Source organism: Peribacillus acanthi (assembly GCF_003073175.1).
Classification (GTDB): Bacteria; Bacillota; Bacilli; order Bacillales; family DSM-1321; genus Bacillus_BN; species Bacillus_BN acanthi.
Genome location: NZ_QBBX01000009.1, coordinates 110,034 through 167,704, shown reverse-complemented (window position 1 = coordinate 167,704; position 57,671 = coordinate 110,034). Strand labels below are relative to the sequence as shown.

General features: G+C 36.5%; 54 protein-coding genes, 1 pseudogene and 1 riboswitch (1 of these 56 only partly in view). Of the genes and pseudogenes, 13 read left to right on the top strand and 42 right to left on the bottom strand.

Annotated features, from left to right (window positions below; translation table 11 throughout):
- Positions 1-644: the 3' end of an oligoendopeptidase F gene (gene pepF, locus DBX25_RS11370; protein ID WP_108670913.1), read on the top strand. It extends 1,171 nt beyond the left edge of the window; only the last 644 of its 1,815 coding nucleotides appear in the window; its start codon lies beyond the left edge, outside the window; the stop codon is at positions 642-644.
- 85 nt (positions 645-729) lie between these two features.
- Here pepF and DBX25_RS11365 read toward each other — a convergent pair whose 3' ends face one another.
- Positions 730-1,422, bottom strand: coding sequence for an SET domain-containing protein-lysine N-methyltransferase (locus tag DBX25_RS11365; RefSeq protein WP_338066679.1), 693 nt, complete (start codon positions 1,420-1,422; stop codon positions 730-732).
- A gap of 270 nt (positions 1,423-1,692) precedes the next feature.
- On the opposite strand from DBX25_RS11365, the gene DBX25_RS11360 reads away from it, so the two are divergent.
- On the top strand, positions 1,693-2,859 hold the full coding sequence (locus DBX25_RS11360) for an MFS transporter (RefSeq protein ID WP_108670912.1): 1,167 nt from the start codon (positions 1,693-1,695) through the stop codon (positions 2,857-2,859).
- A 64-nt stretch (positions 2,860-2,923) separates the two neighbouring features.
- On the opposite strand, the gene DBX25_RS11355 is transcribed toward DBX25_RS11360, so the two are convergent.
- Positions 2,924-3,664 (bottom strand): DsbA family oxidoreductase, encoded by a 741-nt coding sequence (locus DBX25_RS11355; protein ID WP_108670911.1) that lies wholly within the window; start codon positions 3,662-3,664, stop codon positions 2,924-2,926.
- A gap of 182 nt (positions 3,665-3,846) precedes the next feature.
- Positions 3,847-3,948: riboswitch (purine riboswitch) on the top strand.
- Between the two features lie 87 nt (positions 3,949-4,035).
- Between DBX25_RS11355 and ade the strand changes: the two genes are divergently transcribed.
- Entirely contained in the window at positions 4,036-5,775 is a 1,740-nt protein-coding gene (gene ade / locus DBX25_RS11350; protein ID WP_108670910.1) for an adenine deaminase, read from the top strand.
- Between the two features lie 47 nt (positions 5,776-5,822).
- Here the strand turns inward: ade and nadE are convergent, their stop codons facing one another.
- The 7 genes from nadE to DBX25_RS11315 all read right to left on the bottom strand — a co-directional run bounded on the left by nadE (position 5,823) and on the right by DBX25_RS11315 (position 15,495).
- Positions 5,823-6,644 carry an ammonia-dependent NAD(+) synthetase gene (nadE, locus tag DBX25_RS11345; RefSeq protein WP_108670909.1) on the bottom strand — a complete coding sequence of 274 codons (822 nt, stop codon included), beginning with the start codon at positions 6,642-6,644 and terminating at the stop codon, positions 5,823-5,825.
- 128 nt (positions 6,645-6,772) lie between these two features.
- A complete protein-coding gene (locus DBX25_RS11340; protein ID WP_108670908.1) occupies positions 6,773-7,978 on the bottom strand; it encodes an MFS transporter in 1,206 nt (401 codons plus the stop codon).
- A 619-nt stretch (positions 7,979-8,597) separates the two neighbouring features.
- Positions 8,598-9,371 carry a hypothetical protein gene (locus DBX25_RS11335; RefSeq protein ID WP_108670907.1) on the bottom strand — a complete coding sequence of 258 codons (774 nt, stop codon included), beginning with the start codon at positions 9,369-9,371 and terminating at the stop codon, positions 8,598-8,600.
- Positions 9,372-9,461: 90 nt separating this feature from the next.
- Positions 9,462-12,056 (bottom strand): S-layer homology domain-containing protein, encoded by a 2,595-nt coding sequence (locus DBX25_RS11330; protein ID WP_108670906.1) that lies wholly within the window; start codon positions 12,054-12,056, stop codon positions 9,462-9,464.
- Positions 12,057-12,674: 618 nt separating this feature from the next.
- On the bottom strand, positions 12,675-12,998 hold the full coding sequence (locus tag DBX25_RS11325; protein ID WP_108670905.1) for an MGMT family protein: 324 nt from the start codon (positions 12,996-12,998) through the stop codon (positions 12,675-12,677).
- Positions 12,999-13,091: 93 nt separating this feature from the next.
- A complete protein-coding gene (locus DBX25_RS11320) occupies positions 13,092-14,624 on the bottom strand; it encodes a carboxypeptidase M32 (RefSeq protein WP_108670904.1) in 1,533 nt (510 codons plus the stop codon).
- A 25-nt stretch (positions 14,625-14,649) separates the two neighbouring features.
- Positions 14,650-15,495: an alpha/beta fold hydrolase gene (locus tag DBX25_RS11315; protein ID WP_108670903.1), complete on the bottom strand. Its 846-nt coding sequence runs from the start codon at positions 15,493-15,495 to the stop codon at positions 14,650-14,652.
- A gap of 513 nt (positions 15,496-16,008) precedes the next feature.
- On the opposite strand from DBX25_RS11315, the gene DBX25_RS11305 reads away from it, so the two are divergent.
- Entirely contained in the window at positions 16,009-16,779 is a 771-nt protein-coding gene (locus DBX25_RS11305; RefSeq protein WP_240620249.1) for a L,D-transpeptidase family protein, read from the top strand.
- Between the two features lie 197 nt (positions 16,780-16,976).
- Positions 16,977-17,765, top strand: a complete 789-nt coding sequence (locus tag DBX25_RS11300) for a LysM peptidoglycan-binding domain-containing protein (protein WP_108670900.1) — start codon at positions 16,977-16,979, stop codon at positions 17,763-17,765.
- A gap of 101 nt (positions 17,766-17,866) precedes the next feature.
- Here DBX25_RS11300 and DBX25_RS11295 read toward each other — a convergent pair whose 3' ends face one another.
- The 5 genes from DBX25_RS11295 to DBX25_RS11275 all read right to left on the bottom strand — a co-directional run bounded on the left by DBX25_RS11295 (position 17,867) and on the right by DBX25_RS11275 (position 22,222).
- Complete coding sequence (locus DBX25_RS11295; protein ID WP_108670938.1) at positions 17,867-18,502, bottom strand: AmiS/UreI family transporter; 636 nt, start codon at positions 18,500-18,502, stop codon at positions 17,867-17,869.
- 95 nt (positions 18,503-18,597) lie between these two features.
- Positions 18,598-19,779, bottom strand: a complete 1,182-nt coding sequence (locus DBX25_RS11290; protein ID WP_108670899.1) for a NupC/NupG family nucleoside CNT transporter — start codon at positions 19,777-19,779, stop codon at positions 18,598-18,600.
- A 67-nt stretch (positions 19,780-19,846) separates the two neighbouring features.
- Positions 19,847-20,242, bottom strand: coding sequence for a cytidine deaminase (locus DBX25_RS11285; protein ID WP_108670898.1), 396 nt, complete (start codon positions 20,240-20,242; stop codon positions 19,847-19,849).
- A gap of 125 nt (positions 20,243-20,367) precedes the next feature.
- Positions 20,368-21,042, bottom strand: coding sequence for a deoxyribose-phosphate aldolase (gene deoC, locus DBX25_RS11280; protein WP_108670897.1), 675 nt, complete (start codon positions 21,040-21,042; stop codon positions 20,368-20,370).
- Between the two features lie 238 nt (positions 21,043-21,280).
- Complete coding sequence (locus DBX25_RS11275; protein WP_108670896.1) at positions 21,281-22,222, bottom strand: sugar-binding transcriptional regulator; 942 nt, start codon at positions 22,220-22,222, stop codon at positions 21,281-21,283.
- A gap of 301 nt (positions 22,223-22,523) precedes the next feature.
- Between DBX25_RS11275 and DBX25_RS11270 the strand changes: the two genes are divergently transcribed.
- Positions 22,524-22,976, top strand: coding sequence for a DUF2269 family protein (locus DBX25_RS11270; RefSeq protein ID WP_108670895.1), 453 nt, complete (start codon positions 22,524-22,526; stop codon positions 22,974-22,976).
- A 47-nt stretch (positions 22,977-23,023) separates the two neighbouring features.
- On the opposite strand, the gene DBX25_RS11265 is transcribed toward DBX25_RS11270, so the two are convergent.
- From DBX25_RS11265 to DBX25_RS11255, 3 genes are all read right to left on the bottom strand, one after another.
- A complete protein-coding gene (locus tag DBX25_RS11265; RefSeq protein WP_157950952.1) occupies positions 23,024-23,596 on the bottom strand; it encodes a GNAT family N-acetyltransferase in 573 nt (190 codons plus the stop codon).
- A gap of 25 nt (positions 23,597-23,621) precedes the next feature.
- Entirely contained in the window at positions 23,622-25,802 is a 2,181-nt protein-coding gene (locus tag DBX25_RS11260) for a beta-propeller domain-containing protein (protein WP_108670893.1), read from the bottom strand.
- Between the two features lie 64 nt (positions 25,803-25,866).
- Positions 25,867-27,063, bottom strand: coding sequence for an MFS transporter (locus DBX25_RS11255; RefSeq protein ID WP_108670892.1), 1,197 nt, complete (start codon positions 27,061-27,063; stop codon positions 25,867-25,869).
- A 125-nt stretch (positions 27,064-27,188) separates the two neighbouring features.
- Here DBX25_RS11255 and DBX25_RS11250 point away from each other — a divergent pair, with 125 nt between their 5' ends.
- Complete coding sequence (locus tag DBX25_RS11250; protein ID WP_108670891.1) at positions 27,189-27,383, top strand: YqzH family protein; 195 nt, start codon at positions 27,189-27,191, stop codon at positions 27,381-27,383.
- A gap of 194 nt (positions 27,384-27,577) precedes the next feature.
- Positions 27,578-27,724 carry a hypothetical protein gene (locus tag DBX25_RS20615; protein ID WP_157950951.1) on the top strand — a complete coding sequence of 49 codons (147 nt, stop codon included), beginning with the start codon at positions 27,578-27,580 and terminating at the stop codon, positions 27,722-27,724.
- A gap of 181 nt (positions 27,725-27,905) precedes the next feature.
- On the opposite strand, the gene DBX25_RS11245 is transcribed toward DBX25_RS20615, so the two are convergent.
- From DBX25_RS11245 to DBX25_RS11225, 5 genes are all read right to left on the bottom strand, one after another.
- On the bottom strand, positions 27,906-28,352 hold the full coding sequence (locus DBX25_RS11245; RefSeq protein WP_108670890.1) for a threonine/serine exporter family protein: 447 nt from the start codon (positions 28,350-28,352) through the stop codon (positions 27,906-27,908).
- Between the two features lie 15 nt (positions 28,353-28,367).
- Positions 28,368-29,123 carry a threonine/serine exporter family protein gene (locus DBX25_RS11240; RefSeq protein WP_108670889.1) on the bottom strand — a complete coding sequence of 252 codons (756 nt, stop codon included), beginning with the start codon at positions 29,121-29,123 and terminating at the stop codon, positions 28,368-28,370.
- 190 nt (positions 29,124-29,313) lie between these two features.
- Complete coding sequence (locus tag DBX25_RS11235) at positions 29,314-29,847, bottom strand: DUF3221 domain-containing protein (protein WP_108670888.1); 534 nt, start codon at positions 29,845-29,847, stop codon at positions 29,314-29,316.
- Positions 29,848-30,063: 216 nt separating this feature from the next.
- Positions 30,064-30,855 carry an SDR family NAD(P)-dependent oxidoreductase gene (locus tag DBX25_RS11230; protein ID WP_108670887.1) on the bottom strand — a complete coding sequence of 264 codons (792 nt, stop codon included), beginning with the start codon at positions 30,853-30,855 and terminating at the stop codon, positions 30,064-30,066.
- A 5-nt stretch (positions 30,856-30,860) separates the two neighbouring features.
- Positions 30,861-31,823 carry an MBL fold metallo-hydrolase gene (locus tag DBX25_RS11225; protein WP_108670886.1) on the bottom strand — a complete coding sequence of 321 codons (963 nt, stop codon included), beginning with the start codon at positions 31,821-31,823 and terminating at the stop codon, positions 30,861-30,863.
- Between the two features lie 482 nt (positions 31,824-32,305).
- On the opposite strand from DBX25_RS11225, the gene proC reads away from it, so the two are divergent.
- Positions 32,306-33,151 (top strand): pyrroline-5-carboxylate reductase, encoded by an 846-nt coding sequence (gene proC / locus DBX25_RS11220; protein ID WP_108670885.1) that lies wholly within the window; start codon positions 32,306-32,308, stop codon positions 33,149-33,151.
- Positions 33,152-33,232: 81 nt separating this feature from the next.
- On the top strand, positions 33,233-34,249 hold the full coding sequence (namA, locus tag DBX25_RS11215; RefSeq protein ID WP_108670884.1) for an NADPH dehydrogenase NamA: 1,017 nt from the start codon (positions 33,233-33,235) through the stop codon (positions 34,247-34,249).
- A 109-nt stretch (positions 34,250-34,358) separates the two neighbouring features.
- On the opposite strand, the gene DBX25_RS11210 is transcribed toward namA, so the two are convergent.
- Positions 34,359-34,793 carry a PH domain-containing protein gene (locus DBX25_RS11210; protein WP_108670883.1) on the bottom strand — a complete coding sequence of 145 codons (435 nt, stop codon included), beginning with the start codon at positions 34,791-34,793 and terminating at the stop codon, positions 34,359-34,361.
- Positions 34,794-34,928: 135 nt separating this feature from the next.
- Positions 34,929-35,843, bottom strand: coding sequence for a ribonuclease Z (gene rnz / locus DBX25_RS11205; RefSeq protein ID WP_108670882.1), 915 nt, complete (start codon positions 35,841-35,843; stop codon positions 34,929-34,931).
- Positions 35,844-36,250: 407 nt separating this feature from the next.
- Here rnz and zwf point away from each other — a divergent pair, with 407 nt between their 5' ends.
- Complete coding sequence (zwf, locus tag DBX25_RS11200) at positions 36,251-37,720, top strand: glucose-6-phosphate dehydrogenase (protein WP_240620255.1); 1,470 nt, start codon at positions 36,251-36,253, stop codon at positions 37,718-37,720.
- Between the two features lie 14 nt (positions 37,721-37,734).
- On the top strand, positions 37,735-38,349 hold the full coding sequence (locus tag DBX25_RS11195) for a cyclase family protein (RefSeq protein WP_108670880.1): 615 nt from the start codon (positions 37,735-37,737) through the stop codon (positions 38,347-38,349).
- 47 nt (positions 38,350-38,396) lie between these two features.
- Here DBX25_RS11195 and DBX25_RS20610 read toward each other — a convergent pair whose 3' ends face one another.
- The 8 genes and pseudogenes from DBX25_RS20610 to mce all read right to left on the bottom strand — a co-directional run bounded on the left by DBX25_RS20610 (position 38,397) and on the right by mce (position 45,829).
- Complete coding sequence (locus DBX25_RS20610; protein WP_157950950.1) at positions 38,397-38,540, bottom strand: hypothetical protein; 144 nt, start codon at positions 38,538-38,540, stop codon at positions 38,397-38,399.
- Between the two features lie 239 nt (positions 38,541-38,779).
- Complete coding sequence (gene gndA / locus DBX25_RS11190; protein WP_108670879.1) at positions 38,780-40,189, bottom strand: NADP-dependent phosphogluconate dehydrogenase; 1,410 nt, start codon at positions 40,187-40,189, stop codon at positions 38,780-38,782.
- A gap of 237 nt (positions 40,190-40,426) precedes the next feature.
- A complete protein-coding gene (locus DBX25_RS11185; protein ID WP_108670878.1) occupies positions 40,427-41,686 on the bottom strand; it encodes a DNA polymerase IV in 1,260 nt (419 codons plus the stop codon).
- A 67-nt stretch (positions 41,687-41,753) separates the two neighbouring features.
- Positions 41,754-41,951: pseudogene (locus tag DBX25_RS11180) on the bottom strand (hotdog family protein); the annotation flags it as partial.
- Between the two features lie 113 nt (positions 41,952-42,064).
- The gene (locus DBX25_RS11175; protein ID WP_157950949.1) at positions 42,065-42,541 is read right to left on the bottom strand and encodes a chemotaxis protein CheW; all 477 of its coding nucleotides are present in this window, start codon (positions 42,539-42,541) and stop codon (positions 42,065-42,067) included.
- A gap of 88 nt (positions 42,542-42,629) precedes the next feature.
- Positions 42,630-43,751 carry a tripeptidase T gene (locus tag DBX25_RS11170; RefSeq protein WP_108670876.1) on the bottom strand — a complete coding sequence of 374 codons (1,122 nt, stop codon included), beginning with the start codon at positions 43,749-43,751 and terminating at the stop codon, positions 42,630-42,632.
- 114 nt (positions 43,752-43,865) lie between these two features.
- Positions 43,866-45,416, bottom strand: coding sequence for an acyl-CoA carboxylase subunit beta (locus tag DBX25_RS11165; RefSeq protein ID WP_108670875.1), 1,551 nt, complete (start codon positions 45,414-45,416; stop codon positions 43,866-43,868).
- Positions 45,413-45,829: a methylmalonyl-CoA epimerase gene (mce, locus tag DBX25_RS11160; protein ID WP_108670874.1), complete on the bottom strand. Its 417-nt coding sequence runs from the start codon at positions 45,827-45,829 to the stop codon at positions 45,413-45,415. Before mce ends, DBX25_RS11165 begins: the two co-directional genes overlap by 4 nt.
- Positions 45,830-46,029: 200 nt before the next feature.
- Between mce and prli42 the strand changes: the two genes are divergently transcribed.
- A complete protein-coding gene (gene prli42 / locus DBX25_RS21635) occupies positions 46,030-46,125 on the top strand; it encodes a stressosome-associated protein Prli42 (RefSeq protein WP_157950948.1) in 96 nt (31 codons plus the stop codon).
- Positions 46,126-46,186: 61 nt separating this feature from the next.
- Here prli42 and DBX25_RS11155 read toward each other — a convergent pair whose 3' ends face one another.
- From DBX25_RS11155 to DBX25_RS11110, 10 genes are all read right to left on the bottom strand, one after another.
- Positions 46,187-46,693: a L,D-transpeptidase gene (locus DBX25_RS11155; RefSeq protein WP_108670873.1), complete on the bottom strand. Its 507-nt coding sequence runs from the start codon at positions 46,691-46,693 to the stop codon at positions 46,187-46,189.
- A gap of 38 nt (positions 46,694-46,731) precedes the next feature.
- Entirely contained in the window at positions 46,732-47,721 is a 990-nt protein-coding gene (locus DBX25_RS11150) for an aromatic acid exporter family protein (protein ID WP_108670872.1), read from the bottom strand.
- A 165-nt stretch (positions 47,722-47,886) separates the two neighbouring features.
- A complete protein-coding gene (locus tag DBX25_RS11145; RefSeq protein WP_108670871.1) occupies positions 47,887-48,609 on the bottom strand; it encodes an amino acid ABC transporter ATP-binding protein in 723 nt (240 codons plus the stop codon).
- Positions 48,602-49,261 carry an amino acid ABC transporter permease gene (locus DBX25_RS11140; protein ID WP_108670870.1) on the bottom strand — a complete coding sequence of 220 codons (660 nt, stop codon included), beginning with the start codon at positions 49,259-49,261 and terminating at the stop codon, positions 48,602-48,604. Before DBX25_RS11140 ends, DBX25_RS11145 begins: the two co-directional genes overlap by 8 nt.
- 109 nt (positions 49,262-49,370) lie before the next feature.
- The gene (locus DBX25_RS11135) at positions 49,371-50,174 is read right to left on the bottom strand and encodes a transporter substrate-binding domain-containing protein (RefSeq protein WP_108670869.1); all 804 of its coding nucleotides are present in this window, start codon (positions 50,172-50,174) and stop codon (positions 49,371-49,373) included.
- Between the two features lie 235 nt (positions 50,175-50,409).
- On the bottom strand, positions 50,410-50,847 hold the full coding sequence (locus tag DBX25_RS11130) for a BrxA/BrxB family bacilliredoxin (protein ID WP_108670868.1): 438 nt from the start codon (positions 50,845-50,847) through the stop codon (positions 50,410-50,412).
- A gap of 223 nt (positions 50,848-51,070) precedes the next feature.
- Positions 51,071-52,195: a methylmalonyl Co-A mutase-associated GTPase MeaB gene (gene meaB, locus DBX25_RS11125; RefSeq protein WP_108670867.1), complete on the bottom strand. Its 1,125-nt coding sequence runs from the start codon at positions 52,193-52,195 to the stop codon at positions 51,071-51,073.
- Positions 52,195-54,366 (bottom strand): methylmalonyl-CoA mutase, encoded by a 2,172-nt coding sequence (gene scpA / locus DBX25_RS11120; RefSeq protein ID WP_108670866.1) that lies wholly within the window; start codon positions 54,364-54,366, stop codon positions 52,195-52,197. The genes meaB and scpA overlap by 1 nt, the downstream gene beginning before the upstream one ends.
- Complete coding sequence (locus DBX25_RS11115) at positions 54,367-56,241, bottom strand: acyl-CoA mutase large subunit family protein (RefSeq protein ID WP_108670865.1); 1,875 nt, start codon at positions 56,239-56,241, stop codon at positions 54,367-54,369. It lies immediately after the preceding gene.
- Between the two features lie 420 nt (positions 56,242-56,661).
- Positions 56,662-57,671, bottom strand: a 1,010-nt coding sequence (locus DBX25_RS11110; protein ID WP_240620248.1) for a dihydrolipoamide acetyltransferase family protein, incomplete at its 5' end; no start/stop codon positions are given.

Below are 57,671 nucleotides of genomic sequence, written 5' to 3'. Positions count from 1 at the left end.
TCACGTTAGCGCATGAATATGGTCATGCAGGTCACTTTTTTTTAGCAAATAAAAATCAAAGAATCATGAATGTTCGACCATCGATGTATTTCATTGAGGCACCATCCACGATGAATGAACTATTATTAGGACAACATTTACTTTCTCAAAATAAAGATAAACAAATGAAACGCTGGGTAATCCTACAATTATTAGGTACTTATTATCACAACTTCGTCACCCATTTGCTTGAAGCTGAGTTTCAGCGTAGAGTATATGCACTTGCAGAAGACGGTAAAGCACTTACAGCTAAAGCATTAACAGAGGTAAAAGAAGCCGTTCTTGTTGAATTCTGGGGAGATACGGTGGAAATTGATGAAGGGGCAGCGCTTACTTGGATGAGACAGCCTCATTATTACATGGGATTATACCCTTACACCTACTCTGCTGGCTTAACTGCCTCTACTGCTGTTGCACAATTAATTCAGGAAGAAGGACAACCAGCTGTAGATCGCTGGCTAGACGTTCTACGTGCAGGTGGAACAATGAAACCGCTTGAGTTATTAAAGCTTGCAGGGGTAGACATGTCGAAGCCAGATCCAATCCAGCAAGCAGTTTCATATGTAGGGTCATTAATCGATGATTTAGAACGCTCATTTCAATAAGGATTATATATAGAATAGGGACCCTTGGCGGTAATTGCCAAGGGTTCTTTTTTTACCAAAATCTCATGAATTGAGAGACATTTTTTCATTTTTTATAATTCCTTCGGTGAAAGTAAATGGATTTTATTGAGTCGAGTAGAATTTGTTCTTTGGCAGCTATTTGCACCTTTTCAATAAATTGGGGTTGAATCAAATGTAATAGTGGTTGCTCAACTTCATTAAAATGCTTTAAAGCACTAATCACCTTACGATCCCATTCCTCCGAGTAATAAAGAAGGTCATCGGGATAAACAATTCTTCGTTCTGTTCCTTCTTCTGGCATAGCTTCAAATGGATAATCTATATTTAATGAGCCATAATCGTCTGTTAATTGCTCTCCAGGAAAAATATCCCTGATAGCCACTTCAAATTCATAGGCAGTCCCTAGACAATTCGCGTGAAAACTGTGGTTTACAAATCTCCCAAGATCCCAACAAAGAATGTATTTGCCCTCTTGATTTCGATACGAGTATTTCTTAAGCACATCCCGATTATAATGATTTAAACCTTCAATATATTCTGGTTCGAGAATTTGATCGAGTTCATCTAAAGCCCAGACTATAGTCCCTTTAGGGATGAACTCAGTTGCAAAAACTCCAAAACCGATTTTATCATTGATATAACGTAATTCCGTATGTGGGTGAATAATACTGAGTATTCCCCTTTGTAAAGTTGGTTTTATCCATAAATTATGCTGGGGACATCCACTTGTTGAAAAAATAATATTAATTCTTTTCAAAAATAATATTACTATTTTTAGTGTCTTAGGGTGATTTACCTGAAAAACCCTTCACTCATATACTTTAAATTGCTAGTTTAATATTTGTAGATAAATTCTAATCCTAACCCTGCGGAGTATAATGAATTAATAAAGAAACGTATCCCATGTTACCTAATTAATTCTTATACAGTTTCTCCTATCCCCTCTAAAACTTGAAAACTATTTCCTCCAAATGCCCATTTTCTCTTATTTAAAATTGATTCATCATTTCGTTAAGGGAGACATGCGATGAAAAAAACTTGGTTATTAGGATTTGGATTTTTCAGTATTAGTTTAGGGTGGTCCTTATATAACGGATTTGTACCATTCTTTCTCAATGATTATCTTACTAGTACAGCTCTTATTGGGTTTCTTATGACCATTGATAATTATATCGCTCTTTTTCTACAGCCCTATATAGGTAACCGAAGTGATCGAACGAATACACGCTATGGTCGAAGAATGCCATATTTGCTATTCGGAATACCAATTGCTGCATTATTTTTTGCTATCATCCCATTCCACAATAGTTTAATTTCTCTAATCATATTGATGATATGTATGAATTTATCCATGGCTATTTTCCGCTCTCCCACTATTGCATTAATGCCAGATATTACACCAGAATCAAGTCGAACAAAAGCGAATGGTGTGATTAATTTCATGGGTGGATGCGGGGCAATATTTGCCTTTAGCATCGGTGCTATTTTATTTAATATTGAAGAATCTCTTCCTTTTTTGGCAGTCTCAGCAGTATTCTTAATTGCTTTATGGGTTATTTACACTAACATTAAAGAAAATCGTGATTGTATTCCCTATAAGTCCGTTTCGCCATCTTCGGAAATAAACTATAGGATGGAATTAAATTCACCAACCCTTTTTCTTTTGGCAGCTATCTTTTTTTGGTTTATTGCTATTCAAGGAATGGAAGCATTATTTACTTTGTATGGAGTAAATGAAATGGGGCTATCTAAAAGTGCATCCGCTTTTTCCTTAGCCTTTTTTTCATTAAGCTTCGTAATATCCTCTATCCCCTGTGGATTATTAGGCGCAAAATTTGGCAAGAAAAAAATAATTATAATCGGAATCATCGGCTTATGTTTTGTTTTTTTAACATTAAGTTGGGTACAATCTGTCTTTTACTTACGTACCATGTTATTAATTGGCGGGATTTTTTGGGCATGTATCAATATCAACGCCTACCCTTTTATTGTGTCTACTGGAAATGAACATAGCTATGGAACACGGACCGGATTATACTATTTGGTTTCTTCATTAGCAGCCATTTTTTCACCACCCATTTTAGGCTTGTTCATTGACATATACGGTTATGGAATTTTATTTTTTGCTGCAGCTGGTAGTATGGTATTAGCGTTAGTTTGTATGTTAATGGTGAATAATTCTGAAACAAAATAAAATGAGGGCAACTCAAAAAATATGAGTCGCCCTCTTTGCAAAGCTATTTTCCTCTTGATATTTACTAATTTTGATCCTCTTCCTTATCTGGAACTACACAGCCCTCATCCGTACAAAACTCACTTCCACCATTTTCAGAGGAAAGCTCTTGAAGTATTGGTTGTGAATTTTCTTCATCCCAAACCTTTTGAAGAGCGCTAATGAAGGTTTCTGTTGGTTGTGCGCCTGAAATGGCATATTTTTGATTAATGATAAAATATGGTACTCCACGAATGCCATATTGCCCAGCAATAGCTTGATCAATTCTCACATCATTAGCAAATTCGCTTTCATTATGGAGTACAGCCAGTGCTGAACTACGTACTAATCCAACAGACTCACAAATATCAAGTAATGTTTCTTGATTGCCAAGATTCTTGGATTCTGTAAAATATGCAGCAAGCAGTTTTTCTGTCAGTTCTTTTTCTTTTCCAACTGTTTTTGCATATTTAGTTAACCGATGTGCATCAAATGTATTGGTTGGCTTCATATTATCAAAATTAAAATCCAAACCAACTGTAGCTGCTTGCTTTTTAAGTCCATCATTAGCTCGCTTGGCATCCTCTACACTCATGCCATACTTCTTTGCAAGAGCCTCATTAATATGGACCTCACTATTCTTTGGCGCATTTGAATCTAACTCAAAGCTCTTAAATTCCACTTCCACGTCTTCTTTGTTTGGAAAATTAGCAAGCGCCATTTCTAAACGACGTTTTCCAATATAACAAAATGGGCAGACAAAATCAGACCATACTTCTATTTTCATGTTGAACACCTCATTTAATCAGCAATTTAGTATATATATTATCATACATCTTTCAAAATCCACTTATTGATGCTCAGCTTACCTGTAATTAAACCCTTTGAAAAAAGCGTATTTAACAACTGTAAAGGAATGACATTGACACATTTGTTTCATGACATATACAATGTGAAATAACATTTTTAAAGCTGAATAAAATTATCACTCGTATAATCTTGGAAATATGGTCCATAAGTTTCTACCAAACTACCGTAAATGGTTTGACTACGAGAGGGATTAGAATAATGTATTTTATTATATAGTCTAATTGTCCTTCTCTATGTCAACCCTAGATATACCTAGGGTTTTATTTTTTATTAGGGAGAGATTAATCCATGGCTATTGATAAAAATCAATTCATTAAACGCATCCATGTTGCCAGTAAAAAGATCCCCGCTGACATTGTCATAAAAAACGGAAGGATTATCGACGTTTTCAATCTTGATATTTTGGACGGTGATATTGCCATTGCCGATGGGATGATTGTGGGGATTGGCAACTTTGAAGGGCTACATATCATTGATGCAAAAAATCGATACATTTCTCCTGGCTTCATTGATGGTCATGTTCATATCGAATCTTCTATGGTTACGCCGACAGAATTTGCAAAAGTCGTCCTCCCTCATGGAGTTACTACCGTCATTACAGACCCTCACGAAATTGCAAATGTTTCTGGTAGTAATGGAATACAGTTTATGATTGAAAATTCCGAGGGCATCCCTTTAGATATATATTTCATGTTACCTTCAAGTGTTCCAGCGACACCATATGAAAATTCAGGTGCGATATTAGAAGCACATGATTTAGAAACTTTTTTCAAATATAAAAGAGTGATTGGACTTGCAGAAGTAATGGATTATCCTTCCTTACAGAATGCTGAGGATTCGATTGTAGATAAGCTGCTTATGACATACAGCAATAGTCAACTGATCGATGGGCATCTAGCTGGATTGAATGCTAATGCAGTCAATATTTATAGGGCTGCGGGGATAAGAACAGACCATGAATGTTACATGGTCGAAGATGCATTAGACCGTTTAAGACGTGGGATGTACCTTTTGATTCGTGAAGGATCCGTTGCAAAAGATTTGCAATCCCTTATTAAAGTTGTTAACTTCCAAAATGCACGCCGCTGTTTATTTTGTACGGATGATAAACATATTGATGATTTAGTGGTGGAAGGAAGCATTGACCATAATGTACGGTTAGCCATAAATAATGGTATTGACCCTTTTTTAGCCATTCAAATGGCTTCATTGAATGCTGCTGAATGCTATGGGCTTAACCAAAAAGGCGCTATCGCACCTGGTTATGAGGCTGATTTATTATTTTTGGATGATTTGAAAGATGTTCAAATATCTGAAGTATATAAATCGGGCAAACTGGTAGCAGCTAAAGGGAAATACGTGGGAGAATCAATTGTCAAGCAAGAACCAACAGCAGAATTAACGAATACAATCCATTTTCCAGGAATTTCAGAATTAAATCTTCAAATTCCCATAGGTGAAAGCAGCAGAGCCAATGTGATTGGAATCACCCCCAATCAACTCACAACAAAAAAATTGAATGAATCCGTTACTACAGAATATGGGTGCTTTAAACCATCTATAGAACATGATCAACTAAAGCTTGTTGTCGTTGAAAGACATAAAAACACAGGCAACATAGGACTCGGAATTGTAAAGGGGTTCGGAATGAAAGATGGAGCAATTGCCACTACAATTGCACATGATTCACACAACTTAGTTTGCACAGGCACAAATGATGGCGATATCATTTCAGCTGTAAATGCATTAAAGAAAATGAATGGTGGGCTAGTAGTAGTAAAACAAGGCGAAGTCATTGCATCCCTTCCCTTAACTATTGCCGGGTTGATTTCTAACCAGGATTATTCAATCGTTCACACCGAATTAAAAAATATTAAAAATGCATTAACGAAGTTAGATTTCCATGGGAATTCCAATCCATTTTTAACCCTCTCATTTCTTACGTTGCCTGTTATTCCATCCTTAAAATTAACAGACTTAGGGTTATTTGATTTTGAGAATTTTAGACATATTGAGGTAGGATTGTAGAGCCTAAAAAAGGGTGTGACTCAGACTTTGAGCCATACCCTTATCATTTATTTCCACCAAGTATCAAACATCGTTGCTGGCATTTGCCGTTTATGCTCAGACATTAAGTAACGTTTCTCAATTTTCTCTGCTGCTTCAGGAGAGACTGATTTTCCTTCTAAATAATCATCCAATTCTTCATAAGAAATGCCTAGTTCGGTTTCATCTGCTTGTCCAGGTTTTTGATCAAGTAAATCGGCAGTTGGTGTTTTCAAATAAAGACGTTCTTCTGCTCCAAGTTCTTTTAACAATGCTCGCCCCTGTCTTTTGTTCAGACCAGAAAGAGGTAGTATATCAGCACCACCGTCACCATATTTCGTATAAAAACCTGTAACTGCTTCCGCCGCATGATCCGTTCCAATGACTAAATATCCCTCCTGACCGCCGATAGCATACTGAGCAATCATTCGCATACGCGCTTTTACATTTCCTTTTTGGAAGTCCTTCAATGGTTCACCAGAAGTCATGCTATCGAATTCTTCTTTAACTGAATCCACTGCATTTTTAATATTAAACATATACTCTTTATCCGCGCGAATAAATTCCAATGACTTTTGAGCATCCTCTTCATCCTGCTGCACACCATAAGGAAGGCGAACGGCAGTGAATATTGCACCATAACCCTCGTTTCTTAATTCTTCTACCGCTAACTGTGCTAATCTCCCAGCTAATGTAGAATCCTGGCCGCCACTAATTCCGAGTACATATCCTTTTGCATTAGAGCTCTTTAAGTACTCCTTTAGAAAATCAATTCTCTTTTTAATTTCTTCTTTAGGATTGATTTCAGGTTTCACATTCAAATCAGCTATGATTTTCCCTTGAATACTCATGAAGCAAACACCTCTTCCTTGTTATTGAAATGATTTATTTTAAATTATAGGCTTCCCTTTCCTGATAGACAAATAAATGGATAAAAAAATAAATAACCTAGCAAATATCTAGGTTATTTATTTTGAAATTAGTCCAATTCCATTTGTTTTGTTTCCTTGCCTAATACGAATACAGCAAGTGCGCCAATTAAAATTGAAATGGTGAAAATGGTGAAAATGGAAGTGATAGAGATTTCTTGAGCCACAAAATAACCAACCAGAAGTGGTCCCAACACCCCTCCAATCCTACCAAAGGATGCCGCCATTCCCGCCCCTGTTCCTCGAATCGCAGTTGGGTATTGTTCTGGGGTATAGGCGTAAAGCGCACCCCATGCACCAAGATTAAAGAAGGAGAGGAAAATCCCTGAAGTTAATAGTAGTGTAAGTGATTCTGCAGATCCAAAGAAATATGCACTTACCGCAGTTCCAAATAAATACGTTATTAAAACAAATTTTCTACCCATGCGTTCGATAAACCACGCAGCAGTAAAATATCCTGGCAATTGCGCAAGCGTCATAATCAGTACGTATTGGAAGCTCTTAATCATGCTAAAGCCTTTCATCACCATTACACTTGGTAACCATAAAAACATGCCATAGTAAGAGAACACTACACAAAACCAAAGTATCCAAAGCATCGTCGTTTGACGAACATGTTCTTTTGACCACACACTTCTAATATTTTGGATAATCGAAGGTTTTTCTTTTTTCTTAACAGCTTCAAATTTAGGTGAATCCGGTAAATTCAAACGAAGATATAGCGCATAAAACGCAGGTAATGCACTAATTAACAATGCTGCCTGCCAACCAAATTTAGGAATGACAAAGAATGAAATTATAGCAGCAATTAACCAACCACCGGCCCAAAAACTTTCTAGTAGAACAACTACTTTGCCGCGTTTTTCCACTGGTACACTTTCCGATACAAGAGTTGATGCTACGGGTAGTTCGCCACCTAGACCCATTCCTATGATAAACCTTAATACCAAGAATGCAGCTAAAGTTGTCGTAAATGCAGATAGCCCACTTCCGATTGAAAACAAGAGCAACGTAATGATAAAAACCCACTTACGGCCAATTCTATCCGCCATCAATCCAAAAATCAGGGCTCCTACAGCCATCCCAATCGAATTGATGCTTCCAATCCAACCCATTTGCTGGACAGATAAACCCCAATCTTTTTGTAATGCCGCGATGATAAAAGAAAGCATTCCTACGTCCATCGCATCAAACATCCATCCTAGACCAGCTATCCCCAATAATTTTTTATTAGAAATTTCTTTCTTATTTTTCATCTTTTTCTCCTTAACTAATCGAACTAAATTTAACCATTTTATGCCCAAAAATTAAGTTTTTATTCATGGTCCAACAGTATATTAACACTTGTCTTTACAGTTGTCATTAAATATTAACAAACTCGTTATCCTAGTTCCAAACACATCAAAATATGCCTAGAGTTATATTTTTATATTATTTTATATGTATATTAGTGTAATAGTGAACTTTTCGGTCTCAAACGACTCAATTCTAAAAAATCAAATCTATAAATTTTAGATTATTATAGTAAAAAAGACCTACTAGGAGTGAGTCAAATACTAGAAGAAGTCATTTACAACGGAATTCCTTATTTTGTGATTTATAAATATGAAACAGGTTTCTGGGAAATTCGCCAGAAATATAATGAATTTAAAGTGATTTTGGTTCACAAATCAGAATTAGAGCAAGCAAAATAAATATCCATTTGTTAGAAAACTTGGCTAGCGTCAAACCTAATCACCATCGCATGCCTAGTGGCAATTTTACTTTTATCTTAACATTGCTACTACATCGGCTTATTTCTTTGTTGCCTACAAAAAATGCAGTGAGTTACTTTAAACCCACTGCATTTTGCTAAATCCTATATTCCTAAATGAATTAATCGGCAATGAAATTTGCATTAATTTTATCAATGCCTATCGTCGTTGAATTTGCGGAATTAATAACCAATCTTTCATTTAGAGTATTTATTATAGTCTTCAGATTGGAAATTGTTCTAATATTTCTTCGATCTGACTTTAGAAATAAAATTAGAATTTTTTCTTTATTTTCAAAGTCAAACTGATTAAATTCTTCTAAATTGAAAGATTCGAATTCTTTCATTAACTCTTCTATATTAGTTGAAGTTGATATAATTTCTAATTTAATTTGAAATTCATGAATAAGCTTATCTATGTCATTATACAAATCTGTTTTGTTTTCATAGAATTTATTTTGGCTAAGTAGTTGTTGTACAATTTCTAATCTAGCTTTTTTACCTATATTTATAAAATCAACATGATTATTAAGAATCATGGACTGTTCAATTTTCATAACATCTTTATCAATATTCACTAAATCTAGGATGTCTTGTTCAATATTTGTCATTGGAATTTGCGTTTTTGAATCTATTCTTTTTGTAAGTTCTCTTAAACGGAATTCACTATCGAACCTCTGATCCGAGTTTGGAGGTAATTGGTTGATGAGTGGTGATAGATTATCCAAAAAAGACGGGTGAATGTAATCGGCTTTTTCTAATTCACTTAGTTGTCTTTCAATCTTCTCGAACAACAATTCAAAATTATAAGCCTCAGTAGACGAGAACTGTATGTCTTCTATTTCAGTTGTAATTTTATTTAGTTCATGTACAGTAACTGCTAATGATGATTTCATAGGAAGCCTCCTATAACAAAATTAATAATTCTAATGAAAAGCCAATCACAAATAGTGTGATTGGCTTTCATTAAAAACTTGCAATAATTCTTACAAACCAGCAGCTTGTTTAACAGCTGAAATTGTAGTGAATTGTGAAGCTGGATTTTGAGCTTTTAACTCAGTTAACTTGTTTAATACCACTTCAGCCTTCTCAATTTTTTGAGCTTGAGTTAAGGCTTTGAATTCTGGGAATACTGCGTTATCTAAAGCTGTTACCATTCCAGTAATAGAAGTAGCGGCATTTACACCAGTTAGGAAGCTGTTCATGTTTCCAATTTGTGTTGAGATTTCAGTAGTAACTGCTGCTGTATTAGCAAAAGCTTTTGTTTCAAGAGCATTTTTAGCAACTAGTACTAACTGAGAAACTTCTAATTTACTAGCAGATGAAAGGTTAATAAATGCAGTTGCTTCTTGAGCTACAGCAACATCAGTTAATGCCGTTCTCATATCTGCAGCAGTTGTAGCAGCATTTACAGCTGCCAATCTAACAATTGCACCTTTGCCAGCGTTAACAGTTTTAACGATTTCTTGGATTGCTGCAGCTTTTTCAGCATCTGTTCCAGCAATTGTTCCATTTGGAACTGGAGGAGTAGAATTATCAACAGATGCTAAATCTGCTTTAATAGAAGCAATGTATTGTTCAACTAATTCCGCATCAATCGTAGCGCTATCCATGCTAGTTGTTACTTCAGAAAGACGAACTAGACTAGCTAATGCAGCTGTACGATCTGCTTCTTTAGTAGCATCATAAGTTTTAAAGTTTGTTTCGATGTTTGTAACTGCAGAAGTAAGTGCTACAGTGTTACCTGCATCAATAACATTAGATTGAACGTTAGCTTTAGTTTTGATTTCAACGTTTGCATCAACTTTAGCTTTATATTCAGTAATAGCTTTTGCATTTACATTTGTTAAAGCTAAGTCTTTATTTTGAAGAGCTGTAAGTAATTGTGCTTCAGTTGTTGCAGCGTCAACAGCGATTAAAGCTGTAACTACAGTCAATTTTGCTTGAAGACCTTCTTTAACAGTGTTTGGATCTAAGTTTTCAAGTGCATTTACTAATGCTGTTGCAGCAGAAACACTAGCAGTTGTAAGTGCTGTTTCAGCAGCAGCTACCGCTTCTTGTGCAGCAGTTAAGTTAACTGCATCAATATCAGCTTGAATTGCTGCAACTGTCTTGTCTGCTCCTGTAATAGCAACATCATATCTAGCGATTAAGTCCGCATTTACGCGCTTGAATGCTGAATTTTTTAATGCATCTAATAATTGAATTTGGTTAGTTGCAGCTAATACTGGAGCAACAACTTTCAAATCATTAAGCTCAGACTGGAAGTCAGCCTTCACAGTTACTTTAACTTCTAATGCATCCGCAACATCTTTTGTAATTTCAGTTGGAAGTGCGTCAATTGCTTTTTGAGCATCTTCAAATTGTTTTGCAGTTGCTGTTGCTGGGTTTTCTTTAACAACTTTTAATGCATCTTCAGCATCCGTTACTAGCTTAGTCATTTCTGCATTAATCTTAGTTGCATTTACAACATTGATTTTTGCTTGAATACCAGAGATTGTTGTAAAGTTTCTATCTTTTAATGCTGTTTCATATTCAGTAATATAGTCTGCTTTAACGTTTACAAAAGGTTTAACATTTAATGCATTGAATAATTTAACTTGAGTGTCTGCATTGTTAACTGCTGCGACAATTGCGTTAATTTGAGTTTGAACTGCAACAATTTTAGCTTGTAGCAAAGTCTTTTCATTTGAAGCAGTAAGTGCAGTTACAAGGTCGTTTGCAGCAGCAAGGTCAGCTTCTAGTAAGCTTCCTTCTGCTTTAGCAACTGCATCAGTAGCTAGTTTTAAAGCATATGCTGCAGCGTCAAAGTTAACAGTTGTAGTAAACTCTTTACCTTCAAACGTAAAATTTACTTCGTTGTCACCTGCTACTAATGCTTTTTCTAGATTGATTTCAGCAGTTTTTCCATCTGAAAATTTCACTGAAATTTTAGTTGGTTCAACTACATCTACACTTGAAATCTCTACAACTACAGGTGGTGCTTCAACTTGGAAAGCTTTGAATAAGAAAATTGCATAGTCTCCACGTTTTGCTGGGTTAGCAACTCCAAATTGAGTTTCAGAAACACCATTTGTAACGTTGTTTGCAACTAGAGCTTTTACAGCTTCTGCATAACGATCGTTAACATCTGTAAATTTAAGTTCGCCTTCACCTTTAAGATCAAAACCTTTTTGGATCCAGATTGCTAATTCACCACGAGTGATTTTGCTGTTAGCGTCGAAGCTAGTAGCAGTTTTTCCGTTTGTGATTCCAGCAGCTTTAATAGCATTAACATACTTTTCTGCACGAGCTGGAACATCCGTGAATCCAGATGCAGGTGCTGCTTCGATATCAAGTCCTAATACTTTTGCGATCATAACTGCTGCATCAACACGTTTGATGTCATCGCTAGTTCCAAAAGAAGTACCTGTTAAACCGTTTACCCCTTTAGATACTACGAAATCTACTGCTTCTTTATATTTAGGTGCAACATCCGTGAAAGAAGCTGCGTTTACGATTGGAGCGATTGCAGTTGCAACTAAAGTTGCAGTTGCAGCTGTTGCTACAAATTTACGATAAGCTTTTGGTTGGTATGACATTGTGTAATTTCCTCCCGATATGTAAATATATTTGACTCGAAATTGTCGAGGTTGAATAAATGGTTTAACTATCTATTAGATGATGAATCTTCCATAAATAGATATATTAAACTCGTAATTTATACTATCAAAACTAGATTATTCTTTCATTGGTATATCGTGGTAGCAGATATTAATCTTGGAAAAAACAATTTACAGTTTGCGGTTTAATAGCTATTTATTGGGCTTTCAACCCATAATATACCCTGGTTACTAAAAATTACTAATTTTATATTGATAGTTTACTATTAATATAAGTTGGGTTAGAAAACTTGAATAGCACCAAGTCTAAGCGCAGGGAATTTCATAGTTACACTCATACATAAATCTTTAAATTGGCCAATACGTCACCTATTTCATTGTTGCCCATGCTTACTCTTAAAGTATAAAAAAGCCATTCGATCGTTTATTACTTTCGAATGGCTTTTTTGATTATTTATATTTACGGTTATTTACTCCCTATCTTCAATAAATCTAACACTCTTATTCCCTATTGCATCCAATAAAACAACTTTTCTCAAGCCAATAAAAACTAGTTCCCCGATACACTAGAACTGAAATTATTTCCGAGGAAGAAGTTTACTGAAATGAAGGATGCTCAGGGACATATTGATATTTCTCTAGTTTAAGAGAGGATTCACCACTGAACTTGATTCCTTCATTCTGTAGCGTCGATTTCTGATAAAAGAACGCTTCTTCATTTTGAATCCCGATTTCACCTTTTGAATTGATCACTCTATGCCAGGGGAGGTTGTATTTATCGCTCATTGAATGTAGAATTCGGACCACCTGCCTAGCTCCTCTAGGACTGCCGGCAAGTCTAGCAATTTGCCCATATGTCATGACTCTCCCAGATGGTATTTGTTGAATGATAGTAATAACTCTTTCTGTAAAGCTTTCCAAGATATTCACTTCCTTATTTACTAAATAACGCCGTATAAGAAAAATAATAGCGTACCCTTAATCTAGTAAGCTAGCAAGGGCACGCTTTTTTATTTACAGATTATATACTTTACTATACTTATTCTCTAAATATTCAACAAGAAATTCCGCATTTAGTTCTTCACCTGTTATTTTAACTATTAGTTCATTAGGAGAATGTAATCTTCCATGTTGATGAATTTTCTCTTTTAACCAGCTTTGGATTTTTGTGAAATCCCCTTTCTCGATATTCATATAAAAATCTGGGATTTCCTTTTGAATGGTATTTAAAATTTGTGCTGCATATAGGTTACCTAACGAGTAGGATGGGAAATATCCAAACCCTCCAAATGACCAATGTACATCTTGTAGAACTCCATTAGAGTCTGTTTCAGGAGTTATACCAAGATATTCCTCCATTTTATTGTTCCAAATCACAGGTAGGTCCTTGACTTCAATTTCCCCACCAAACAATGCTTTTTCAATTTCATATCGAATCATGATGTGCAGGTTGTAGGTTAATTCATCTGCTTCTACCCGTATAAAGGAAGGGGCTACCTTATTGATTGCACGGTAAAAATCCTCAAGTTTCACATTAGCTAATTGATCTGGAAAGTAACTTTGCAGCCTTGGATAGAAATAAGTCCAAAATTCTTCACTGCGACCCACCATGTTTTCAAGGAAACGTGATTGAGACTCATGTATGCCGAAAGAAGCTCCACTTTGTAGAACTGTCCCTTCAAAATCCGGGTTCACATTCTGCTCATAAATTCCATGACCAGCTTCATGAATAGTGCCAAATAATGCAGAACGAACATTGTTTTCTAAATAACGAGTTGTAATCCTAACGTCTCCTGTATTGATTGTTTGTGCAAATGGATGTACCGTTTCATCCAGCCGACCTGCTTCCATATCAAAACCAATAATCGGTAAAATATATTGATTAAATTCCTTTTGTTTTCCTACATCATATAATTGTTCAAAAATCTCGTCAGGTGTTTGGTATGGCGAATTTCGAATTCTTTTTAACAGCGCTACGCTAGTTTCTCTAAGTTTTGCAAATAACGGATCTAGTTTCTCAACTGTTAGACCTGGTTCATATTCATTTAATAATGCGTCATAAGGATGTTTTTCGTATCCAAATATTTCTATGAACTTTTTATTGAATTCCACAATCTTTTCTAAGAAAGGTAGGAAGTGATTAAAGTCATTATTTGCTCTTGCTTCCTCCCATGCATCATTTGCAAGAGATGTTAATACAGCATATTCTTTAAATTGGTCAGCAGGAATATTTTTTGCCCTGTCATAGACATTCTTTCGTTCTCTTACTTGAGCCTTGGATACCACGTCAAGAACCTCTTCAGCTTGAGGCGATGTAAGAATAGTTAACAGTTCACCCATTTCATCAGAAACCGTCAGTTTAAACTCTTCTGTACGGAGCGTTCCACTAGCTTTTGCAAAGAGGCCTCTCCCCTTTTTAGGTGCCATGACTTTTTGATCCCAGCCGATTAAACCCGAAATGCTTGAAAAATGACTGATTTTCTCATCAAGAGCTTTAAATTTCTCCAACGCTGTAGCAATTGTTTGATCGATTACTTTTGCTTCCATTCCAATACCTCCAAGAATTGATAGTTTATTTAAAAAATTCTTTTATAATTTTCATTAATTCATTTGGTTTCTCTACCACTGACCAATGTCCACATTCAGAAATCACTGCTAGTTGAGCTTGAGTGATATAGTCGCATAATCCTTCTTTAAGCTTTTCCGGGCGTTTAATGTCATGCTCCCCTTGTGCAATGAGAATAGGGATATCGCGCAAAAGGTGTATTTTATCCGTTAAATCATAATTCTGGATGATATCTTGGCCAAGATGTTTATTTACGTCAGCGTTGCTTTTCGTAGGAGTCTTCCAATTAAGTGCTTCGTGATTATAGACATAATATTTATCTATAATTTTGAAAATCTCTTTTACGTCAACCTCTCCTTTATTGAGGGCTGTCACGAGCTCATTGATTTTAACCTTTTCTTCAGAAGTTAGTCTGTTTTCTAATTCAGATCCAAAACTTAAATAGTCATCAGCCTTAAGACCAACTGCAGCAGTTAAAAATATCTTATTGACTTTATCAGGATATTTACACCCATAAAGCAAAGCAAGCATGGATCCCCACGACTCACCTATAAGATTCAGTTTCGTTATTCCAAATTTAGAACGAAGGCCTTCTAGTGTCTCTACTTCCTCCTCCATCGTATAACTTTCTTTATTAGAGGATTCTTTAGAATTTCCACAGCCTCTCTGATCATAAAATACTAATTGATAATGTTCTGAAAGAGGCTCTAAATGTGGCAAGAAATAACGATGTTCTCCTCCAGGTCCTCCGTGCAGAAACACTAATGGTTCACCATGACCAAGAATTTTTACATAAATCTCCTCGCCCCTAACATTCAAATACCTTTCATCCACTAAAGGCACATTATTCACTTAATCACCCCTTTAAAATGACTATGTAGTTTATTTAATTAAAACATAATATTTCCATTCTTTCAAATTATTATTTAAATTTTCTAAATTATCAATCCGTGATACATCTTAACTATTAATAGTGGTTTATTAGAAACTGACCAGTCAGTCTTTAAACTATACAGCATATGCCCTTCTAATATATTTGTTATCTCATCAAAAATTCCTCTTTCTACCAAATTACAAAAAGACAAAGAAAAAGACGCCTGTATACACAGACGTCTTTTTGCGTAAATTTGCGGCGAAGTACCGTACGGCCACATCCATACGTGCATTATGCATGTACTCCGGCTTATGCAAATCAGCTCATCGCTCATTAACTATAACATAATAATTCTATAAAAGAAACTTGTATTTTATAGGAAATTGTAATCAAACATGTAATATCTTGTAATATAATTGTAAATTTTCCTCCGTTTGCTTCATAGAGTAAAAAAGACAACAAGAATCAAATCAAAAATGGAGGGAAAAGGTGTGTCTAAAAAATGGCTAGTAGCCTTCGTAATCCTTTGTTTAGCATGGGGGTTACCTGCTTCATTCTCACAAGCAGCTTCTAACCCAGTCAATCAACTGATTATCATAAATAAGCAACCCAATTTACTTGCTTATTACGAAAATGGGAAGCTAAGTAAAACATTTAAAGTAGCAACAGGAAAAAAGCCATCCTACACCCCTGAAGGGCGCTTTAAGATTGTAAATAAAATAAAGAACCGACCCTATTATAAAGAAAAAATACCGGGAGGAGATCCGAGGAATCCTTTAGGTAAACGATGGCTTGGAATTAATGCAAGAGGAACGTGGGGAACCACTTATGCTATACACGGTAATAATAATTCTGCATCTATCGGAAAATTTGTAAGTGCTGGATGTATCAGGATGTATAACAATAACATAGAATGGTTATTTAATCGTATAAAAACAAATACACCTGTCATTATTACTACTTCAAAAAATAGTTTTCAAACAATAGCAGCAACTAATGGCTATAAAGTGGATGGATTAACATCCCTTCCAGTTGACGTTGTTCCGACTAAACAAGCAATCACATTAAAGATTGGTAGTAAAGGATCCGCTGTAAAATCTCTGCAAGCAAGGCTTACAGTACTAGGCTATGAAATCAATCGGATTGATAGTATTTTCGGAAAGGAAACCTTGAGTGCGGTTAAGCAATTTCAAAAAGCAAACTCCTTGAAGGTAGATGGCATTGCGGGGCCTGCTACTCAAATAGCTCTATTCAACAAATAGATTCCACACCATGATGCAATTTCCATGGTGTATTTTTTTATCTTTTTAGTTTCATTGCAACTATTATAGTGAAAATACTATTAGCTTTAGTATTTAAAAATAGTTGCATGGACTGGAGCGGAAATTTTTTAGGACGAGTAACAAACGAAGGAATTTAACGTCTACCCTAATGTATCGAAACTAAAGGAGCGAAAAAGATGAAAAAAACAAAGATTCATTTGGCAGTCCTATCTTTATCCCTAGCGTCTATTCTAAGTTTTTCAACAGTAGCTGAGGCTAAACAAACGACATATACGATCAAAAAAGGAGACACACTCTATAGCATAGCAAAAAAACATGGAACGACCGTAGATGCTTTAAAGGTCATTAATTCATTGACATCAAATATCATTCCGATCGGCCGGACTCTTGTCATTACAAAAACCATAATTGTAAAAAAAGGGGATACCCTTTACAAAATTGCAAGGACACATGGGATGACAGTTGAGGAAATGAAGAAACTAAATAAATTAAAAACGACTAAAATTTACCCTAATCAGAAGCTCCACGTTAATGCCACTCCATCTTCCAATTCATCCTATAATCCAGACACGGTTACCTTACATGCAAAACTCCCAAAAGGCTTTGAACTAGTGGCCGAAGAACCAAGGAGATTTATCCTTCAACACCAAAAAGACAGCAGTAGTTTTGTTCGTATAGAAGTATTGGCACATAATTCTGATCTTACAAAAGTCAAACAAAATTCTATCGACTATTTAAAACCAATCGGTAAAGCGATTGAAATCAAAGACCCTTATATGCATCCCTTTTATAAAAATTCTCATTTTTATTTGCATGCTTCCAATATGAAATTGTCACAGAACATTGTCGTAAAAACAGTTAATGGGAAACTTATTCGCTTTACCCTTCATTTCACTAATAATGAGGAAGCAGAAGGAATCACCCCTGTTCTCGTTGATACTTTACGAACATTAACTGCTAAATAGAAGTGTAAAGAACATATGCGTAAACGATGCTAAAAAAGACCATCTTGCAAAAGTCTAGAGATCCGACTTGTTACAGATGGTCCTTTCATTACTTATTTTAATCAATTTGCACCCTGTGGCTCCATGCTTTTTCGAGTGGATTTCTTACTAGTTTTCACTAAAGGCAATCCTGCCATTGCGAAATATACCATTGATGCAATACTAATGAGTAAAAATAAGAACTGAATGCTGTCTACTGTCCAAAGTCCAACGAAGTATAGCATAGATGGTACGGTAAGCGTAACCCAAGATTGCACAAATGCAACTTTCCCAATATACGTGTTGATGTCCTTACCAAGTGCATTGGATAGGTAGAACAAGAACCAAAGGAATGCCCACATGAACCAGTGTGTCGCCAATACGTAATCTTGGAAATGCACGACGGTAACTATAGTATAAAATAGAGCGATAATGCTCACCCATAATGAGAAATAACCTAAACCTGTACCATCCAAATCTCGCATTAAAGTAAAACCTACGTAAAGGTACGTTAATCCAAATAGGAATGTTCCTGCATTGTTATATAAATCCCAAGGTGTTTGTTCAGAAACTAGAACAAGATAAAAAGGGATGATAATTTGAAGTGTCCCAACAAAAAGATTAAAATAGCTGACGCTTTTCGCGTTTGCTTTACCATACATGACTAATGCGTTTAAAAACAAAGTTGCTCCAGATAAAAATAATCCGATATATCCCATGGTGTAAGTGCGCCAAGCAATAGTGGCAGCACGCATAGCCTCCTTTAAAACAAGAAAAGCAGTTCCCATAAAAGGAAATGCTTTTCTCTTTATCTTTACAATACAATACTTACAATAATACCAGACAATACGCTGACAAGCGTTGCCCCGAATAACAGTTTCAATCCAAAACGAGCAACAACATTTCCTTGCTTCTCGCTTAGACCTTTCACTGCACCAGCGATGATTCCGATTGATGAGAAATTCGCAAATGAAACTAGGAATACGGAGATAATTCCAAGTGTTCTAGGTGTAAATGACTTGGCAACTTCGGATAAACTCATCATAGCTACGAATTCGTTTGTAACAAGCTTCGTTGCCATAATACCACCAGCAGCTACTGCTTCTGCCATTGGTATACCCATGATGAATGCAACCGGTGCAAAAATATATCCTAAAATTTGTTGGAATGAAATTCCGATGGCTAATTCAAATACGTTGTTAATCGCAGCAATTAAGGCAACAAACCCAAGTAACATTGCTGCAACAATGACAGCAACTTTGAAACCATCAAGAATGTATTCTCCAATCATTTCAAAGAATGTTTGTTTTTCTTCATCCGCAACGATCAGAATGTCTTCTTTTTCATCTACTTCATACGGATTGATTACAGATGCAATAATAAATCCACCAAATAAGTTTAGAACTAAAGCTGTTACGACATATTTAGGTTCAATCATTGTCATGTAAGCTCCAACAATTGACATTGATACCGTAGACATTGCTGAAGCACAAAGTGTATATAAACGGTGAGGTGGAAGTGCATCCAATTGCTTCTTAACAGTGATGAATACCTCAGATTGACCTACCATTGCAGAGGCAACCGCATTATAAGATTCTAATTTCCCCATACCATTTACTTTACTTAATAGCAAACCGATGCCCTTCATGATGAATGGCAAAATTTTAAAATGTTGAAGGATTCCAATTAATACAGAAATGAACACGATTGGTAACAATACATTTAAGAAAAACGGGAATGCACCTTCATTAGTTAAACCACCAAAAACAAAGTTAACACCTTCAGCTGCATATTCCAATAATTTCTCAAATACAGCTGCAATTCCTTTAACTAAGATAAGTCCGAATTTAGTATTCAATAAAAGAAATGCAAGCAGAATTTGAATAACAACCATGATAATAACTGGACGATATTTTATTTTTTTCTTATTATTACTTGCAACGAAAGCAAGACCAATAACTACTGCGAGTCCTAATAATGCAATTAAATATTTCATGTGTATTCTCCTAAGTTGTAAGATTTACCAATGATGTTTGGTTGTCTAGCAAATAATGTTGTATGACTTAGGTAAGATCTTTTGAAGAAAAGAATCCAGGTAATAACGCTTCAATTGTTGTTTCTTTTGTATCACCTTTCAAATTTGTCAAAATGACAACTGAATCTGCATCCAAAAACTCAGCCAGAACTTGACGGCATGCTCCACATGGAGAAATCGGACCATCCGTGTCTCCGACTATTGCAATTGCCTTGAATTTTTTTTCACCTTCTGAAACCGCTTTAAAAACAGCAGTTCTTTCCGCACAGTTTGTGAGTCCGTACGATGCATTCTCAATATTGCAACCTTTATAGATTTTTCCGCTTTCGGTAAGAAGTGCAGCACCTACATGGAATTTTGAATAGGGTACATACGCTTGCTTACTTGCATCAATTGCTTCATCTATTAATTTTTTGTGGTCCATAAAGTTTTACCACCTTCAGGAAATTTTTCAAAATGTCAAGGCTTACAAAATATCATGAATGTATCCGCTTCCTATACTAAAAATAGAGGGATGACCGATGTAAATCGGTCATTCCTTCTGTTTTATTAATACGAAGAATCAGAAGTCAAACCTTCCATGATAGCTACACCAGAGCTTGCTCCAATACGGTTAGCGCCTGCTTTCACTACATTTTGTGCATCTTCAAGACTTCTTACTCCACCTGAAGCTTTAACGCCAACGTTTTCTCCAACAATCTTTCTCATAAGTTCAACGTCTTCAACAGTAGCTCCACCAGTAGAGAAGCCAGTAGAAGTTTTAACAAAGTCTGCACCAGCAGAAACCGATAGTTCACAAGCTTTTACAATTTCTTCTTTTGTTAACAAGCACGTTTCTAGGATTACTTTCGTAAGTGCTTTACCTTTAGCTGCATCTACTACAGCTTTAATGTCGCGCTCAACTAATTCATAGTCTTTGTCTTTTAGAGCAGCGATATTAATTACCATATCAACTTCGCCTGCGCCGTTCTCGATTGCATTAGTTGTTTCAAAAGCTTTCACCTCAGGAGTGTTTGCACCAAGAGGGAAACCGATAACAGTACATACTTTTACTTCAGGAGTATCGTGTAAAACTTCTGCAGCTGTTTTAACCCAAGTAGGATTAACACATACAGATGCAAATTTATATTTTTTTGCTTCTTCAGATAGTTTAACGATTTGTTCTTTTGTCGCTTCTGGTTTCAACAAAGTGTGGTCAATCATTTGTCCGATAGTTTTTTCCATTTAAGTACACTTCCTTTTTTGAAATAGTTCATGTATAAAAGTGTTTGCGCTAAAACATGTCTTCATGCACGAATTCTTTAAATATAAATGAAACGAATTTACTGTTTTTCTTTGAAACATCATTACTATACCAACCACATGAACATATGTAAATAATTTTATTGAAATTTTGTAAACAAAAAGTTGGAAACCCCACAAAATTTCACTAACAAGTAAGTTTGCAGGGTTTCAACTTCATTTATTTCATTTCTATTAACATTTGTGCAGTAAACTGATCAGTGATTAGGACATTAGCGAACTTCCCCTTTAAAGCCGCATTGATAGATTCCACTTTCTGAGCGCCTCCGGCAATGAGTATCGAGTAATCCTTTTGCTTTAATTCTTCTAAATCAATACCCAACGTTCTTTCATTTAAACTCGGATTACAAATTTGACCATTTTCATCAAAGAATCTTGAACAAATGTCACCCACTGCTTTGTTATCTATCATTTCTAAATCGTCATCAGAAAAATATCCTAATTGAAACAAGAGGGAATCATGCTTTATTGGACCACAAGTGAACAATGCAATGTTTGAATTCTTTCCTATTTGGATAGTCCTCCCAATATGTCGATCTGCCATAACCGCTTGTTTTACAACAACGTGATCAACTATAGCTGGAAGAGGTAAATTTAAAGGTGTTGTGTTAAACGCTTTGCCAAATAGATACAAAATTTCAGAAGCGTACGTATTGGTTTCAGAGTGACTGACTCCGCCCTTTAATTGCACAACCGTAACATCCTTTACCGATGTCTGCTTTAATTCTACAGCCGTGTGATAAACCGTCGTTCCCCATGTAACACCTACAATATCACCATCTTTTACAATACTATTTAGATACTCTGCTGCACTTTGACCGAGATGTGACTTTAGGGTTAGATCTTGGTACTGTGGGATTGTAGACACTATCACTTTTTTCAATCCATATTTCTCTTGGATTGCTTTTGCTAGTTCTTCTGAGTTGGCTCCATTGTCACGAATAGTTATTTGTACTATGCCCTCATCTTTTGCCATTTTTAACATCCTAGAAACAGTCGGCCTGGAAACCCCCAAAATCCCAGCAATATCATGTTGGTTATAATCAAGTAAATAATATAATTTAGCTGCTTCGATGACTTTGTCCCATTTTTCTTGAACCATATTACTCACTCCGTAAACGTTTTCATTTATATTAACAAAAATTCATGACTTATTGTAAGTTTTTTTACACATTTTGAAATTATGTTCAATTTTATATAAATATTTGTAATAATGTTCAAAAATTTGTGCGTAATTAATCAACTTCCAAAAGTTGCATATTTACAGTAAAATAGTTTTGAGTTTTACCTCTCTACTAAAACAAGATGAGTATGAAAATAGTCTTATATTCTATATGAATATTTGATTGTGTTGGAAGTATACATAAATGGGGGGAAATTCTAAAAACACAGGGGGAATCATAATGTCATTTTATAGTTTATTATTAGTCATTCATATCATTGCTGCCGTTTGTGGATTGGGTGCTACTTTTGCAATGCCGGTTTTAATGAGTATGCCAAAAACAGTCTCTCAGGCAAAATTTGCGATGGCTGTAAGTGTAGGAATTGAGAAACTTGCAAAAATCGGAAGCATTACATTGCTTTTGACCGGCCTTATAATGGGTTTCATAAGCCCGACTCTCTTTAAACAAGGCTGGTTCATTGCTTCAATTGTCATTTATATTGGTGTTCAACCCATCGTGGCATTTTTATTACCAAAGTATGCTAAGCAGCAAGCCAGCTTACTAGAACAACAAAAAGACGATCAATTACCTAGCGAATACTTAGCAATTGGAGAAAAAATGAAGCATTACAATATTATCGCTCAAATTTCAGCTATCATTTTAATTATTCTTATGACCATCAAACCATTTTAAATCAAGATCTATTTCTTTATAATTTTTTAAAAAACCCTGAGTAAAAATTATTCACTCAGGGTTTTAATTTCCTTCACCATATAATAATAGTCTGAACCATTTATCTGGATGATTTTTTTAGTAGTGAATCCCAAACGATTATATAAACGAATGGCAGAGCTGTTTTCGGTTTCCGCATTCAAAGATACAGTGGGATAATTATGTTCCTTTGCAATATGGAATGCCTGTTGTAATAGTTCCGTTCCATATCCTTTACCACTGTTCTCTGGAAAAACACTGAGCGTGTCAATATAATAATCTACTAAATCCGCTTCCGTATCAATTTCAATATTGATTCCTAGCTTTTTCATTAGCCTCTCTTGAATAGGTAAATCTAATGATTTTGCTTGGCTTCCATGATATGCAACTAAAACTCCTACTACCTTCCCGTCCACACATTTTACCAAACAGTTTTCTAGATTCAATCGATTTCCTTTTAGCACAAATAATTCTTCTAATCCTTCTAGTACTAATCGCTGTTCTTTTTCTCCAGTCAGCGACTCAGCAATATCATGCATTGCTAAATACATAAGTTTTGCCACCTGTTTTCTGTCTTTCAACTTTGCTTTTCTAATAGTCATTGCATTCTCCATATAAACAATAGAATTAATTAATTTCTAGTGTACCGATTTTTTGAGATGTCGTAAAATCATGTGCAGTAATGGTATAAGGTGAAATCGAATACAAGGTATTTCCAATATAGACAAAGCGATCAATGGCGTTTTCCCAATCTTCATATATAGGAGTTCCTTTTTGATGCGTAATTTTATTTTTAAATGTAAAACCACTTTCTGGATTTACACTATATACATACCCGCCTTGGAATTCAAATTTTTGCTCGAATTCTGTCCCCTTCACTTCGTGATACACTGTCACAGGAAATGCAAATGTATGATTCTGTTTATTCCAAAGTAAAGCTTTATGGTCATGATTTAGCGGGGAGTATGACCCACGACCTCCAATAACTTGAGAAAACTTTTCTTTTGGCTGCGATACATTACTCACGTCGAAAAGGGAAATCTTTACTCCATTAGTAACAATTCGTGGCTGACTTTGCACTCCATTATTTTTATCTGCCAAGATTTTTGTATCATGACCAAAACCTACTAAATGATTTTCATCATATGGATGCAAATAGTTACTAAATCCTGGAATTTTTAACTCACCAAGGACTTTCGGTTGATTTGGGACGCTTGTATCAATAACAAAAAGTGGGTCAACTTCCTTGAAGGTCACGATATATACCCTGTCGCCCATAAAACGAGCTGAATAGATTTTTTCCCCTCTTGCTAAATCTTTAAGTTTACCGACCTGATGAAGATTTTCGTCTAGAATAAATAAGTGGTTCGCGGATGGACTTTTTTCATCCCATGTATTCCCTTCTGTAGTTGCAACTCGGAAATAACCATTATGCTCATCCATAGAAAATTGGTTCAATATACTGCCCTTAATTTCTGCAGAAGCTTGGAAGGTAACCTTCAATCCGTTGATTCTAAACTTATATAACGTTGTATTTGGAGAATGAAACCATCCTATTTCAGCATTATTCTTATTATGTTGATAAGAATAGTTTCGGACCGCTAAATATACATGATTTTCCGACATGTATAAATCAGAACCACTTCCAAGAAAGGTTGAAACCTCTGATTTATTTGTATTATCTAGATCAAGAGTTGTAATGATAGAATAGCTACCCTCTTTAGAATTTGGCATGTAAGAAATAGAATGGTAAGGAATGGGATGAATATCATTGTCAAACTTCGAGTCAAAAATCATTGGTCTTAATTCAAGGTCTTTACCTTCCCTCATTAACCAAAGATCTGGCATATATTGGCTAATGACAAATAACTTCCCATCCATTTTTCGGGATGATAATAAGTTACCTTCTGTTTCTACGACTCTAATTTCACTCGGTTTAGTGGGATCCGAAATATCATAGACAAATACTTTTGTTGTCTGCATTCTACTCATTGGATGAACCATTTTCTTATCAGAAGCTCCATCAGCACCTACCGCTTCTTCACGAAAGCTCTGTCCAATCACGACAAGTTTGTCATGATGCACGTAAAGCTGACTGGGATGGAATGTATAGTCATAGGTAATTAAAGCTTCTTGTTTCATAGCATCCGCAGGCACTGCCTTAACAATACGGATGTAAGACTGTACAATTTGAAAAATATGTGTACCGTTTGTCTTTACATGATCACCTTCGTCAATCCCTTGGACTTGAACGTTCGTTTCCGAATACCCTCCTTTTGGACTGGAGCCTTCAGATGAACTTGATTTTTCTTCCTTAACAGCAGTCCCAAAAAATCCTTCAGATTCCTTCTCATACTCCACGATTTCTTCAAAATATTCTTTCAGACGTTCAGCGTTGCCTATAACGGGTAATTCTTCTTTAACACTAAAGGTATAGGAATAACCTTTAGACAATTTTCTCCCATTATCAGTTTTCACGCCCTTTTTTATATAAAGAGTGATGTTTTGTTCACCGATTTCGTACCCTTTCTTTGGTGGAGCCACTGAAACTGAATTCCCGTCATCCTCTAAAAATAACGAAACATCCAATTTATTACCTCGGCTATCTGTTACATAAAAGTACTGCTGGTTCAATGATTCTGAGGAAATCTTTTTGGAAAATGGAATCTTCAGAACAGCATTAGGTAGTACAATCTGCTCATCCGTTCCGTTCCAAGATGCAAGTACTTTAGGCTCGGTATAAAAGTAAGCAATTCCAATTCCTCCAATTAGAAAAAGCAAAAAAATTCCGTACATAACTTTTTTCATAAAAAAAAGCCCCCTTTTCACTGATAGACGTGAGCGGGAAGCACTGTGTTACAATCAAATATTATTAAGCCGACAATCTTTCCTTCGAAGCTTCAATTTTTCTTCTACCATATAACAATATGAAACAAGTAGCTAACAAAATGAAAAAGCTAGAAATTTGAAAAATAGATCCTATATTAAAGAATTGTGCCAATAAACCAAATACGAGACCGCTTAATCCAATTCCAAAATCAATTGAAGAAAAGATCATTCCATTTGTTACACCACGTTTATTGTCAGGAGTTAGCTGCAATGCCCATGACTGTAATGTAGGGATTAAGCAACCAAACCCAATTCCAAATAATGCCCCAGAGATTGCAATCATTAGATTAGAGTGTGCCAGTGATAGCACCCATAAACCTGAAAATGATAGAACTAGACATGTTACCACGATTCCTATAGGGCCGTGTAAATCAAACCACCTTCCTGCTATTGGCCTTGAAACTGAAGCCATGATAGCATTCAAAAGGTAAAATAGAAAAATAGACTCGATATGACGCTCTTCTCCAAAAATGACGATGAAGGTAACAACTGCACCATAACCGAACGAAGCCAAAAATGTGATGAATGCAGGAAACCAACTAGATTTTTCAATTAAGGAGCCCCAATAAGAGAACTTCAAGTCTTCTTTATTGGTGAGTTCTACTGTTTTCGGTGTATTGTACTTTACAATCCATAGCAACAAAATTGAAATAAAACCCAACATTGCTGAAATAAGGATTAAATTAAAGAAAGATGTTACGTGGTACAAATAAATGCCTAAGCTTGGTGCAATAATCATGCCAAGGGTGATAGATAAACCATAATACCCCATACCTTCTCCAAGTCTTGAATTAGGAATCACATCCACTGCCGCTGTACCATTAACCGTTGTTGACCATCCCCAAGCTAAGCCATGTATTAAGCGAAAAAGTAAAAATACAAAGACTATTTTAGATAATGGATAAAGTAGAGTTATAAGTAATAGCGAAACCACACCTATTATCACAAGTGGCTTTCTACTTCGATATTCAAGCATAAATCCAATAAACGGGCGTATTACAACTGCCCCAATCGAAAACAATGCCGTTACTAAACCAATTTCTAAGCCAGAAGCACCAAGTGATTTAATATATGGTGGCAATGTTGGAATTAACATTTGGAATGACATAAAGACAAATAAATTTCCTACCATAAGAAGGATAAATGGGTTTGTCCAAAGTCTGTCTTTACTTAAATTCATTATGCGAACCTCCCTAGGTAGTATTTCGTATCACTAAATAATAGCATAGGATATAAGAATTTAGAAAGAAATTCAAAAACCAATATGATATCCTCTAATTAGACATCGTTAAAGGGAGCAGCACTATGGACCAAGCCTTGATAAAAAAATATATTAGGAATTGCTTTTTACAATACGCCCACAACCAAACAAGCATTCCAGTTAGCGAAAATGAATATAAAGAGCTAATTAACCAGGTTGAAATTCTAAAAAAACAACAACCTACTTTAGAATACATAGAGATTGTTCATGATGTTGTTTATGAATATTTAACGCAATAAAGTGAGACTTCCATCAGTTAGATTCTATTCTTTCTCACTGACGGTTAGTCGAACCAATCGGGCTTTTACGGGTAGTTAATTTCTTGATTTCTAAAACTTCTGAGATGATGATTGACTGCCCGTTAATGCGGAATAAAATAACATGAAAAATCCCCCTTTATACGTCATATATGTTATAAAGGGGGAATGAATAAATGGTATTATCAGTTCTCATCATTTTAGGTTTTTTATTTATTTTGTTCGGCCTAGGAGGCGTATTCGTCCTCGCGATTACATCGGCTGTCAATACGAAGGATTCTGTTAGAATTGATCCTCTTCCAAAAGAAGAAAATCAACATTGAATTCATTGTTCATAACCTTTGTGACTGGTGCTAACCAGTCTTTTTTAATGGATAAGGGACGGGGCGGAGCGAAGCTTATGGTTATGTGGAATTATTTTATTAATGATACATAGGTATAGTTCTGCTGCGGTAACACCGCCTTTATAATTTGATTTGATTTTAAGACTAACTTTTATTTACTTTAAGTCATTCTTTTCAACAAGCTACTTTTTCTAAATAGCTGATGAAGTACCTCAGAGAATACAAGTCCTATGGCAATCGCACCTGATATCATAAACGCCTTTGCGGCAAGATTAATGGCTGCATTGTAATCATTTTCAACAAAGTTTCTCATCGCATCGTATGCCATACCACCTGGAACTAGTGGGATGATCCCACCTACCGTAAAAATAATGATGGGTGTTTTATATTTCTTGGCGAATATTAGACTAATAATTGCAACTAAAAACGAAGACACAGCTGTCGCCATCATCATGTCCACCTCTACATAAGAGAGAGTAATATAACAGATCCATCCTGCCATCCCGGTAAAACCACATTTCAAAACCGAATCTTTTGGTATGTTGAAAATGATACCGAAAGCGGCGGATGCCACAAAGCTTGTAATCATTTGCTCAATAAACATCATATGACTGACCGCCCCCTATAAAAATGTAAGTACCACTGCAATTCCTCCACCAATTGCGAATGAGGTAAGAAATGCCTCTGCACCTTTAGATAACCCAGAAAGTAAATGACCTGCCATCAAATCCCGAACAGCATTTGTGATTAATAAACCAGGCACAAGTGGCATTACCGAACCAATGATAATTTTATCAAGCTCATATCCCCATCCAAAATGAACAAATGCATAGGCTAAACAGCCAATAATGATGGATGCCAGAAACTCTGAAAAAAACTTAATAGATATTGCTCGTTGAAATGCAGCCATGGCTAGAAAGCCTGCTCCTCCTGCCACCATTGCAGGAATAAAATCCATCCATCCTCCCTGAAACATAATCAAGAAGCAGCCACTAGAAATTGCCGCCGCTATAAATTGGGTCCACACCGAAAATGACATTTTAGCTGTTTCTATTTCTTGAAGTTTCTTATACGCCTGTTCTATCGTTAACTTGCCCTCACTAATATTTCTAGAAACACGATTTACTAAAGTAACTTTTAATAAATCTGTCGTCCGTTCTGAAATACGGATTAATTTTGTTTTTGTAGGCTCAGCTGTTTCGATTGAAAAAATGATTCCAGTCGGGATTACAAAACTATGAGAGTTAGGAATACCGAATGAAGCCGCTATCCGCATCATCGTATCCTCTACCCTGTAAGTTTCAGCACCGTTTTGTGCAAGTATTTTCCCCGCTAGTAGACACACTTCCATGATATCGTACTTAACCTGCTGTTCCATGTAATCCCCCTACCGTAACTTCTTCTTAAATACCATTTATATCGCAAAACGGTAGATGATATCAATTAATTTCCTATAAAACATGGATTTATATTTTTATAAAGTAAAAAACCGTGATTTCTCACGGGAATATTGTGGGTTTAGTCTTTATATGTATTGGAAAGGTGAAAATATTAAAGGATTAAATTTTTTATTCCTCGAGTGAATCTTGATAAAGAATTTCATGATTTTCTTCTGAAACAGTTAGTTTATAACTGCTATCAAGATTAGAACGACTCATTACTGTCATAACATACACTATTTCACTTTCATGCCAGTCGACATTTGTTACAATAAAACGATCTTCTACAGTATTGCTAAGCTGATCTAATACATCGTCCATCATTTCTGATTGGGATAAACTTTTTGGATCGGTCATGATTATGATTTTTCCGGCTGTAGCGTTTGATGGAAAAGATTCATTAATTGGCCCTTTCGGATATGCTTTAACTTTCATACCGAGCTGAATACCATCTAAACTCCTCTTTTTATTTTTAGAATCAGTTAAAATCGTTTCATCTGTAACATGAAAAACTGTGTCTCCTATTAGGATTTGATTCCCATTAACCACATCTGTTACAAAACCTGTACGAGAAGGGCCAAATGTCTTATCAGGATTCCCAATATTTTTACATCCAACCAAAAATATCAAAAGTGTTAAAGTTAGGATCCCTATGTGTCTCACACTCTCACCTCGATTATATTTACTTTATATGACAGGAAATATGTTTTTTAGTTTCAAATCATTCAAATTGATATGTAAAATATTTCTTTCCCTACAATAATACTATACTATAAAAGAATTGAGTTACTATGTCTAAACAGAACCCTCTATTTAATACAAAAAGAAACAAATAACCGCACCCATTTTAGGCACGGCTAGAAAATGTCACGATAAAAATTACTTTTTAAAGAAAGCTTTTCTTCCCAATCGCTCTACAGTTTTAGGGAATAATGTATAAAAAATACTTGCTGCATTCATCCAACCAGGCAGATTAATTTCCCTTTTCTTCGTTAACATATTATCTACAACCTTTTTTGCTACATATTCAGGATTAAGCATGTACTTTTCTACACTCTTGACATATGTACCTGATTCATCAGCAATGGTAAAGAAATCCGTCGCGATTGGTCCTGGATTGACTGTAGTCACATAGACATTATCATTCATACATTCAAGGCGAAGGCTATTGCTAAACCCAAGAACAGCATACTTGGTTGCTGAATACCCGCTTGATTTTGGTGTAGCTATTTTCCCAGCTTGTGAAGCAATGTTAATGATATGGCCAGACCTTCTTTTCCTCATTTGTGACACAACCATATTTGTGCAAGCGATTAAACCAAGAACATTGACATCAAACATTTCTTTCACTTCCATTAATGTTGCTTCATGAGCTTCCTTGAATAATCCAAACCCTGCGTTATTAACCAGAACGTCAATTTGGTCCACTTGTTTATAGATATTAGAAAAAACTTGTTCAACCTCACTTGGATTTGCTACATCTAATCTAAACGATAAAGCATTAACATTAAAGGATTCTTTAATCATTAATTCTATTTGTTTTAATCTTTCAAGACTTCTGGCTAAAAGGACAACATTGGCACCACGAGAGGCTGCTTGTAGAGCGATTTCCTTTCCAATACCTCCAGATGCCCCAGTGATAACCACCCATTTATGTTCAAGGGACTTCAAATATTTCACCTCACTGAATAAATCAAACCTTCTTCTGTATATACTCCTTTAATCTCACCTAAGTCGAGTAAATAGTCAAGCTGGGCTATTGTTTCAGAAAGAGTCAAACCAATTTCCTTCAAATACACTTTTGGAAACAGTCTTTGACATAGTTGAAAAGTCGTTGATGGAGTTTCTGCAATCATTCCTCTTACCTTCATTGCCCTTGAATGCTGGGCTTCCAGTCGATGTTGAATAAGGGGAAGGATATCTATTATATTTTCTCCGTGTCCAGGATAGACCTGAGAGATAGGGAGCTCAGCTAACCTTTTTAATGATTCATTTAATTGTAATTGAGGTTTCGGACGTTTTCCCCCTTTACTGAAAGGAGGCTCTAGCAAAGGATTTGGAGAAATTTTTTCTAATAACATATCCCCTCCGATTAAAGCCCCATCGCTTTCTCGGAAAAATGAAAGATGACTTTGTGCGTGCCCTAATGTTTCAACTGCTATCCAACCTGGTAATCCAGGAAGTGAATCTCCATCTTTAATAAAATCGGTTAAAGTCCGGTCACATGAATATTTAAGTGTTTTTTTTACCTTACCGATAAAAGGTTTCCATTCGTTTGGCAGTCCAATTTCATCTGCGAGAGAATAATAAAAAGCATCATGTTCCTCTAAAAATTCTTCCGTTAACGCTAACCACCGTTGGTTATTTTTATGCCCCATAAAAGGGATATCATTAGGGGCAAAATCGATACCACCACAATGATCGGGATGATGATGAGTAATAATAACCTGTTCAAAGTCATTCCATGTTAAATGGAGTTCCTTAAAAGCATGTTCAATTGCCTCCCGACACTCATTTGTTTTTGGGCCAGCGTCAATTAATGTCAAAGCATCTCCTCTAACGATATATGCATGAACGTCCCCTACTGGAAAAGGAGTAGGGATGGTAATTTTCGCAATGTTATTTTTCCAATTGACCATATTTTTCACCTGATTTTTTATGGAATTATTTTATTTCAAAAAAAGATTCTTGAATAATTTTTCCTTATGAACCGTATACTTATTATAAGTTTACCTTTTCCTGTCACAATTGTCATTATTTTCGAATAATTTAACGAAAATCAGGTAAAAAAAAGATTGACAAGCAACTCGTCCATCCTTCATAATCACAAATAACTTAAAACATGGCAATGATTAAGACCAGTAGATAGAAGATGACGAAAGAGAGCGAAACCCACCGGCTGAAAGGTTTCATAGTCCACTATTTTATCGAACCTATCTTATGAGCCGTTAGGAAAACCTAACCGTTCCTCCAGCGTTAATGGATTCGAGCAGCGTTGCATGATTATGCGCAACGAATGAAGGTGGTACCACGGAAGCAAAGACCTTTCGTCCTTTTTAACAGGGATGATAGGTCTTTTTATATTATAAAAAAACTATAAACGAAAAAAGGAGGTCTTTCCATGAGTAAGCTTGCTTTCATAGGCGGAGGTTCCATGGCTGAAGCGATTATTTCAGGTATCATATCAAGAGGTGTGATTCTTCCCCCAGATATTTGCGTCATGAATAAAAGTGACAAAGAAAGACTGAATTTTTTAAGTAATAGATATGGAATTCAAACAACAGAACAAGTTGAGGAATTAATGCAGGATGCTGAAATTATTTTTCTTGCTGTCAAACCTAAGGATGTTTATACAGCTCTTTCAAATGTGAAAAAGTATTTCAAGCAAGATGCACTGTTGATTTCAGTTGCAGCTGGAGTATCAATTGATAGCCTCCAACAAATCGTTGGGAACAATGTTGCAATTATCCGCACTATGCCAAACACTTCTGCTGCTGTGGGGCGTTCCGCTACCGCCATGAGTAAAAATAATAACGTTACTCATGAACAATCTTTGCTAGCATCCAAATTTCTTGAAACGGTCGGCATTGTTACTACAGTTACAGAAGAACAACTGGATGCAGTTACTGGACTTTCAGGTAGCGGTCCTGCTTATATTTATTATTTGGTAGAAGCTATGGAACAATCAGCCATTGAAACCGGTCTAGATAAGGACATAGCAAAACGACTAATTGTCCAAACGTTAATGGGAGCTGCTGAAATGTTAAGCCTTTCTGATAAAGATCCAGTGATTTTACGTAAAGAAGTCACAAGCCCTGGTGGAACAACAGAAGCTGGCATTAATATTCTCACTTCACATGGTGTCCAACAAGCTTTCATACACTGCATTAAGGAAGCAACAAAACAATCCAAACGTTTGGGAGAACAGCTAAGCTTAGAAATCCAATCAAAATCGATGCCACTCTAGCAGGCTAATTTTTTGGAACGTTCAACAAGAATTGCTATACTTGACTTTGGGTATAAAAGGAAAAGTCAAGGAGTGTGAAAAATGGAACACAAACTGTTTTCACCATTTACAGTAAAAGAAGTAACCTTTAAAAATCGGATTGTTATGGCACCGATGTGTATGTATTCTAGCCATGAGAGTGATGGAAAAGTTCAAAATTGGCATAAAACACATTATACTTCTCGTGCGGTCGGAGGAGTTGGGCTAATTATTCTTGAAGCAACTGCTGTAACTCCTCAGGGCAGGATTTCAGAACATGATTTAGGTATATGGGAAGACCAACATATTGATGGACTGAAAGAGTTAGTCCTATTAATGAAAGAACAAGGAGCAAAAACAGGTATTCAACTCGCACATGCAGGAAGAAAAGCAACAGTGGAAGGTGATATAATTGCACCTTCTGCCATTGCTTTTAATGACAAAAGCAGAGTTCCAGTTGAAATGTCTAAAGAAAATATATCTTCTACAGTTCAAGCCTTTAAAGAGGGTGCCGTACGTGCAAAGCAAGCCGGATTTGATGTTATCGAAATCCATGCAGCACATGGCTATTTGATCAACGAATTCCTTTCACCATTATCTAATACACGTGATGATGAATACGGTGGAAATTCCCAAAACCGTTATCGCTTTTTAAAAGAAATCATCTCATCAATCAAAGAAGTATGGGATGGACCTCTCTTTGTTAGGATTTCAGCAAATGACTATCACGAAAAAGGAATGACTCCTGAGGATTACATCGAAATTTCAACATGGATGAAAGCTGATGGTGTTGACTTGATAGATGTAAGCTCTGGGGCAGTTGTGCCAGCTCCAATCCATGTTTATCCAGGCTATCAAGTTCCGTTTAGCGAAACCATTAAACATGGTGCAGATATCCCAACAGGGGCAGTAGGATTGATTACTTCGGGCATTCAAGCGGAGGAAATCCTTCAAAACAATCGTGCAGACTTAATTTTCATTGCGCGTGAACTTTTACGGAATCCTTACTGGCCAAGAACTGCAGCGAAAGATTTAGGTGTCGAAATTCAAGCACCAACTCCTTATATTCGTGGATGGTAACATAAAAAACAAATGTGCAGCTAAAACTAATGCATAATTAATAAAATGAAAATGCCACTTCTAGGATTAATTAGTCCAAGAAGTGGCACTTTTCATTATGTTGGATATTTTAATTCGGTAGTGTTACTGACGAGTTCTTCTTTTTTAATTCTTGAAAGAAAGAATAATCATCCTTTGGTGCAGAAACAAGATTATTTGTTAAAAATGCCTTTCCACCTGAAAGCTGATGAATATGTTGTTCAATATTCAACCTTTTAAATGTCCAAGCAGGTGCCGAAAGAGGATTGTAAGTGTATGAAAGGGATTTAATAGTTCGTATTGGAATTCTCTTTTTTATCAAACCGTATACAATGACAAGATCTTGTTCCTCAATAATAAAATAAGAACGGAATAAGGCATGGGTGAGGAATATACCTAATGCAAACGGGATAATCGTTGCTGGAATGGCTGCTAGTCCACCATCCTTAATAATTAATATTGGTAGAAATAATAAAAAAATCGTCAAAAGCACGAAAATAGGATTTTTTTTGACTGCGAACATCATTTAACCACCTCTTCCATTTTTTCCATAACTTATAACTAGTCTTACGAACTAAAGTCGAAAAAAGTTTCAAATTACTTCCATTAGAAAGAAAAAAAGTGTACAGAAAATAAATTTTTTCTCTGTACACAATCTCTCTTAAATATCTACCTTCATAAAATCTTCTGCAAGAATAACATTTCCAAAGATTTGCTTCGCTTCAGCATGAAGAATTTCCACATCATTTCCAATATATCTACTACTAATGTGATTTAGTATCAGCTTTTTAACATTTGCTTCTTTAGCAACTTTTGCAGCCTGTGTAGTAGTTGAATGGTAATAGGAATATGCCATCTCTTCTTCCACTTTAGCAAAGGTCGCTTCGTGAACTAATATATCAGCATCCTTTGCTAAGTCTACACTTACTGAACAATATCTGGTATCTCCCAATATTGAAATAATTTTCCCTTTTTTCGAAGGGTTTAAAAAATCATTTCCATAAAGGATTCTACCATCCTCTAAAACAACCGTTTCCCCATTCTTTAGGTTTTTGAATATCGGGCCTGGTTTAATCCCAAGTGAAATGAGTTCATTAGCCTTTAATTCCCCAGGTCGATCCTTCTCAACCACTCGATAGCCCCAGGACGGTAAACCATGTTCAAGAAGCTTTGTTTCCACTTTGAATAAATCATCCTCAAAGATGATTCCCTCTTCGTTTTCAATAATGGATAACGCATATTTCAGATGTGTACCACTCACCTTTAAAGAAGTCCACACAAAGTCCGCAATTCCCTTGGGACCATGTATGACAAGTGGATCCGTACCACCTTGAAAAGATCTACTTCCTAATAACCCTGGTAAACCAAAAATATGGTCACCATGCAAGTGAGTAATAAAAATCTTTTCAATCCTTCTAGGCTTGACAGATGTATGCAAAATTTGGTGTTGTGTGGCTTCTCCACAATCAAACAACCAGACTGCCCTACGCTCCTTCAATAATTGAAGAGCCAGAGAAGAAACATTTCGTTTTTTCGCTGGAACTCCTGCCCCAGTTCCAAGAAACACTATATCCAAACAAATCACTCCAACTATTATTGACTATCTTTAAGGATTACCATAAACTTCTTGATGTTTCAACATTCGAATAAAATGTATTCTGTTATCTTCATTATTGAACGTAATATCATAATTAAAAAATGGAGATACTACCAAAATCGACTTTTAACAGGTATTACTTATTATTTTCCAGTATTTATAATATTGATTTCGATAATTATCCTTTATTACCTTCCATCGTCCGCATTTATCGACATTTTATTTAAAAGTTTAGGATATAGTGTGTCATAATCATTGATTTACTGTGACATAATCTTTAAAATTATATATTTGTATGGGGTATTTTTAATTAATAGATAATGAAGTTTAAATAGAAAAGTGAGGTCCATAACGTGAGTAACAAACAACGACCATCTGCATTAATCATGCTATTCGGAGCAACCGGAGATTTAGCCAATCGAAAGCTCTACCCTTCTTTATACCGACTCTATAAAAAGGGGAAAATTACAGAGCGTTTTGCTGTTGTTGGGGTAGCTAGACGCCAACTTAGTAATGAAGAATTCCAAAACTCCGTTAAAGAATCCATTTTGACTTATATCGGTGAAAACGTTGAGATTGATGAATTCATCTCTCATTTCTACTATCATTCACACGATGTTACAGACGCAGCATCATATCGTGAGCTTAAGACACTGGCTGAGGGACTAGATACTACCTATAACCTAGATGGCAATAGATTATTCTACATGGCCATGGCTCCAGAATTTTTTGGAACAATTGCTGAAAGTTTAAAATCAGAAGGCTTGACCGATACAGATGGCTATAAACGCCTGGTGATTGAAAAACCTTTTGGACATAATTTTGAGTCTGCTCAAGAATTAAATCGCAGGATTCGTACTGCTTTTGCTGAAGATGAGATCTACAGGATTGACCATTATCTTGGAAAAGAGATGGTACAAAATATAGAAGTGATTCGATTTGCTAATGCATTGTTTGAACCATTATGGAATAATCGTTACATTTCTAATATCCAGGTAACTTCTAGTGAGACGCTGGGAGTAGAAGAACGTGGACGCTATTATGAAAAAAGTGGAGCACTTCGGGATATGGTCCAAAACCATATGTTACAAATGGTTGCACTTTTAGCAATGGAGCCGCCTATTAGGCTAAATACCGATGAAATCAGAAGTGAAAAAGTTCGTGTATTACGTTCTTTCCGCACAATGAAGGTTGAAGATGTCAAAGATTATTTTGTACGTGGTCAGTATGATAACGGAATGGTTGATGGTGTTGAAGTTCCTGCTTATCGCAATGAGCAAATGGTTGCTCCTGATTCCAACACGGAAACGTATGTCGCTGGAAAGCTTATGATAGATAATTTCCGATGGGCAGGCGTTCCCTTCTATATTCGCACTGGGAAAAGAATGGCAGCTAAGTCTACGAAAATCGTTGTACAATTTAAAGATATTCCGATGAATCTTTATTACAATACAAAAGAAACTTTAAACCCTAATTTACTAGTTATCCATATTCAACCTGAAGAAGGAGTTACACTTCATTTAAATGCCAAAAAATCAGGTCAAAGCATGACCACTACACCAGTTAGATTGAACTTTTCCAACAAGAGTGTAGACCGAATGAATACACCAGAGGCATATGAAAAGCTTTTATACGATAGCATGCGTGGTGACGCAACGAACTTTACTCATTGGGATGAAGTAGCCTTGTCATGGAAGTTTGTAGATACAATATCTGAAGCATGGGAAAATGCAAAAGAAGAGTCATTTCCTAATTATGCTTCTGGATCAATGGGTCCACAAAGTTCAGAAGATCTGTTACAAAAAGATGGTCATACATGGTGGCCAATAGAAGAATTTGATGTAGACAATTGTTAATATCGGAGGTAAATATGAAGATTTATGATGTTACGGCTCCCATTTTTAAAGGAATGCCTGTATATAAAAATAAACCAGAAAAACAACCTGAGATTTCAACCATAACAAACGCACACGTGACTGAATCTCGCATTTCCTTAGATGTCCACACCGGTACGCACGTTGATGCTCCTTTACACATGATGAATGAAGGTAGCACTATTGAGAGCATCTCCATTGACCGTTTAGTAAGACATGCAAAAGTTATCGACTTAACAAAGGTTTCTGATAAAATCACAAAGCAAGATATTCAGGACAAAGGCATCACTAACGGCGATTTTATTTTGTTCAAAACAAAAAACTCGTTTGATACAGAATTCAATTTTGAATTTATATATGTAGCTCACGATGCAGCCGAATACTTAGTTGAACAAGGGATTCAAGGGGTTGGGATTGATGCTCTAGGAATCGAGCGTGCCCAAGAGGGCCATCCTACTCATCGTGCTTTAATGGGACAAGACATCATTATTATGGAAGGCTTGCAATTAAAGGAAGTTCCTGAAGGAGAATACTTCATGGCAGCTTTACCTTTAAAATTACAAGATGTTGACGCGGCTCCTGCTAGAATCGTTTTAATCGAAGGTATCTAAAAAAAGGGATGGTAGTGGATTACCTACACACTACCATCCCTTTCTATTTAAGAGGCATCCTCTTCATTCATAACAAGCGTTTCTAATAATACCTCATCTGCTGTAAATGCTTTTAACCAATAATTAGCAGAAGTTTCGACAATGGCTAGGACAACAAGAACAATGATAGTAACCCATAAGATTGTAGTCATGAACGTCACCTTCCGTCTAAAGCCTTTGTGAGAATAAATTCCCCTTAATAAGGTTAGTTTAAACGTTTGTTTGGATGGTAAAAAGAGTCATGGTCACTATCTTTAAGATGGCAATACTCAATAAATCATGAGCTTTGTAGCAGGACTTTTGTCCATTTTATAACCTACAAATTTTAATAAAACATACTTTTTTTGGTTGCAAAAAGCGCCAGAATCTTTCACCGGCGCTTTAACCAACACTATTTCATCCATTCTGTATGAAATACACCTGATTTGTCCACTCGTTCGTACGTGTGAGCACCAAAGTAATCTCTTTGTGCTTGAAGAAGGTTTGCTGGCAATGTCTCAGTACGGTAGCTGTCATAGTAGGCTAACGCAGATGAGAAACAAGGAACAGGAATACCATTCATGACTGCTAGAGAAATTACTTCACGGAGTGCTTTTTGGTAGCTTTCAACGATTTCCTTGAAATAAGGATCAAGCAATAGGTTCTTCAATTCTGGATTGCGATCATAAGCTTCTTTAATTTTTTGAAGGAATTGGGCACGAATGATACAGCCACCACGGAATATCATTGCGATTTCTCCATACTTTAAGTCCCAGCCGTATTCTTCAGAGGCCGCTCTCATTTGTGCAAAACCTTGTGCATATGAAACGATTTTACTCATGTATAAAGCCTTACGAATCGCTTCAATTAAAGCCTCTTTATCCCCTGTATACTCTTCATTCAATGGACCCTTCAGTAACTTACTCGCTTCAACACGTTCTTCTTTCATTGCAGAAATGAAACGGGCAAATACAGACTCTGTGATGATTGGAAGTGGGACGCCTAAATCCAATGCGCTTTGGCTCGTCCATTTTCCTGTCCCTTTTTGACCCGCTTTATCTAAAATGACATCTACCATTGGTTTGCCGGTTTCTTCGTCATATTTCTTGAAAATGTCTGCTGTGATTTCAATTAAATAGCTATCAAGCTCACCTTTGTTCCAATCAGCAAAAACTTTATGAAGATCTTCTGCAGATAAACCAAGAATATTTTTCAAAAGGAAATAAGATTCTGATATTAGTTGCATATCTCCATACTCAATACCGTTATGAACCATTTTCACATAATGTCCTGCTCCATCTGGACCTATATACGTTGTACAAGCATCTCCATCGACCTTTGCAGAGATTTCTTTAAATATAGGTGCTACTAATTCATAGGCTTCTTTTTGCCCACCTGGCATAATGGAAGGTCCTTTTAATGCTCCTTCTTCTCCACCGGATACTCCTGTACCAATAAAGTTAATTCCTAATTCACTCAGTTCTTTATTTCTTCGTTGAGTATCTACAAAATATGTATTTCCACCATCTATCAAGATATCTCCCTTGTCTAGATGCGGTTTTAGAGCCTCGATTGTTGCATCAGTAGCTGTACCAGCTTTGACCATTAAAAGAATTTTTCTAGGAGTTTCGAGTGATTGAACAAACTCTTCCACTGAATAAGTAGGTTTGACATTTTTCCCTTTTGCCTCTTGCATCATTTCGTCTGTTTTTTCCCTTGAACGATTATAAACAGAAATAGAATATCCTCTGCTTTCAATATTAAAGGCAAGATTTTTTCCCATTACCGCTAGACCAACAACACCAATTTGTTGCTTTGACATGTATTAAACATCCCCTTCTAATTAATTTGCTCAAATAAACTACCTCGTTGATTGGAAGGAATGTATTCGCAGTCTACCTTTATGGTTGTGTGCCTTCCCACTTGACTCGCTCCTTCCTGTCCAATCAAACTGCTCAAAAATCATCAAAGAGCTCTATCTAAGTTAATGAAAAAATGCGGTTAATAAACTCATTTTACTGTAGCAATTTTAGGTAAGCCATGCAAGTTATCGGCATTTTTAATGATTTTTATCAAAGAAATCCTTGCTAAAGCTCGTCTCAGACCCAGTAAAGGATCCACTATTATCTTTTGGAGCTATAACTCCTTTTGATATGATTCCTTTTCCATACTTCCCTTGTAATTTTTCAAGGGCCGAAATAAGCGGTTCTTCTTTAGCGTCTTCTTGAAACGAAAATATATCAAGCTGTTTAATTGCGTTGTTTTTTTCATCTACTTCCAAGGCCGTTACACCGAGCAGCCTTACGGGATCTCCATTCCAGTTTTTTCTGAAAATTTCAATGGCTTTCTTACTGATATCGTTTGCTTTAAAAATTGGGTTTAAAAGGGTCACACTTCTAGTTATCGTCTTCCAATCCTTATAACGAATAGTCACGCCTATTTTTAAACCTACTAAGGACTTCTTAGCCAAACGATAGGCTACCTTTTCCGACAGCTCATTCATAACATTTTCTAATTCCTTTTGATTCGTCGTATCTTTCGGTAAAGTAGTTGAGTTACCAATACTTTTATAATCATAGATGGATTCCGGATCTACTTCACGTTGGTCAACCCCATTTGCTCTTTCTTTCAAACGAAGGCCATTAATACCTAAAAGTGCTTTAATCTGAATATCGTGTGCATTCGCCAAATCACCAATTGTCATGATTCCGATTGTCGATAGTTTTTCAGCTGTTTTCTTCCCAACTCCATGCATTTCTACACAAGGTAACGGCCAGATTACTGATGGGACATCTCGTTTTCTCAATATAGTGATTCCCATTGGCTTCTTCATATCTGACGCTGTTTTTGCAAGGAATTTATTTGGGGCAATACCAATGCTACATGGTAAATCCATAGTATCTTTAAGTCTGAATTGTATACTTTTCGCAATTTCTATTGGTGAACCTATATGTGACGACTGTGTTATGTCCACATATCCTTCATCGATTGAAACTGGTTCCACTAAAGTTGAATATTGACGGAGTAAATGAAACATTGCCTCAGAAGCTTTTTTATATCTTTCAAAATTTGGTTTAAGGACAATAAGGTTCGGACAGAGTTTTTTTGCCTCCCAAAGTGGCATGGTCGTTTTTACACCCAGTTTTCTTGCTTCGTAGCTGCATGTGATGATAATGCCTCTTCTCTCTTCGGTATTACCTGCTATTGCAACTGGCTTTCCCCTTAGATTTGAATCATACGCCATTTCAACGGATGCATAAAAACTGTTCATATCAACATGCAAAATCACTCTGCCATTTTTGGGATAATATTGGCTCATACTCTACCCTCCTTTCGATACACCTATTTTACCAAAATGGAGAAGAACTTACATGCTAGAGCTTTACTCAATCCCCAAAGGCAAATATTAATTCGGTTTCACAAACGAGTTCACCATCAACTTTTGCAATTCCCTTCCCTTTTCCTATCGGACCTTTTAATCTTGTTATCTCTACCTCTAAGAAAAGTTGATCACCTGGTTTTACCTGTCTTTTAAAGCGACAACCATCAATGCCTGCTAACAAACCTAATCTCCCAGCATCATCAGTAAGTATTAGTATCTGATACTAAATAAACTATATAATTAATTTTCCTGTATGTACAATAGAAAAAGTCCGGTCTCATCGAGTAATTAATTCCACGATGAGACCGGACTCTTTTAGGATTCTTTCACTGTATTCACATAGTCTTCTAGTTGATTCATTCCATCAAGTGAGTGTAATAACTGGGCATGATCTATAATAGTGATTAATCGTCCATTTATATTGACAACACCCTGTAAATATTCAGTCTTTTTGTAACCAGTTAAACCCAATTTAGTCAAGGATGATTCTGATACTTCGATAATTTCTTTAGCCTGACTACAAATAAGTCCAAATACAAATTCCTTGCTATGTAGGATAATCCATCTTGTTTCCACTGCGACAGGCTCAGTGTCAACCCCATAAAGGACTGTCCGAAGATCGAGTATAGGTAAAACTTCTTCCCTAATTTTGCTCATCCCTTTAACATAGGAAGGAAATTGGGGGATAGGGGTCAGTGCACCAGGTTTTTCGATTGATATTACATGTTGGATGGAAATGCCATACTCCTCATTCCCACAATTAAAAACCACAATTTTATCTATGGTACTCATCTTCCAATCCTCCTTTGTTCGTTTATTGAAAAGGAGTACCTGCTTCATAGCAAATACTCCTTTAGGTTAATTTCTTTACTCGGCGAAATTATTCCCCAGATACTTCTTCAATTATTGCAATAACCATTTCTCCAAGCTTTACAAGCTCTTCAATAGGCATTCTTTCATTTGTAGTGTGGATTTCTTCATAACCAACTGCCAAGTTTACAGTTGGGATTCCAAATCCTGCAATTACGTTAGCATCACTGCCCCCGCCACTTTGTTGCAATTCACTTGGACGATTAATTTTTGCAGCTGCTTTTTTCGCCACTTCCACAACATGGTCACCGTCTCCGAATTTAAACCCAGGATACATTACTTGTACTTCAACAATAGCTTTTCCGCCCATTTCTTCAGCAGCAGATTCAAAAGCTTCCTTCATTTTACGAACTTGCTCTTCCATTTTCTCTGGAATAAGAGATCTAGCTTCAGCTAAGATTTCAACATGGTCGCAAACGATATTAGTTTGTCTTCCACCTTCGAAACGACCGATGTTAGCTGTTGTTTCCTCATCGATTCTACCAAGAGGCATTCTAGAAATAGCTTTTGCCGCAATCGTGATTGCAGAAATGCCTTTTTCAGGTGCAACTCCAGCATGTGCTGTTTTCCCTTTGATTACTGCAACAACTTTTGCTTGAGTAGGTGCTGCTACAACGATGTTTCCAACTTTACCGTCACTATCCAACGCATAACCGAACTTAGCAGTAACCAAGTTTCTGTCTAATGCTTTAGCGCCAACAAGACCTGACTCTTCCCCTACAGTAATAATAAACTCGATTTTTCCATGAGCGATGTTTTGTTCCTTAAGGACACGAATTGCTTCAAGCATGACAGCTAACCCTGCTTTATCATCTGCTCCTAGAATCGTAGTTCCATCAGTCACAACATATCCATCCTGGATTGAAGGTTTGATTCCTTTACCAGGTACTACTGTATCCATGTGGGAAGTAAAGTAAATCGTGTCCACTCCATCTTTTGTAGCCGGAAGTGTACAAACTAAATTTCCAGCACCGTGGCCAGTTACAGCTGTTGTATCGTCTTCGAAGACTTCTACACCAAGTGCAGAAAACTTTTCTTTCAGCACTTTACAGATTTCTGTTTCGAACTTCGTTTCAGAATCAATTTGCACAAGCTCTAAAAACTCTGCAAGTAAACGCTCTTGATTAATCATTTTTACTACCTCCATATGTATAACGTACCAAAACAAGTATACCTATTGTAGGAGGGGTGTGGCAAACCAAAATTCCTTGGTTTGAACGAATACTTACAATCTTTTTCAACCGTCCTATAACGGGATATTGCCATGTTTCTTATAAGGTCTGGATTCTTTCTTATTTCTAAGCATTTCAAGGGCTTGAATGATTTTAATTCTAGTCTCTCTAGGATCAATTACATCATCGACCATTCCTTGACTTGCTGCAACATATGGATTCGCAAACTTTTCTCTGTATTCTTCAATTTTTTGAGCTCTTGTCGCTTCTGGATCTTCACTGTTTGCAATTTCTCTAGCAAAAATGATGTTGGCAGCTCCTTGAGGTCCCATTACAGCAATTTCTGCATTTGGCCATGCAAATACAAGATCAGCTCCAATAGACTTACTATTCAAGGCTACATAAGCTCCACCATATGCCTTTCGTAGAATAACAGTAAGCTTTGGTACAGTAGCTTCTGAATATGCATAGAGAATTTTTGCTCCGTGACGGATGATACCGCCGTGCTCCTGTTTCACTCCAGGGAAAAACCCTGTAACATCCTCAAATGTAATGATAGGAATATTGAACGAATCACAGAAACGAATGAAACGCGCCGCTTTATCAGAAGAATCGATATCAAGCCCACCTGCCATCACTTTTGGTTGGTTACAAACTAATCCAACCACTTCCCCTTTGATTCTTGCAAGTCCAATCACAATATTTCGTGCAAAGTCTTTTTGAATCTCCATAAAGGAGTCTCCATCGACCACCTGCTCTATTACTTTACGAACATCATATGGCCGGATGGCATCAAATGGGATCACATCTGTTAAGTCAGCTCGATAATCGTCAGAAGGGTCGACCTCTAATTTTGGAGGTTTTTGTTCATTATTCTGTGGAAGGTAGCTTAATAGTGCACGAACCATTTCAATTACCGCCTCTTCTGAATCAGCTTTGAAATGTGCATTTCCACTAATGCTATTATGGACATCCGCTCCACCTAAATCTTCAGCACTGATTTTTTCTCCAGTTACTGTTTCTATAACCTTAGGGCCAGTAATGAACATCTGACTTGTTTTCTCAACCATAAAAACGAAATCAGTAATAGCCGGTGAATAAACAGCACCACCTGCACAAGGTCCCATAATTACCGAAATTTGAGGGATAACCCCGGAATAAATTGAGTTTCGATAAAAAATGTGTCCATAGCCATCAAGAGATACGACTCCCTCTTGAATCCGTGCACCCCCTGAATCGTTCAGCCCAACAAATGGCGCTCCATTTTTTGCTGCTAAATCCATTACATTAGCAATCTTTTTAGCATGCATCTCCCCTAACGCTCCGCCAAAAACTGTGAAATCCTGAGAAAATAGGTAGATGTCTCTTCCGTTTACTTTTCCATAACCAGTTACAACTCCGTCTCCAGGACCTTTCGCTTCCCCTAGACCGAAATCATTACAACGATGAGAAATAAAAGGATTTAGTTCTACGAAAGTCCCTGGATCGACTAGTAAGTCGATTCGTTCACGGGCTGTCAATTTTCCTTTTTCGTGTTGCTTTTCTATCCTCTCGTCTCCTCCACCTAGTTCCACTTCTCTGCGTCTGTCATATAATTCATTAATTTTTTCATAGATGTCAATCATGATTGCTCCTCCTCTTTACGTTCACAAAACTCATATAAAACGCCACCTGTAGACTTCGGGTGCAAAAATGCAACTTGTGCATGATGTGCACCAGGTTTGGGTTGATCGTTGATCATGACAATTCCTTTTTCTTTCACTTCTTGAATTCTATCTTCAATATTAGTTACACCTAACGCAACATGGTGAATTCCTTCCCCACGTTTTTCAATGAATTTGGCAATTGGACTATTTTCAGAAGTTGCTTCCAATAGTTCCAACATGGTATTACCTGCGGATAAAAATGCTACAGTTACTCCTTGGCTTTCAACTGTTTCTTTTCCTTTAAAAGTAAGCCCAAGAGTGTTTTGATATAATTCCAATGCAGACTCCAGTGATTTTACAGCAATTCCAATGTGGTCAACTTTGTTAATCATAGAAATCCCCCAAGTTCTTCTACTAACTTTCAGTTCAATAAAAACTATTCTACAAAAATCGCGAAAACCCTGCTTTTTACTTCAAAATAACTCATTTTATTTCAAAATTCTTCCCATACAGTATTACTAATAACTGTTGTATTAACTCTCATTTATCGGTAAAATAGACTTGTACTATTCCTTATTAGGAGAGATGCAATTTGAAAAATAGGAAGTTTCGTAAATTCGTTGTATATATGATGATGGCAGTTATGTTGCTTTCAACTTTACTCACTGGGATATCATTTTTATTTTAAACATAAAAACCCTGAAGCTCTTGTTTAAGCTCAGGGTTTTATTCTGCAATAATATAATCCTCTATATGGCTCCATGCTCTTTAGCAAGCTGTTTATAATCCTTTGTCGTGCGAGTGACAAGAATTTTTGTCCCAATCGGAGTCTGGTCATATAGCTTTTCCACGACAGGATTTAAAAGCCTAATACAACCTTGGGAAACATACTTACCAACTGTCCATGGCTGATTTGTTCCATGGATACCATATGTACGCCCATCCGTACCTCTAGCATCAAATCCAATCCATCGAGTCCCTAGTGGATTTCTAGGATCTCCACCTGGAATATTCTTTTTACGATAATATGGGTTTTTCGCTTTTACGGTAACAGTAAACAATCCTTCAGGTGTTAAGTCCTGGCTTTTACCCGTCCCAGCTTTTACGACTTGCTGAACTTTTCCATCTTTGATGAAAGCTAATTCATTTTTTGTCTTATTCACAATAATAAAAGGGTCCCCACGCAATGGATTCTGCCCAATTGGCCAAACAGGAGAAATACTCAAAATAACAAAAACAGTTAATAGTAGCCGCACACTTATCACCTTCGTTTCAGATTATGATTATCGTCCACTTAGTTTAAACGGCCTTTTCTTTTTTCATTCACTTGTCGACTTGGCAACCCAGTAAACTCACTCTTCAAATTTAAATAGTCTTGAATTTCCTTTGTAATTTGAATCAGAGCTGCACGAACCTCAAATTCTTCTCTAGTATTTGGTAAGTCCATACTCTTGAACAGCTCCATCATCTCATCTAATTTTTTCAAATAAATGTTAGCAGTATTTTCTGGATGTACATTCTCGCTAATTTCTTCAATGAATTCTGCTACCATGTGACTTTGACTACATGTTGCAGGAATGGAACTAATTAAAGGTAAAAGCCTTTCTATTATCTCAAGTTGTTTTTCTCTCATTTTAAAATAATGATAAAACAGATTTTCATGTCGTAAAAAATGATTTTCAACGTCTCGGAACGCCAAAGTCTTTGCCTTTTGAAGCAATTTTGAAACCTCTACAATTTCCTTCCCATCCCATTCTGTATTATTCGTTCTTAAGTAGTCAGCCATCCTCTTCAGAATTATACTGTATTTCTCCTCAATCTCCTCTTGGTATTCGTATAATGTATTCTCTAAGCTTGGCATGTATAAATTCATAACAAGACCTACACCAATTCCAATAAGAACCAACGAAATTTCATTAAGAATAAACTGGTAGGTTATTTCTGCTTGAGTATATATATGTAGAATGATGACACTGCTCGTTACAATTCCATCTTGGACTCTTGCTGCAACAGCTGTTGGAATGAAAAATAATAGCATTAGACCAATGACAATCGGATGATACGCTACTCCCTCGAAAAATATTACAGAGAATACAATACTGATTAAACAAGCAATAAACCGATCAATGGATGTTTTTACTGATTTCTTTTTTGTAACTTGAATACTTAAGATTGTAATGATTCCTGCAGATGGGAAATTGGAAAGACCTAAAATTTGCGCAATTAAAATCGCTATGGCTACTCCGATAGATGTTTTTAAAGTTCTATAGCCAATCTTAAACATTACGTCCCTCCTTCCACGTTCTAATCGATTCCCCACTTATGTAGAGTAACTTGATATCCAATACTTTATACTACTTAAACCAACAGTAAACCCTTGAAGCTTAGTAACAAACATTACGAAAACAGCCAAAAATAAAAAAGAAAGATAGCCAAGGCTATCCTTCTTTCACAGCATTTTCTCAAGAAAATCTTTAGCACGAGCTGATTTAGGAGATGTAAAAAATTCTGCTGGTGGAGCATCTTCCACCAGATTCCCCCCGTCTAGGAACAATACTCGGTCCGCAACCTCTCTAGCAAAGCCCATCTCATGGGTAACAATCGCCATTGTCATTCCGGTGTGTGCTAGGGACTTCATAACTTCTAATACTTCCTTTACCATTTCAGGATCTAGAGCTGAAGTTGGCTCATCAAATAACATTACTTCTGGATCCATAGCAAGTGCTCGAGCAATCGCTACCCTTTGCTTTTGGCCACCTGATAATCGGTTCGGATATTCTTTTGCTTTTTCCGCCAATCCTACTTTTTTAAGGAGATCCATCCCCTTTTTTTCCGCCTCTTGTTTAGAAAGACCTTTAACTGTTATTGGAGCATAAGTGAGGTTTTCTAATACCGTTTTGTGAGGGAAAAGATGAAAGTGTTGGAAAACCATTCCCACATTTTCACGAACCTTCATGATATTTGTTTTTTTGCTTGTAATATCTTGATCTTTAACAAAAATCTTTCCTTCTGTTGGTTGCTCTAACAGGTTCATACAACGCAGGAACGTCGATTTCCCAGAACCCGAAGGTCCTATAATCGCCACGACTTCACCCTCATTGATAGAAGTCGTAATCCCTTTAAGTACTTCTAATTTACCGAAATATTTATGAAGATTCTCGATTTTAATCACTGCGTCTCATTCTCCTTTCAACAAGCTTACCGAGGACGGTTAAGATCATAACTAGTACATAATAGATGACCCCTGCAAAAAGAATCGGTTCTAGGAATTTATAGGTTTGTCCACCTACAATATAGGAACGTCTCATAATATCCTGTAATCCAATTACAGTTACTACTGCCGACTCTTTTGTAAGCGTAATAAATTCATTCATAAGTGCAGGAAGAATATTTTTCATAGCTTGTGGTAAAATAACGTCCCACATCATTCGGTTATACGGAACACCTAATGCCATTGAAGCTTCTTTTTGACCCTTGTCCACTGCAAGAATACCAGCACGAATAACCTCAGAGATATAAGCTGCAGAGTTAAGTCCAAACGATAGAAATGCAGCTACAAACGCATCAATTTGAGTACCAAATAATTGAGGAGCCCCATAATAAATCAACATTAACTGTAGTACTAAAGGGGTTCCACGGAAAATAGAGGTATAAATATCTGCAAACCAATTTAATGGTTTAAGTCTACTAATTTTGAATAAGGCCAAAACGATACCCCAAGTAAATCCTAGCAATCCTGCGGCAGCTACAACCTTTAACGTAAGTGGAATTCCTTCCATGATGAAAGGTAGCGAAGGTAAAATCCTTTCAAAATCAAAGTTCATGTTTTCATCTCCTTTATTACCGGTCTAAACTAGATAAAGTGCCCAGCCATCCAAAAGTAAATTCTTTTACTTTTAGAATAGCCAGACACTTTAAGGTTTGTGAGAGGGATTATTTTGCTTGTTCTCCACCAAACCATTTAACGATTAATTTTTCTAATTCACCATTTTCTTGCATTTTCTTTAATTCTGCATTGAACTTCTCTGTTAATTCACTGTCTTTAGGGAATGCAATTGCTGAACCCGCTTCTTCTTCAGGGACAGGAATTACATGACCAGCAAGTTCTTTATTGTCTGCTAAATAACCTTTAGCTACAGTGTCTTCAATAATAGCTGCATCGAATCGGCCAGCCATTACCTCTTGAACAAGCTCTGGAATACGATTTCGATTTTCAACCTTCATGTCGATATTTCCTGTTTCTTTTAAATCATTTGCTAATCCTTCTTGGATAGAACCAAGTTGTACTCCAACTGTTTTACCTGCTAAATCTTCTTCCTTTTCAATCCCGCTATCTTTTTTCGTTACGATCATATGCTGTGCTGTATAATATACATTTGAGAAATCAACACTTTGCTTACGTTCTTCTGTAGGAGTCATACCAGCTAATACAAAATCAACTTGATCGGATTGTAACGCTGTAATAAGTCCACTGAAATCCATGTCTTGAACGGTAATTTCATAGCCTAGATTTTTAGCAATTGCTTTTGCTAAATCCACGTCAAAACCGATAATGTCATCACCTTTTGCAGTATCAATGTATTCAAATGGTGGATAGTCTGCTGATGTACCCATTTTTAATACTTTCTTTTCTCCACCCTCAGCATTAGAAGCTTCTTCTTTTTCAGAAGTTCCACAAGCTGCTAGAATTCCAACTAATAGAATTGATGTTAAAAATACTGATAACCATTTTTTCATTTTACTTTCCTCCTATAATTTTCTAAATATTTTCATACTTCACAATTATAAATCATTATGAAATATTTATAGATTTTTTTCAAGTAGAAAAACCTAATTTCATATATATTCACTGTAATGTATTTTAACACAGACTAATATTTATGCAATATTATTTGTAAAAATAAATAGATTAATATTATAGGAAAATATTTTCCAAAAGAAAAAGGACCCTTTTATTAGGGTCCCCAAACTATTACATTTCATCACAATATTTATCAAAGTAGTTTTGAAGCTTTGTCACAACTGAGATAGGATCGTGACCTTCAATTTCATGGCGTTCAATCATAGTACAAAGTTTACCATCCTTTAATAATGCAAAAGATGGTGAAGAAGGTGGATAATCCACAAAATAGCTACGTGCATGCTCTGTCGCTTCCTTGTCTTGACCAGCGAACACTGTAACTAAATGGTCTGGACGCTTATCATAATGAACAGAATGAGCAGCTGCAGGACGTGCGATGCCTCCCGCACAACCGCAAACTGAATTGACCATTACTAGTGTTGTACCACTCTTATTGAAAGCTTCATCCACCTCTTCCGGTGTTTTAAGCTCTGTATAACCAGCTGCAGTGATTTCTTGTCGTGCTTGTCTAACAATATCATTCATAAAAAAGTTAAAATCCATACTCATGGTATCGTCTCCTATTCAAGTATTCCTATCCATCATATCAATTGAATAGCTACTATTCAATAAAGAAGGATTTTTGTAATTTTGGTTTATTATTTAAAACTACGGGTACAATACTAGTACATCTAGATTATACCCCTAAACTCCCTAGATTGGATAGCAACCATAGTCGTTGCTATCTTTTTTTTTGCAAACAAAAAAGGGGCTGAAAAATTCAGCATCCCTCTTATTTCTTTAAACTATCTAAATAGAAATTAAATGCTTCCATAACTGCAACTGAAACAGTTTTCGAGCCTGACATAACTTCATTTTCTAATCTAGGCATATTGGTTTTTACGCTTGGATTTTGAAAAAATGTTTTGTTTAAATGCTCTTTCAATAATGTTTGCATCCATTCTTTTACTTGGAGCCTTCTACGTTCTTGGAAAACACCAGTTTCTTTTGTTTTCTCAACAAATTGTTGAATTATGGTCCAAAGTTCAGGAATTCCTTCTCCAGTTTGTGCAGAACAAGTAAAGGCTGCCGTATTCCAACCTTTAGTAGCTGGTTGTAAGAAGTGAAGGATACGATTGAACTCTTCTTTCGTTTTAATGGCAAGTGGCTTATTATCTCCATCTGCTTTATTGATTATCACACCATCTACCAGCTCCATAATTCCTTTCTTCATACCTTGTAACTCATCACCTGCACCAGTAAGAGCTAATAATAGGAAATAGTCTACCATCCCTCTGACTATAGCTTCACTTTGTCCGACACCAACTGTCTCTACCAAAATAATATCGTATCCCGCTGCTTCACATAGCAACATTGTCTCACGGGTTTTCCGATGAACGCCTCCTAGAGTTCCTTCTGATGGAGAGGGACGGATGAAGGCTGACTGATTTTTTGCCAGCTCTTCCATCCTAGTTTTATCCCCGAGTATGCTCCCACCTGTAACTGAAGAGCTTGGATCCACTGCTAATACCGCTACTTTATGCCCTTTTGAGCATAAGTACGTGCCGATAGCTTCAATAAAAGTACTCTTACCTGCACCAGGAACCCCTGAAATACCAATCCTTATCGATTTTCCCGTGTGTGGCATTAGATTCTGAAGGAGCTTTTGAGCCATTTCAAAATGCTTCTCTGAGTTGCTCTCAATTAAGGTGATGGCTTTACCTAAATGTGTTCGACTACCTTCAAGTACTCCAACCTCTAAATTGAGGTATTGAGCATTAAATTCATTCTTATTCCTTTTCACAAACCGAGTTGGAGCCGAATAATTAAGTGATGAAGTCATTTCTAGCCCTTTTTTTATAGAACTAGCAAAAGAAGAATTTTCTTCTGCCCATTCAGGCTTTCTTCCATCTATCATTACATTGACACTTCCTCATAGCCCAATCTTGAATAAATTTCTTTAAGCAAGATTTTAGCTGAGTGTGGAATAACCGTCCCTGGACCAAAAATTGCAGCAGCACCATTTTGTAATAAGAATTCATAGTCTTGAGCTGGAATTACTCCTCCTACAATTACCACGATATCCTCACGTCCAAGTTTTTTCAGCTCATTGACCAACTGTGGCAGCAATGTTTTGTGACCTGCTGCAAGAGAGCTCATTCCAATCACATGTACATCATTTTCCACAGCTTGTCTGGCAGTTTCTTCAGGTGTTTGGAAAAGTGGTCCGATATCAACATCAAATCCTAAATCGGCATATGCAGTTGACACTACTTTTGCTCCACGATCATGTCCATCTTGACCTATCTTTGCCATAAGAATTCTAGGGCGTCTGCCCTCATTCTCTAGGAAATCCCCAGTCATTTTTTTCACTTCTTCTATTTCTTCATCGTTAGAATATGAAGAGCTATAAACGCCACTTATCGATCGAATGACGGCTTTATGACGACCTGCCACTTCTTCTATTGCACTGCTGATTTCACCAAGGGTTGCTCTAACTCTAGCAGCATTTACAGCAAACTCAAGGAGATTACCTTCACCAGTTTGGGCAGCAAGAGTTAATGCGGATAATGCATCCTTTACAGCTTCATCATTACGTGACTGTTTTAATTGTTGAAGTTTTAGAAGCTGGCTTTCACGAACAGCAGTATTATCAATTTCAAGAATCTCTAAAGCCTCTTCTTTATCTAAACGATAAGCATTCACACCAACAATTGTTTCAACTTTTGAATCGATTTTTGCTTGACGTTTTGCAGCAGCTTCTTCGATTTTCATTTTTGGCAAGCCAGTTTCAATTGCCTTTGCCATTCCACCTAAATCTTCAATTTCTTCTATATGTGCCCAAGCTTTTTCAACTAATTCGTTGGTTAATGCTTCAACATAATAAGAACCTGCCCAAGGATCAATGACCTTCGTAATTCCTGTTTCTTCTTGAAGATACAATTGAGTATTCCTTGCAATACGGGCAGAGAAATCAGTAGGTAGCGCAATTGCTTCGTCTAAAGCATTGGTATGCAACGATTGGGTATGACCTAACGCTGCTGCATGTGCCTCAATTAATGTTCTGGCAACATTGTTGAAAGGATCTTGTTCAGATAAACTCCATCCAGATGTTTGTGAGTGAGTTCGCAATGCCATGGACTTTTCATTTTTTGGGTTAAATTGTTTCATTAATTTTGCCCAAATTAGCCTTGCAGCTCTCATCTTAGCAACTTCCATGAAATAGTTCATCCCAATCGCCCAGAAGAAACTTAATCGAGGAGCAAACGAATCAATATTGATTCCAGCTTTTAAACCGGTACGGACATATTCAACCCCATCAGCCAATGTGTAAGCAAGTTCAATATCAGCTGGGGCACCTGCCTCTTGCATATGGTAACCAGAAATTGAAATGCTATTGAATTTTGGCATATAATTCGATGTGTATTCAAAAATATCTGCAATGATTTTCATTGACATTTCTGGTGGATAAATATAGGTATTTCTTACCATGTATTCCTTCAGAATATCATTTTGAATCGTTCCAGATAACTTTTCCTGACTTACTCCTTGTTCTTCTGCTGTGACGATATAAAAAGCCAAAATAGGTAATACTGCACCATTCATAGTCATAGAGACAGACATTTGATCTAATGGAATCCCATCAAAAAGAGTTTTCATATCAAGAATAGAGTCAATAGCCACTCCAGCTTTTCCCACATCTCCAACTACACGAGGGTGGTCCGAATCATATCCTCTGTGGGTAGCTAAATCAAACGCAACCGAAAGTCCCTTTTGCCCCATAGCCAAATTTCTTCTATAAAATGCATTGGATTCCTCAGCTGTGGAAAAACCTGCATATTGGCGGACTGTCCAAGGTCTGTTTACATACATCGTTGGATAAGGCCCTCTTGTAAATGGTGCGATACCTGGTTTATGATCTAAATGTTCTAATTGATTTCGGTCAGTTTCTCGATACAGAGATTTAATCTTAATTTGTTCATTAGTTTCAAAAAACAAATCCTCCATCTGTCCATTAGTTAATTCATTAGCTTTAGTTTCGCATTTTTTTCGTATATTGATAGAATGAAAATCCGGTTTTTTTGCCACTTACATCACCCCCAAGTCATTCATGACGGCAGAAATAAAGTTCGGAACGTGTGACTTCATATGAATGTAATCCTTTACTCCCGCAACCATTAGCTGATTGTGAAGCTCGTCTTTTTGTTTACCAGCTACAAATAATTTTTTCTTTGGAAAAACTTCACTGAATTTATTAGCTACTTCGATCGCCATCTCTTTATAGTCATCGTCAGCACCGCACATTACATAGTGCGTGAAGCCTGTAGCCTGCACGAAAGCAATGGCTTCTTCTACAGTATAAATCGGTGAGCTTTCTTCAGTTAATACACCGCCCGTTGCGAGGAAACCCTTAACAAAATCCAGTCTCGGTTTATGAGATTTTAGATTATTCAACAGGATGCACCCGAATTTAATCGATGAAGCTGCTTGAATTTGATATTCATTTGCTTTCTTTCTAATTTGCTCAAACTCTTCTGCCCATCTTCTAGTCAAGATTGGCTCAAAGCTGGTTGTAGAATCTGTATTTGGTTTGTGTAGTACGACATTGGGATAAACATCTGCTGGATTAGGATAAACATTCGTACCAATTAAACTTTCTTTTCTTGTCGCCAAATTTTCTTTTTTAAGTGTATAGACTCTATTAATTTCATCTTGGATAAAGCCTTGTTTTAATGAATTGAACAATCCACCTAGAGAATCAATCTTCAAGAAAAGTGCCCATGTTTTTTCAGTTAGCTCATCCGTTAAACTTTCCACATACCAAGATCCACCCGCAGGATCTACAACCTTGTCTAATAGTGTTTCATGCTTAAGAATCAAATGAACATTATGAGCAATTCTTTCAGAAAATGCAGTGGTGTTCCCAGTAGCCTTGTCGTACGGATGGATTTCAATGGACTGCGCACCACCAACTACAGCAGCAAATGCCTGGTTAGTTACACGTAACATATTCACATGTGGGTCGTACAATGTTTGAGTGAAATTGGAGGTCTCAGCATGAATATGCATTCTGAACGCTTGCTCAGTTGAGTTGTACGCCTCACCAATCATCGACCATAGTCTTCTAGCTGCACGAAGTTTAGCCACGTTCATGAAAAAATTGTTATCAATTGAAAACGTAAAATAGATGTTTTCCGCAATATCAGAAGCTGAGTATCCATTTTTCACTCCTGCTTCGATATAAGTAATGGCTTTAGAGAGTGATGCCGCTAGTTCTTGAACAGCATTACCACCAGCGTTATGGACGTCACTACCTTTTACAAATATAGTTTTAAGATTTGGGTAATCAATATGTTTCTGTTGAGCACTACTTACCCAATTTTCAAGAGAACTTTCTAATTCAGCTGGCACCTTGCCAGTTTTAATGAAAGGTGAAATATAATCTTCCCCTATTAACCCTACTAGTTGATCTTTAGAGAAACCTTTTTCGACCCAATAACTCATTAATAAGTTGCATATATCCGTTTTAGAATCAGATACATCAATAAAAAACGGTAGATTACTGACATCAATCCCATCAAATAATTCTGCAATATCTTTTACATTTGAAATACCAAGACCTTTTAAAGATAAGGAAATGACATTTTGTCCTCTTTTTACCGCATTCTTCAATTTTTCGTTTACCTGTTGAACTGAATCTCCTTGAACAGCTTGTGAAATTAACCAAGGATTCACTTCATATGGTAAATCAGTTATACCCCTTGTATACGGAGATAGACCTGGAACCTCTTTCCCAATCGCACCATCTTCTTTTGTGTATAATGGTTTCAATTCAATATCTTCGTATGTAGAACTGTAAAGGCTTTCTAGTTTTTTTCCCTTAAGGCTTTCTTCTGCCTTACCCTTCCAATCGTCAAGGGTAGCTTTAGGGAAGCTAGTTTCTTTAATTTCTTTAAGCTTCATTGTAATCGCTTTCTATTTATTTCAAGAAGATATTATCCTGAAATATTCCTAGTTTTTGTTCTAGGTCACAAGAAAGCTTCCCTCCCCTCATATTTACAAAATTGAATTAAAATTCAAATAGTATATACAATTCTATTCTAGTATAAGCCCAACCGACCTGCAAAGGATTTATATTTATATTGTCTTTGAAGAAACTTGCAGCTATAGTATGCACTTTCAAGATTACGGTGCATTTTTCCCGGCTTTGAGTACTATTTTCCCGACTATGTTCCGTTTATTCCCGACTTTGAGGAGTTTTTTCCCAACTTTGAATACTATTTTCCCTACTTGTCGAAACTACCCCCCCACTACCCGTTGTGAAATAAAAAAGCGCTTTGAAAGGGGTTCTGAACCGTCTTTCAAAGCGCTCTTTTGTCATTATTAATAGATAGATGTATTCTCTTTAGACATGTTTTCAATAATTTCTTTTACACGTCCTAGGAATTTACCACATACTAGACCATCTAACACACGGTGGTCTAAGCTCATACATAAGTTAACCATATCGCGAACTGCAATCATGCCATCAACGATTACAGGACGTTTTACGATTGCTTCAACTTGTAAAATAGCAGCTTGTGGGTAGTTGATAATACCTTGAGATTGGATAGATCCAAACGATCCAGTGTTATTTACTGTGAAAGTCCCACCTTGCATATCCTCAGATTTCAACTTACCTGCGCGAACTTTCCCGGCAAGCTCAGTAATTTCACGAGCGATTCCTTTGATTGTTTTCTCATCCGCATTCTTAATTACCGGAACAAATAATGCGTCTTCTGTTGCCACTGCAATTGAGATATTGATGTCTTTCTTCTGGATAATTTTATCTCCAGCCCACATGGAGTTAATTTGTGGGAATTCTTTTAATGCTTGTGCTATGGCTTTAACGAAAAATGCGAAGTATGTTAAATTATATCCTTCATTTTTCTTGAATGCACCTTTTTCAGCATCACGGTATTTCACAAGGTTTGTAGCATCAACTTCTATCATTGTCCATGCATGTGGAGCTTCATGCTTACTGCGAAGCATGTTAGCTGCAATCGCTTTACGGATTCCACTAACAGGGATTTCTTTATCACCTACAGCTGTAGGGATATTGATTGGTTCTGGTTTAGCCTGTGGAGCAGCTGCTTGTGGTGCTACTCCAGCGCTAACAGCTGCTGGCTGTGCAACTGGAGCTGCCACTTGTGGTGCTGGAGTTGCAGGAGCACTAGCAGCAGTTGGAATATTGCCAGACTCAATGATACTCTGTAAATCTTTACGTGTTACGCGTCCACCCGTACCAGTACCTTTTACTTGAGAAAGATCGATACCGTTCTCTTGAGATAGTTTCAATACGGCAGGTGAGAATCGACCGTTATTTAATGGACCACCATTAGTAGCTGGTGCAT

Coding starts and splice junctions, on each gene's coding strand:
- DBX25_RS11360 (WP_108670912.1), top strand. CDS start 1,693: ATGAAAAAAACTTGGTTATTAGGATTTGGATTTTTCAGTATTAGTTTA.
- DBX25_RS11355 (WP_108670911.1), bottom strand. CDS start 3,664: ATGAAAATAGAAGTATGGTCTGATTTTGTCTGCCCATTTTGTTATATT.
- ade (WP_108670910.1), top strand. CDS start 4,036: ATGGCTATTGATAAAAATCAATTCATTAAACGCATCCATGTTGCCAGT.
- nadE (WP_108670909.1), bottom strand. CDS start 6,644: ATGAGTATTCAAGGGAAAATCATAGCTGATTTGAATGTGAAACCTGAA.
- DBX25_RS11340 (WP_108670908.1), bottom strand. CDS start 7,978: ATGAAAAATAAGAAAGAAATTTCTAATAAAAAATTATTGGGGATAGCT.
- DBX25_RS11335 (WP_108670907.1), bottom strand. CDS start 9,371: ATGAAATCATCATTAGCAGTTACTGTACATGAACTAAATAAAATTACA.
- DBX25_RS11330 (WP_108670906.1), bottom strand. CDS start 12,056: ATGTCATACCAACCAAAAGCTTATCGTAAATTTGTAGCAACAGCTGCA.
- DBX25_RS11320 (WP_108670904.1), bottom strand. CDS start 14,624: ATGGAAGCAAAAGTAATCGATCAAACAATTGCTACAGCGTTGGAGAAA.
- DBX25_RS11300 (WP_108670900.1), top strand. CDS start 16,977: ATGAAAAAAACAAAGATTCATTTGGCAGTCCTATCTTTATCCCTAGCG.
- DBX25_RS11295 (WP_108670938.1), bottom strand. CDS start 18,502: ATGGGATATATCGGATTATTTTTATCTGGAGCAACTTTGTTTTTAAAC.
- DBX25_RS11290 (WP_108670899.1), bottom strand. CDS start 19,779: ATGAAATATTTAATTGCATTATTAGGACTCGCAGTAGTTATTGGTCTT.
- DBX25_RS11285 (WP_108670898.1), bottom strand. CDS start 20,242: ATGGACCACAAAAAATTAATAGATGAAGCAATTGATGCAAGTAAGCAA.
- deoC (WP_108670897.1), bottom strand. CDS start 21,042: ATGGAAAAAACTATCGGACAAATGATTGACCACACTTTGTTGAAACCA.
- DBX25_RS11275 (WP_108670896.1), bottom strand. CDS start 22,222: ATGGTTCAAGAAAAATGGGACAAAGTCATCGAAGCAGCTAAATTATAT.
- DBX25_RS11270 (WP_108670895.1), top strand. CDS start 22,524: ATGTCATTTTATAGTTTATTATTAGTCATTCATATCATTGCTGCCGTT.
- DBX25_RS11265 (WP_157950952.1), bottom strand. CDS start 23,596: ATGACTATTAGAAAAGCAAAGTTGAAAGACAGAAAACAGGTGGCAAAA.
- DBX25_RS11260 (WP_108670893.1), bottom strand. CDS start 25,802: ATGAAAAAAGTTATGTACGGAATTTTTTTGCTTTTTCTAATTGGAGGA.
- DBX25_RS11255 (WP_108670892.1), bottom strand. CDS start 27,063: ATGAATTTAAGTAAAGACAGACTTTGGACAAACCCATTTATCCTTCTT.
- DBX25_RS11250 (WP_108670891.1), top strand. CDS start 27,189: ATGGACCAAGCCTTGATAAAAAAATATATTAGGAATTGCTTTTTACAA.
- DBX25_RS20615 (WP_157950951.1), top strand. CDS start 27,578: ATGGTATTATCAGTTCTCATCATTTTAGGTTTTTTATTTATTTTGTTC.
- DBX25_RS11245 (WP_108670890.1), bottom strand. CDS start 28,352: ATGATGTTTATTGAGCAAATGATTACAAGCTTTGTGGCATCCGCCGCT.
- DBX25_RS11240 (WP_108670889.1), bottom strand. CDS start 29,123: ATGGAACAGCAGGTTAAGTACGATATCATGGAAGTGTGTCTACTAGCG.
- DBX25_RS11225 (WP_108670886.1), bottom strand. CDS start 31,823: ATGGTCAATTGGAAAAATAACATTGCGAAAATTACCATCCCTACTCCT.
- proC (WP_108670885.1), top strand. CDS start 32,306: ATGAGTAAGCTTGCTTTCATAGGCGGAGGTTCCATGGCTGAAGCGATT.
- namA (WP_108670884.1), top strand. CDS start 33,233: ATGGAACACAAACTGTTTTCACCATTTACAGTAAAAGAAGTAACCTTT.
- DBX25_RS11210 (WP_108670883.1), bottom strand. CDS start 34,793: ATGATGTTCGCAGTCAAAAAAAATCCTATTTTCGTGCTTTTGACGATT.
- zwf (WP_240620255.1), top strand. CDS start 36,251: ATGCTATTCGGAGCAACCGGAGATTTAGCCAATCGAAAGCTCTACCCT.
- DBX25_RS11195 (WP_108670880.1), top strand. CDS start 37,735: ATGAAGATTTATGATGTTACGGCTCCCATTTTTAAAGGAATGCCTGTA.
- DBX25_RS20610 (WP_157950950.1), bottom strand. CDS start 38,540: ATGACTACAATCTTATGGGTTACTATCATTGTTCTTGTTGTCCTAGCC.
- gndA (WP_108670879.1), bottom strand. CDS start 40,189: ATGTCAAAGCAACAAATTGGTGTTGTTGGTCTAGCGGTAATGGGAAAA.
- DBX25_RS11185 (WP_108670878.1), bottom strand. CDS start 41,686: ATGAGCCAATATTATCCCAAAAATGGCAGAGTGATTTTGCATGTTGAT.
- DBX25_RS11175 (WP_157950949.1), bottom strand. CDS start 42,541: ATGAGTACCATAGATAAAATTGTGGTTTTTAATTGTGGGAATGAGGAG.
- DBX25_RS11170 (WP_108670876.1), bottom strand. CDS start 43,751: ATGATTAATCAAGAGCGTTTACTTGCAGAGTTTTTAGAGCTTGTGCAA.
- DBX25_RS11165 (WP_108670875.1), bottom strand. CDS start 45,416: ATGATTGACATCTATGAAAAAATTAATGAATTATATGACAGACGCAGA.
- mce (WP_108670874.1), bottom strand. CDS start 45,829: ATGATTAACAAAGTTGACCACATTGGAATTGCTGTAAAATCACTGGAG.
- DBX25_RS11150 (WP_108670872.1), bottom strand. CDS start 47,721: ATGTTTAAGATTGGCTATAGAACTTTAAAAACATCTATCGGAGTAGCC.
- DBX25_RS11140 (WP_108670870.1), bottom strand. CDS start 49,261: ATGAACTTTGATTTTGAAAGGATTTTACCTTCGCTACCTTTCATCATG.
- DBX25_RS11135 (WP_108670869.1), bottom strand. CDS start 50,174: ATGAAAAAATGGTTATCAGTATTTTTAACATCAATTCTATTAGTTGGA.
- DBX25_RS11130 (WP_108670868.1), bottom strand. CDS start 50,847: ATGAGTATGGATTTTAACTTTTTTATGAATGATATTGTTAGACAAGCA.
- meaB (WP_108670867.1), bottom strand. CDS start 52,195: ATGATAGATGGAAGAAAGCCTGAATGGGCAGAAGAAAATTCTTCTTTT.
- DBX25_RS11115 (WP_108670865.1), bottom strand. CDS start 56,241: ATGAAGCTTAAAGAAATTAAAGAAACTAGCTTCCCTAAAGCTACCCTT.